61 protein-coding genes, 2 tRNA genes and 1 pseudogene (1 of these 64 running past the window's edge) are annotated in these 57671 nt (G+C 39.5%); 39 read left to right on the forward strand and 25 right to left on the reverse strand.

Features of this window, described 5'->3' with window-relative positions:
* The first annotated feature begins 40 nt into the window (after positions 1-40).
* The 6 genes and pseudogenes from LLF28_03215 to LLF28_03240 all read left to right on the forward strand — a co-directional run bounded on the left by LLF28_03215 (position 41) and on the right by LLF28_03240 (position 4164).
* Positions 41-217: a hypothetical protein gene (locus tag LLF28_03215; GenBank protein MCE5194455.1), complete on the forward strand. Its 177-nt coding sequence runs from the start codon at positions 41-43 to the stop codon at positions 215-217.
* Between the two features lie 29 nt (positions 218-246).
* Positions 247-1440 (forward strand): cation diffusion facilitator family transporter, encoded by a 1194-nt coding sequence (locus tag LLF28_03220; GenBank protein MCE5194456.1) that lies wholly within the window; start codon positions 247-249, stop codon positions 1438-1440.
* Between the two features lie 149 nt (positions 1441-1589).
* A pseudogene (locus LLF28_03225) lies at positions 1590-2351 on the forward strand (Mrp/NBP35 family ATP-binding protein).
* Positions 2351-2596 (forward strand): zinc ribbon domain-containing protein, encoded by a 246-nt coding sequence (locus LLF28_03230; GenBank protein MCE5194457.1) that lies wholly within the window; start codon positions 2351-2353, stop codon positions 2594-2596. Before LLF28_03225 ends, LLF28_03230 begins: the two are co-directional and overlap by 1 nt.
* A 10-nt stretch (positions 2597-2606) precedes the next feature.
* Positions 2607-3851 (forward strand): molybdopterin molybdotransferase MoeA, encoded by a 1245-nt coding sequence (locus tag LLF28_03235; GenBank protein ID MCE5194458.1) that lies wholly within the window; start codon positions 2607-2609, stop codon positions 3849-3851.
* Positions 3835-4164: a DUF134 domain-containing protein gene (locus tag LLF28_03240; GenBank protein MCE5194459.1), complete on the forward strand. Its 330-nt coding sequence runs from the start codon at positions 3835-3837 to the stop codon at positions 4162-4164. Before LLF28_03235 ends, LLF28_03240 begins: the two co-directional genes overlap by 17 nt.
* Before the next feature lie 9 nt (positions 4165-4173).
* On the opposite strand, the gene LLF28_03245 is transcribed toward LLF28_03240, so the two are convergent.
* On the reverse strand, positions 4174-7098 hold the full coding sequence (locus LLF28_03245; protein ID MCE5194460.1) for a PAS domain S-box protein: 2925 nt from the start codon (positions 7096-7098) through the stop codon (positions 4174-4176).
* A 190-nt stretch (positions 7099-7288) separates the two neighbouring features.
* On the opposite strand from LLF28_03245, the gene LLF28_03250 reads away from it, so the two are divergent.
* A complete protein-coding gene (locus LLF28_03250) occupies positions 7289-7693 on the forward strand; it encodes an FAD synthase (GenBank protein MCE5194461.1) in 405 nt (134 codons plus the stop codon).
* 68 nt (positions 7694-7761) lie between these two features.
* Here LLF28_03250 and atpE read toward each other — a convergent pair whose 3' ends face one another.
* Entirely contained in the window at positions 7762-8106 is a 345-nt protein-coding gene (gene atpE, locus LLF28_03255; protein MCE5194462.1) for an ATP synthase F0 subunit C, read from the reverse strand.
* Positions 8107-8153: 47 nt separating this feature from the next.
* Complete coding sequence (gene atpB, locus LLF28_03260) at positions 8154-8834, reverse strand: F0F1 ATP synthase subunit A (protein ID MCE5194463.1); 681 nt, start codon at positions 8832-8834, stop codon at positions 8154-8156.
* 229 nt (positions 8835-9063) lie between these two features.
* Here atpB and LLF28_03265 point away from each other — a divergent pair, with 229 nt between their 5' ends.
* Entirely contained in the window at positions 9064-9981 is a 918-nt protein-coding gene (locus tag LLF28_03265; protein MCE5194464.1) for a diacylglycerol kinase family lipid kinase, read from the forward strand.
* A 36-nt stretch (positions 9982-10017) separates the two neighbouring features.
* Here the strand turns inward: LLF28_03265 and LLF28_03270 are convergent, their stop codons facing one another.
* The gene (locus tag LLF28_03270; GenBank protein ID MCE5194465.1) at positions 10018-10566 is read right to left on the reverse strand and encodes a hypothetical protein; all 549 of its coding nucleotides are present in this window, start codon (positions 10564-10566) and stop codon (positions 10018-10020) included.
* Positions 10567-10636: 70 nt separating this feature from the next.
* Here LLF28_03270 and LLF28_03275 point away from each other — a divergent pair, with 70 nt between their 5' ends.
* The 14 genes from LLF28_03275 (at position 10637) to LLF28_03340 (ending at position 21956) form a co-directional block, all read left to right on the forward strand.
* The gene (locus LLF28_03275; GenBank protein MCE5194466.1) at positions 10637-11185 is read left to right on the forward strand and encodes a thermonuclease family protein; all 549 of its coding nucleotides are present in this window, start codon (positions 10637-10639) and stop codon (positions 11183-11185) included.
* 61 nt (positions 11186-11246) lie between these two features.
* Positions 11247-12197 (forward strand): permease, encoded by a 951-nt coding sequence (locus LLF28_03280; GenBank protein MCE5194467.1) that lies wholly within the window; start codon positions 11247-11249, stop codon positions 12195-12197.
* Positions 12198-12593, forward strand: coding sequence for a DUF2703 domain-containing protein (locus tag LLF28_03285; GenBank protein MCE5194468.1), 396 nt, complete (start codon positions 12198-12200; stop codon positions 12591-12593).
* 13 nt (positions 12594-12606) lie between these two features.
* Positions 12607-12846, forward strand: a complete 240-nt coding sequence (locus LLF28_03290) for a thioredoxin family protein (GenBank protein ID MCE5194469.1) — start codon at positions 12607-12609, stop codon at positions 12844-12846.
* 5 nt (positions 12847-12851) lie between these two features.
* Positions 12852-13241 (forward strand): metalloregulator ArsR/SmtB family transcription factor, encoded by a 390-nt coding sequence (locus tag LLF28_03295; protein ID MCE5194470.1) that lies wholly within the window; start codon positions 12852-12854, stop codon positions 13239-13241.
* Positions 13234-14280, forward strand: coding sequence for an arsenic resistance protein (locus LLF28_03300; protein MCE5194471.1), 1047 nt, complete (start codon positions 13234-13236; stop codon positions 14278-14280). Before LLF28_03295 ends, LLF28_03300 begins: the two co-directional genes overlap by 8 nt.
* 315 nt (positions 14281-14595) lie before the next feature.
* The gene (locus LLF28_03305; protein MCE5194472.1) at positions 14596-15474 is read left to right on the forward strand and encodes a DUF4405 domain-containing protein; all 879 of its coding nucleotides are present in this window, start codon (positions 14596-14598) and stop codon (positions 15472-15474) included.
* Between the two features lie 116 nt (positions 15475-15590).
* Positions 15591-17603 (forward strand): glycosyltransferase family 39 protein, encoded by a 2013-nt coding sequence (locus LLF28_03310; protein MCE5194473.1) that lies wholly within the window; start codon positions 15591-15593, stop codon positions 17601-17603.
* Positions 17603-18547 carry a glycosyltransferase family 2 protein gene (locus LLF28_03315; protein ID MCE5194474.1) on the forward strand — a complete coding sequence of 315 codons (945 nt, stop codon included), beginning with the start codon at positions 17603-17605 and terminating at the stop codon, positions 18545-18547. The genes LLF28_03310 and LLF28_03315 overlap by 1 nt, the downstream gene beginning before the upstream one ends.
* 10 nt (positions 18548-18557) lie before the next feature.
* Positions 18558-19430 (forward strand): flippase-like domain-containing protein, encoded by an 873-nt coding sequence (locus LLF28_03320; GenBank protein MCE5194475.1) that lies wholly within the window; start codon positions 18558-18560, stop codon positions 19428-19430.
* Positions 19427-19861 (forward strand): hypothetical protein, encoded by a 435-nt coding sequence (locus LLF28_03325; GenBank protein ID MCE5194476.1) that lies wholly within the window; start codon positions 19427-19429, stop codon positions 19859-19861. The genes LLF28_03320 and LLF28_03325 overlap by 4 nt, the downstream gene beginning before the upstream one ends.
* Complete coding sequence (locus tag LLF28_03330) at positions 19858-20343, forward strand: MogA/MoaB family molybdenum cofactor biosynthesis protein (GenBank protein MCE5194477.1); 486 nt, start codon at positions 19858-19860, stop codon at positions 20341-20343. The genes LLF28_03325 and LLF28_03330 overlap by 4 nt, the downstream gene beginning before the upstream one ends.
* Before the next feature lie 28 nt (positions 20344-20371).
* A complete protein-coding gene (locus LLF28_03335; protein ID MCE5194478.1) occupies positions 20372-21097 on the forward strand; it encodes a cytochrome c biogenesis protein CcdA in 726 nt (241 codons plus the stop codon).
* A 34-nt stretch (positions 21098-21131) separates the two neighbouring features.
* Complete coding sequence (locus LLF28_03340) at positions 21132-21956, forward strand: GAF domain-containing protein (GenBank protein MCE5194479.1); 825 nt, start codon at positions 21132-21134, stop codon at positions 21954-21956.
* On the opposite strand, the gene LLF28_03345 is transcribed toward LLF28_03340, so the two are convergent.
* Together LLF28_03345 and hisD are read right to left on the reverse strand one after the other, a co-directional pair.
* Positions 21953-22576 carry a threonylcarbamoyl-AMP synthase gene (locus LLF28_03345; GenBank protein ID MCE5194480.1) on the reverse strand — a complete coding sequence of 208 codons (624 nt, stop codon included), beginning with the start codon at positions 22574-22576 and terminating at the stop codon, positions 21953-21955. The two genes, LLF28_03340 and LLF28_03345, sit on opposite strands and share 4 nt — an antisense overlap.
* A 1071-nt stretch (positions 22577-23647) precedes the next feature.
* Positions 23648-24958 (reverse strand): histidinol dehydrogenase, encoded by a 1311-nt coding sequence (gene hisD, locus LLF28_03350; protein MCE5194481.1) that lies wholly within the window; start codon positions 24956-24958, stop codon positions 23648-23650.
* A gap of 128 nt (positions 24959-25086) precedes the next feature.
* Between hisD and LLF28_03355 the strand changes: the two genes are divergently transcribed.
* The gene (locus tag LLF28_03355) at positions 25087-26421 is read left to right on the forward strand and encodes an HD domain-containing protein (GenBank protein MCE5194482.1); all 1335 of its coding nucleotides are present in this window, start codon (positions 25087-25089) and stop codon (positions 26419-26421) included.
* Between the two features lie 78 nt (positions 26422-26499).
* Positions 26500-27267: a tRNA pseudouridine(38-40) synthase TruA gene (truA, locus tag LLF28_03360; GenBank protein MCE5194483.1), complete on the forward strand. Its 768-nt coding sequence runs from the start codon at positions 26500-26502 to the stop codon at positions 27265-27267.
* On the opposite strand, the gene LLF28_03365 is transcribed toward truA, so the two are convergent.
* The 12 genes from LLF28_03365 to LLF28_03420 all read right to left on the reverse strand — a co-directional run bounded on the left by LLF28_03365 (position 27268) and on the right by LLF28_03420 (position 35013).
* Positions 27268-27864, reverse strand: coding sequence for a TraR/DksA C4-type zinc finger protein (locus tag LLF28_03365; GenBank protein ID MCE5194484.1), 597 nt, complete (start codon positions 27862-27864; stop codon positions 27268-27270).
* Positions 27864-28004 (reverse strand): hypothetical protein, encoded by a 141-nt coding sequence (locus LLF28_03370; protein ID MCE5194485.1) that lies wholly within the window; start codon positions 28002-28004, stop codon positions 27864-27866. Before LLF28_03370 ends, LLF28_03365 begins: the two co-directional genes overlap by 1 nt.
* Before the next feature lies 1 nt (position 28005).
* Entirely contained in the window at positions 28006-28563 is a 558-nt protein-coding gene (frr, locus tag LLF28_03375) for a ribosome recycling factor (GenBank protein ID MCE5194486.1), read from the reverse strand.
* Entirely contained in the window at positions 28532-29284 is a 753-nt protein-coding gene (gene pyrH / locus LLF28_03380) for a UMP kinase (GenBank protein ID MCE5194487.1), read from the reverse strand. The genes frr and pyrH overlap by 32 nt, the downstream gene beginning before the upstream one ends.
* An 11-nt stretch (positions 29285-29295) precedes the next feature.
* Positions 29296-29892, reverse strand: coding sequence for a translation elongation factor Ts (tsf, locus tag LLF28_03385; GenBank protein MCE5194488.1), 597 nt, complete (start codon positions 29890-29892; stop codon positions 29296-29298).
* Complete coding sequence (rpsB, locus tag LLF28_03390; GenBank protein ID MCE5194489.1) at positions 29889-30662, reverse strand: 30S ribosomal protein S2; 774 nt, start codon at positions 30660-30662, stop codon at positions 29889-29891. The genes tsf and rpsB overlap by 4 nt, the downstream gene beginning before the upstream one ends.
* 154 nt (positions 30663-30816) lie before the next feature.
* On the reverse strand, positions 30817-31833 hold the full coding sequence (locus tag LLF28_03395) for a zinc-binding dehydrogenase (GenBank protein ID MCE5194490.1): 1017 nt from the start codon (positions 31831-31833) through the stop codon (positions 30817-30819).
* On the reverse strand, positions 31834-32082 hold the full coding sequence (locus LLF28_03400) for a hypothetical protein (GenBank protein ID MCE5194491.1): 249 nt from the start codon (positions 32080-32082) through the stop codon (positions 31834-31836).
* Position 32083: 1 nt separating this feature from the next.
* Positions 32084-32950, reverse strand: coding sequence for a bifunctional methylenetetrahydrofolate dehydrogenase/methenyltetrahydrofolate cyclohydrolase FolD (folD, locus tag LLF28_03405; GenBank protein MCE5194492.1), 867 nt, complete (start codon positions 32948-32950; stop codon positions 32084-32086).
* A 41-nt stretch (positions 32951-32991) separates the two neighbouring features.
* Entirely contained in the window at positions 32992-33555 is a 564-nt protein-coding gene (gene folE, locus LLF28_03410; GenBank protein ID MCE5194493.1) for a GTP cyclohydrolase I FolE, read from the reverse strand.
* A gap of 104 nt (positions 33556-33659) precedes the next feature.
* Entirely contained in the window at positions 33660-34238 is a 579-nt protein-coding gene (locus LLF28_03415) for a 5-formyltetrahydrofolate cyclo-ligase (GenBank protein MCE5194494.1), read from the reverse strand.
* On the reverse strand, positions 34231-35013 hold the full coding sequence (locus tag LLF28_03420) for an AAA family ATPase (GenBank protein ID MCE5194495.1): 783 nt from the start codon (positions 35011-35013) through the stop codon (positions 34231-34233). Before LLF28_03420 ends, LLF28_03415 begins: the two co-directional genes overlap by 8 nt.
* A 91-nt stretch (positions 35014-35104) precedes the next feature.
* Here LLF28_03420 and LLF28_03425 point away from each other — a divergent pair, with 91 nt between their 5' ends.
* On the forward strand, positions 35105-36304 hold the full coding sequence (locus LLF28_03425; protein ID MCE5194496.1) for an acetylornithine transaminase: 1200 nt from the start codon (positions 35105-35107) through the stop codon (positions 36302-36304).
* Positions 36305-36318: 14 nt separating this feature from the next.
* On the forward strand, positions 36319-37230 hold the full coding sequence (gene argF, locus LLF28_03430) for an ornithine carbamoyltransferase (protein ID MCE5194497.1): 912 nt from the start codon (positions 36319-36321) through the stop codon (positions 37228-37230).
* Positions 37231-37235: 5 nt separating this feature from the next.
* Here argF and larC read toward each other — a convergent pair whose 3' ends face one another.
* Positions 37236-38420: a nickel pincer cofactor biosynthesis protein LarC gene (gene larC, locus LLF28_03435; protein MCE5194498.1), complete on the reverse strand. Its 1185-nt coding sequence runs from the start codon at positions 38418-38420 to the stop codon at positions 37236-37238.
* 173 nt (positions 38421-38593) lie between these two features.
* Here larC and LLF28_03440 point away from each other — a divergent pair, with 173 nt between their 5' ends.
* The 7 genes from LLF28_03440 (at position 38594) to LLF28_03470 (ending at position 47820) form a co-directional block, all read left to right on the forward strand.
* Positions 38594-39193, forward strand: coding sequence for a 4Fe-4S dicluster domain-containing protein (locus LLF28_03440; protein ID MCE5194499.1), 600 nt, complete (start codon positions 38594-38596; stop codon positions 39191-39193).
* Position 39194: 1 nt separating this feature from the next.
* Complete coding sequence (locus tag LLF28_03445; protein MCE5194500.1) at positions 39195-40088, forward strand: CoB--CoM heterodisulfide reductase iron-sulfur subunit B family protein; 894 nt, start codon at positions 39195-39197, stop codon at positions 40086-40088.
* Positions 40085-44515, forward strand: a complete 4431-nt coding sequence (locus LLF28_03450; GenBank protein ID MCE5194501.1) for an FAD-dependent oxidoreductase — start codon at positions 40085-40087, stop codon at positions 44513-44515. Before LLF28_03445 ends, LLF28_03450 begins: the two co-directional genes overlap by 4 nt.
* A gap of 28 nt (positions 44516-44543) precedes the next feature.
* On the forward strand, positions 44544-45059 hold the full coding sequence (locus tag LLF28_03455; GenBank protein MCE5194502.1) for a hydrogenase iron-sulfur subunit: 516 nt from the start codon (positions 44544-44546) through the stop codon (positions 45057-45059).
* Positions 45056-45724: a methylenetetrahydrofolate reductase C-terminal domain-containing protein gene (locus LLF28_03460; protein MCE5194503.1), complete on the forward strand. Its 669-nt coding sequence runs from the start codon at positions 45056-45058 to the stop codon at positions 45722-45724. Before LLF28_03455 ends, LLF28_03460 begins: the two co-directional genes overlap by 4 nt.
* Positions 45721-46602: a methylenetetrahydrofolate reductase gene (locus LLF28_03465; GenBank protein MCE5194504.1), complete on the forward strand. Its 882-nt coding sequence runs from the start codon at positions 45721-45723 to the stop codon at positions 46600-46602. The genes LLF28_03460 and LLF28_03465 overlap by 4 nt, the downstream gene beginning before the upstream one ends.
* 132 nt (positions 46603-46734) lie before the next feature.
* Complete coding sequence (locus tag LLF28_03470) at positions 46735-47820, forward strand: ATP-dependent 6-phosphofructokinase (protein ID MCE5194505.1); 1086 nt, start codon at positions 46735-46737, stop codon at positions 47818-47820.
* A gap of 58 nt (positions 47821-47878) precedes the next feature.
* On the opposite strand, the gene LLF28_03475 is transcribed toward LLF28_03470, so the two are convergent.
* The 4 genes from LLF28_03475 to LLF28_03490 form a co-directional block, all read right to left on the reverse strand.
* Positions 47879-48292: a DUF3617 domain-containing protein gene (locus LLF28_03475; GenBank protein MCE5194506.1), complete on the reverse strand. Its 414-nt coding sequence runs from the start codon at positions 48290-48292 to the stop codon at positions 47879-47881.
* 16 nt (positions 48293-48308) lie between these two features.
* Complete coding sequence (locus LLF28_03480; GenBank protein ID MCE5194507.1) at positions 48309-49610, reverse strand: hypothetical protein; 1302 nt, start codon at positions 49608-49610, stop codon at positions 48309-48311.
* 16 nt (positions 49611-49626) lie between these two features.
* Positions 49627-50163, reverse strand: coding sequence for a YqhA family protein (locus LLF28_03485; protein ID MCE5194508.1), 537 nt, complete (start codon positions 50161-50163; stop codon positions 49627-49629).
* Positions 50164-50267: 104 nt separating this feature from the next.
* Positions 50268-50807, reverse strand: coding sequence for a hypothetical protein (locus tag LLF28_03490; GenBank protein ID MCE5194509.1), 540 nt, complete (start codon positions 50805-50807; stop codon positions 50268-50270).
* Between the two features lie 269 nt (positions 50808-51076).
* On the opposite strand from LLF28_03490, the gene LLF28_03495 reads away from it, so the two are divergent.
* Positions 51077-53290 (forward strand): diguanylate cyclase, encoded by a 2214-nt coding sequence (locus LLF28_03495; protein ID MCE5194510.1) that lies wholly within the window; start codon positions 51077-51079, stop codon positions 53288-53290.
* A gap of 30 nt (positions 53291-53320) precedes the next feature.
* Here LLF28_03495 and LLF28_03500 read toward each other — a convergent pair.
* Positions 53321-53396 (reverse strand) — tRNA-Glu (locus LLF28_03500).
* A 5-nt stretch (positions 53397-53401) separates the two neighbouring features.
* Positions 53402-53475 (reverse strand) — tRNA-Gln (locus LLF28_03505).
* A gap of 84 nt (positions 53476-53559) precedes the next feature.
* On the opposite strand from LLF28_03505, the gene LLF28_03510 reads away from it, so the two are divergent.
* The 5 genes in view from LLF28_03510 to ftsH are tightly spaced (at most 27 nt apart) and all read left to right on the forward strand, a layout consistent with a single transcriptional unit that may run on beyond the window.
* Entirely contained in the window at positions 53560-54558 is a 999-nt protein-coding gene (locus LLF28_03510; protein MCE5194511.1) for an N-acetylmuramoyl-L-alanine amidase, read from the forward strand.
* Complete coding sequence (locus tag LLF28_03515; protein MCE5194512.1) at positions 54548-55147, forward strand: GerMN domain-containing protein; 600 nt, start codon at positions 54548-54550, stop codon at positions 55145-55147. The genes LLF28_03510 and LLF28_03515 overlap by 11 nt, the downstream gene beginning before the upstream one ends.
* Before the next feature lie 2 nt (positions 55148-55149).
* The gene (gene murI / locus LLF28_03520; protein MCE5194513.1) at positions 55150-55959 is read left to right on the forward strand and encodes a glutamate racemase; all 810 of its coding nucleotides are present in this window, start codon (positions 55150-55152) and stop codon (positions 55957-55959) included.
* The gene (rph, locus tag LLF28_03525; protein MCE5194514.1) at positions 55960-56697 is read left to right on the forward strand and encodes a ribonuclease PH; all 738 of its coding nucleotides are present in this window, start codon (positions 55960-55962) and stop codon (positions 56695-56697) included.
* Between the two features lie 27 nt (positions 56698-56724).
* Positions 56725-57671: the 5' portion of an ATP-dependent zinc metalloprotease FtsH gene (ftsH, locus tag LLF28_03530; protein MCE5194515.1), read on the forward strand. It continues 877 nt past the right edge of the window; the window shows 947 of its 1824 coding nt (coding positions 1-947); its start codon is at positions 56725-56727; the stop codon falls past the right edge of the window.

Below are 57671 nucleotides of genomic sequence, written 5' to 3' on the forward strand. Positions count from 1 at the left end.
AAGGCTTGGATATGCCTCTGCAAATTGTGCCAAGTGCAAGATATGTGAGAGGGTATGTTATATGGATGTTAAGATATCTGAACATGTTGATCAGAAGACTTTAAGAGATATAAACTGCATCTATTGCGGCAGATGCTTGGATGCCTGCAACACTAAAACTAAATTGGTAAAAATGAGTTTGAGCTTTTCAAAAAAGAATTCGAATTCAATATCTTAAATGCCGTTCGTGACTGATAAAAGGCAAATATGTCGGATGTAATTGTATGTGAAGGGAAAAAATTAGCTTTTGCATCTTTAGCCTTGAATGCCTTGTTTACTGCTTCAAAATTTTCTCTTTATCTCTTATCAGGCAGTTCAGCGCTTCTGGCTGAAACAGCGCATTCCCTTACTGATGTGATAGGAAGTCTTTTGATAGTGGGAGGCATCTACCTTTCTGAAAGAAAGTCAGATATGTTTCCGTGGGGACTTTACAAAATCGAAAACCTTGTAGCTATCATTACAGCGGGAATGATATTTATTTCAGTTTTTGAGATAGGAAAGATGATATATCACCCCTCTGCTGAAGGGATACGAAATCTCGACATGACCATAATAATACTATCGCTCATGGCAATCCCTATAATTATTTTTTCAAGGTATGAGGCAAGACGAGCAAAAGAGATAAATTTCCCGTCTCTGATGGCTGATGCAGAACACTGGAAAATGGATATTGCGCCTCTTGCTATTGTCATAGCAGGTATTTTAGGAACTCGATTTTCCTGCCCAAATTCAGACAGGATATCAGCATTACTCATACTTGTTTTAATACTCAGAGCTGCATACGGTATTCTCAGAGATTCCATAAAAAGCCTTTTGGACGCATCAGTAGATAAATCAGTCATAAAAAAAATTGAAAAAATACTAAATGAGTTTCCCCGGGTTAAAACAGTTTCTATACAGGCAAGGAATTCCGGAAGGTTTATATTCGTCTATTTAGATATAAGCCTCTCACTCAAGAAATTGAAAGAGTCTTCTGAGATTACAGAACAGATAGAAAAAAAGATAAAGGAACAAGTTCCATTTGTTGCACGCGTCATTACACAATACGAACCTGAAAAAAAAGATTTTCTCAGAATCGCTGTGCCTCTTGTTGAAAAGGACGGAGAAATTTCGGCTCACTTTGCCAGCGCACCTTATATTGCCCTGTTTGATATACAACAATTAAACGTTCTGGCATCACCTCCAGAAATAATAAAAAATATTTTTGCGGCTATTGATAGAGGGAAAGGCATAAGGCTTGCGGAATTCTTAGTTGAAAAAGGAATTGATATCCTTTATATAAAAGAAGATTTCAAAGGAAATGGGCCCGAACACGTCTTTTCAGGTGCTGAAGTAGAGGTCAGAAAAACAAATTGCAAGTTTCTGGAAGAGTTAGTTAAAGAGGTCAAATACAAAAAATAAAACATTTGAATGGGGAGATCATGAATAAAAAGAAAACAACAGTTGAAGTAAAGAGGGAATGTGGAGCAAAAAACAGCGCATCTCCTGAAAATCCCGAACAGGTAATTGAGATGATAGCTCTGAATTCGGCGGTCAACAAAATAAAACATAAGATTCTCGTGCTTTCAGGAAAAGGCGGCGTCGGGAAAAGCACAGTGGCCGCCAATATGGCTGTTGCCCTCTCATTAAAGGGCAAAAAGGTCGGACTAATGGACATCGATGTCCACGGACCGAGTATTCCAAAGCTCCTGGGGCTTGAGGGACGCCCGATCAGGCAAACGCCCGACGGCTTACAGCCTATCGTATACAATGATAATTTGAAAGTGATCTCGATCGGCTTTATGCTGAAAAATGAAAAAGACGCGGTTATCTGGAGGGCCCCGCTCAAACATTCCTTGATTAAACAATTCCTGACTGACATGGAATGGGGAGAGCTTGATTATCTTATCGTCGACTGCCCTCCGGGCACCGGCGACGAGCCGCTATCAATTATTCAGCTTCTCGGCAGTGTCGATGGAGGAGTTATTGTGACGACTCCCCAGGACGTTTCTCTTACCGATGTCCGCAAATCGATCACCTTTTGTCATCAGGTTAATATCCCTGTTTTAGGCTTGATCGAAAACATGAGCGGATTTATCTGCCCCAATTGCGGAGAGAGGCACGACATATTCAAGAGCGGCGGCGGCGAGCGGCTCGCCTCTGAAATGAGGGTCGCATTCCTCGGCCGGATACCTTTGGAGCCCAGGCTTGTTGCATCAGGCGACGACGGCAAGCCGTATCTGGAATTTTCAAAAGATTCGCCAACTGCAATGGCCTTCAACTTAGTCCTCGAACCGATTATCGCTCTTGCGAAAGATAAAAAAGAGGGCTGATGGCTGCTTACGATTATAAATGCAACGCCTGCGGGTTTGTATTTGAAAAACAACATGGGATGGATGAAAGCCCCTCTTTTGAGTGCCCGAAATGCAGGGGAAAGGCCAAAAGGATGATCTCGGGCGGAAGCGGTTTCATTGTAAAAGGGACCCATTCGATAGCACCCGTGCAGACGAGGTGCGGGAAAGAGCAGACCTGCTGCGGTAGCACTACTCCCTGCGAAAACGGATGCGGCAATGATTAAGGCATAGATTATGGAGATCATTTCTTACAGCGAAGCCTTACAGCATGTAAAAAATACTCTAAGACCTTTGGGTTCTGAAAGCCTTCAGGTCTTAGAGCTTGCTGGAAGAATCACGTGCGACGATATTTTTTCTCTCGTTGATTCGCCTTCTTCCGATATTTCTCTAAAAGACGGATACGCTGTCAGGTCTTCAGATATTGCTAGTGCTTCTGAATCAAATCCGGTAAAACTTAAATTGATCGGCAGTCTTACTGCAGGAGGTTCTGATACTCTGGAGATAATTCCCGGAACTGCTGTAACAATAACATCAGGAACTTCGATTCCTGATGGAGCGGACGCTGTTATTTCACAGGAGTTCGCTTCTGACAACGGAAAATTTGTTACATCGAGAAATAATGCTCATCCCGGACGAAATATTTTAAGAAAAGGCACTGATGTTTCAATGTCAGAACTTATAATAAAAAAGAAAACTGTCCTCAGACCTGCACACATAGGACTGATAGCTGCTTCAGGTCATTCTTCAGCAAAGGTTTACAGAAACCCTGATGTGATAATAATCGCGACAGGAGACGAGATACTTCCTGTTGGAACCCCCGCTGTAAGCGGAAAAGTATTTGCGAGCAATCTTGTAACAATATCAGGATGGTGCAGAATTTACGGCATGAAATCAGAAAGCATTATAGTTGAAGACTCGGAAAAAGATATAGCCGATGCCATAAAAAATAGTATTAACAGATGCGATTGTCTTATAACAATAGGAGGAGCCTGGAAAGGAAGTAAAGACTTTGTAGTTGGGATACTCGACAATATGGGCTGGCAAAAATTTTTTCATAAAGTAAAGATGGGGCCGGGCAAAGCTGTAGGATTCGGATTGCTAGATTCAAAGCCTGTGTTCTGTCTGCCGGGCGGACCTCCATCAAATCAGATGGCTTTTATGCAGCTTGTCATCCCTGCTCTTATGATACTGGCAGGTCATAAAAGACAAGGGCTGGCTGAGACGACTGCTGTTGCAGGTACAGACCTGACAGGACAGGAAGACTGGACTCAGTTCATACACGGCACACTGTCGAGGCCGGATCACCTTATATTTAATCCGCTAAAAATGGACAGCAGGCTCCAGTTCATGGCAAAGACAGAAGCCCTTGCATGCATTCCCAAAGGGATATCCAAGATCGATAAAGGAAGCAGTATAAAGATACAGATAATTCCTGAATCTTTCATCTGCTATAATAATAAAAATGTCTCCAAGATATAAAAAACCAAGATTCTGCAAATGTCCTTTTAGAAAATTACGCGGACAGGTATTTAAACCTACAGGGGTCCCTTTGACAGAACTCGAACTTATAACTGTATATCGGGATGAGCTTGAAGCAATGTGCTTATGTGACATCGACAATCTGACACAGGAAGAAACAGGAGCTAAGATGGGCATTTCAAGAGGAACTGTGCAGCGTCTGCTTGAAGAAGGAAGGCGAAAGGTTTTAACGAGCATAATAAAAAAACAGGCTCTTGTTTTTCAAAAAGAAGGGAATGTTTCCGCAAAAAAGAAAAAATGCTGCAAGATATAATAAGGAAAGTTATTTATCGAGAATTTCCCTGACCTTTTTCAGAAGTTCAACAGGAAGAATCGGCTTTGAAGCAAAGTTTAATCCTTGTTCAAAATTCCCCTTTTTAAGCATAATATTTTCTGAATAACCGCTTACAAAAAGCGCTTTTATACCAGGTCTGATGTTATTTATCTTCTCAAAAACTTCTTTCCCATTCATTTTAGGCATTATTAGATCGCATATAATCATATCTATGACACCAATGTTGTCCTTGAATTTTACAAGGGCATCTTCTCCGTCTGCTGCCTCGATTACTTTATAACCGTAAGCTTCAAGTATTGTTTTTGTCACAACTCTTACATCTTTTTCATCCTCGATGACAAGTATTGTTTCAGTACCGCCTATTGGTTCTTCAGTCATCTGCGCTCTTTCCTCCTTTTCATCTCCTTGTACTAAAGGCAGATAAATCTTGAATGTTGTGCCTTCACCTAAATGGCTGTAGACATTTATATGCCCATTATGCTGCTTCACTATACCATAAGCTATTGAAAGTCCAAGGCCAGTTCCTTTCCCAACCTCTTTTGTTGTAAAAAAAGGCTCAAAAATTCTCTCCTTTATTTTTTCATCGATACCTGCGCCTGAATCGGAAAAAGTTATGCGCGCGTAAAGCCCTTTTTCCCAAAAGTTATACATTCTGACAAATTCATCATCCACATTAAACACGTCGGTGGTTATTGTAAGGTTACCGCCGTTTGGCATTGCATCTTTTGCATTTGTAGCAAGATTTATCAAAACCTGTTCAATCTGAGTTTCATCAGCCTTGACTATCAGCTTTTTTTCTGCAAGAAAAGTCTTGAACTCTATATCCTCTCCTATCATCATAGGGAAAAGCTTCTCTATGTCTTTTATAATCTGATTGATATCAACATTATTAACAGACATCGTTTGTTTTCTTCCAAAGACAAGAAGATTCTTTACCAGAGACGATGCCTTTCTTGAGGATTCTATAATATGTTTTATGTTCTCTTTTAGCGGGTCATTATCCTGCATCTTCATATCAGTAATGCTCGCGTAGCCGATTATCGCGGTAAGGATATTATTAAAATCATGCGCTACTCCGCCTGCAAGCTGGCCGATTGCATCAAGCTTCTGAGAATGAAGCAGCTGTTCCTCGATCTTCCTCTTTTCAGTAGCGTCAACAACCATTGACATATAACCTGTGAAATTGCCGTCAGGGTCACGCAAAGGGGTGTTATACCACTCGCACCAGATCGTGCGTCCGTCCTTTGTTATGTTTTCGTTAAATCCGTGAGCAGTCAGATCACCGCTTTTCATCCTTGTCCTTATGTTTTCGACATATTCTTTGACTGAGAGCGGGATAAACAAACTAAAAGGAGATTTCCCCAAAATTTCTTCTTTTGTGAATCCAAAAATCTTTTCTGCCGCAGGGCTCCAGTAAATGATATTAAAATCTTTGTCGTTTATAATGCATCCAACAGGCATTCGCTCAAGAATCAACTGAAGCCTCAAAAGCAGGTTGTCGCGTTCGATTGAGATCTCTTTGGCCCTCTTTTCAGATTCTTTACGTTCTGTGATATCGCGTATAATGGCAAGAAAGAATTTATTTCCCTCTATATCAATCACCCTGTTGCTCACCTCGATAGGAAATACCGTGCCGTCCTTTTTCTTGTGAAGTGTTTCATATATCAAGCCGTCTGTCCCCTCGGACTCTTTTATCTTTTCATATACCTCTTGACGGACATCTTCCGTCCTGAGGTCAAGAGCTTTAAGGCTGAGCATTTCTTCGTATGTGTAACCGTAGACCTGAAGAGCACGGTCATTTGCATCAACAATCGTTAAATCAGAGTCTGCAAGCATTATAATATCATTAGCATATTTTGTAAGACATTCATCTTTTTTCTTCATTATTTGATGTCTCAATTCTGTCTCATACTCCTGACGGTAATGTTCAGCGTTTTTCTGTTTCCACCATGAGATTACAGCTAATCCTGAAGCGGCAATTAGAAGAAGCATAAAAAATACTGTATCCCATGCACGGTCGCGGATTGGCGCATATATTTCTTCTGTATCAACCTTCGCTACAAGAAACCATGGAGTTTCAGGAACAGGACGTATTGCCGCAAGCACAGATGCGTCTCTGTAATCCCTTCCTTCAATTATTCCTGTTTCACCAAGAACTGCCTGCACAGCCGGTAGTTCAGTCTTAGTAATAGGCTTTTTAAGATTTAAAGCAGTATCTGTTTTGTGACGGAGTTCATTAAGAAATAAAACATTATCACCTTCACGCCGCACTAATAATGTCTCTGCTGTGTCGCTCTGCGTTGGCCACGATTGTATCAAGGGATACAAAAAATCATATGGATCAACCCTTACAAGCAAGACTCCGGAAGCAACCTTTTCCCCCTGAGCAGACTTTAAAAGAGGCACAGCAAGATCCAGATGAATGTGCTCAATCTCTGTTATTTTGTGAAAATCCGAGAGCAGAACATTATTTGTATGTATTGACTTCTTGATGAGCTGTTTTGCATGAGAACCGATTATTTTTGATTCAGTTGAAAATTTTACATTCCCCTTTATATCAACAAGCATAACGCTCATGAATTTGTATTGTTCTTTTATTGAATGCAGCCATTCGAGGATTTCATTTTCTGCTGAAGTCTCTGCCCCTTGGTTTAAAAATTTATCTATATAAAGCGCAATAAAAGGCGTTCTGGAGATTATTTCTCCGTAATTTATGATTTCTCTTCTCCAACTGTTAATCTCGCTGACTTTCAAGTCAGCAATTGCGAGCAGTTGGTCTTCTCTGCTATCTTTTATCTTTTCTTTCTGGTAAGTGTAGTAAAAATAACCTCCAGTGATGATAATTACAATAAGAATTGTAAAAACAATAAGTAAATATAAAGGTATTTTGTCAGGTCTTTGTTTCGGAAGCATAGGTATCTGCCTTTTTGAAAGATAAAAGAACACTAGATGCCGTAGTACGGTAAACTATCTCAGCATCCTTAATCATACTAAAAACCCTAGCACACAGTATTCCAGCTGTCAAGCGACCATGTCTCGAATTAAAATCCGGATTATTCGGGTTATAATAATCTGAAATAAAAAATCAAAGAAAGGCAGTCATATGAAAATCCGCGTAGTATGCGCTGGAACATTTGATCATCTTCATGCAGGACACATTGATTTTCTCAGACAGGCCCGTTCACTAGGCAATGAATTAATCGTCATTGTTGCCAGAGATGAGAATGTCAAGCGAATAAAAAAAATCCTACCTGGCAGCGATGAAAACAAAAGGAAAGAAGGTGTAACGAAAACAGGAATTGCTGAAAAGGTTATTTTAGGATCTATCGATAAAGATATATTTGCAATAATTGGAGAGATTAACCCCAATATAATAGCATTGGGTTATGATCAGCGTGTTTCTGAAACAGCAATAAAAGACAGATTTCCTGATATCAAGGTTGTACGCCTGAATCCTTTTCATCCTGATAAATACAAGTCCTCAATATTCAGATCTAGGGCAAAGTAGATAAAAAAATTTGAACCAAACAAAAAAGGGTCAGCCAAGGCTGACCCTTTGAAATAATCTAATTCTTTTTAGAAGAAAAGCTTCTGGTTAATCATAATACCAAGTGATACAAGAAGAGCATAGATTGCAAGAGACTCAATCATTGCTAGACCGATAATAAGTATCATCTGGATTTTACCTGATGCGCCAGGGTTTCTAGCAACACCTTCACATGCCTTGCTAAGACCAATTCCCTGTCCAATGCCTGTGCCTAAAGCAGCAAGACCGATTGCAAGACCTGCTCCAATAGCCGCCATTGCCTTAACATAATCACTTGATACCGCAGGCTTTGCAGCTTCCTGTGCAAAAACAACTGGAGCTGACAGGCAGATAAGAGCAAGCGCTATAAGCATTACAGAAAAAATCTTTTTCATTAGTGCTACCTCCTTTCTACAAGACTTCTATTTAAAATTAATGATTATTAGTGGCTTTCTTCTACAGAGCCGGCAAGATACAGCGTAGCCAGCAGTGTAAAAACAAACGCCTGTATGACGCTTACTAGAGTGCCAAGCGCCAATATAGCTGTAGGAATAATCCAAGGAGTAAGAATCGCCAGTACCCACAACAGTATATGTTTTGCCATCATGTTTCCGAAAAGTCTCACTGACAGCGTGACAGGTCTCAGCATGTGACCAATAAACTCTATTATGAACATCAGCGGGGCAAGCCACAACACTGGTCCAAGAAAGTGTTTTATATACTTTAGTCCATGCAGTCTGATGCCGTAATAATGTGTCGCAAGGAAGACTGGGACTGCCATTGCAGCGTTTGTGTTTATGTTGCTTGTTGGTGAATAAAACCCAGGGATCAATCCCATAAAATTACAGATTAATATGAACATGAATAACGTGCCTATCAAAGGAAACAATCTTCTGCCCCATTCAAGCCCGATGTTTTCCTCTGAAAGTTTTAAAAATGAATCTATTACTATCTCCATAAAATTCTGCGTGCCTTTTGGCACTATTTTTATAGTAGTTCTTATAGCAAGAGCAGTAGAAATCAATATAATAGACGCAAGAAATGCATAGGAAACATTGTGAGGTATTTTATTGGGATCTATTATTGCATCAAGTAAAAGCACTTCCTGCATACCAGCTGCCATTTTACTTCCTCCATTTTTAACTGCGGACTGATGAAAAAATCTTTGGTATGTTAATTTAAAACAGGTTGAAAGTCAAGCCTAAAGGCGTGTTTTTCCATCGTAAAGATATTAAAAATTCTGATATAATTCATTACAAATTCTAATTAGCTCTCAGACTTTATTGACGCTATTGTCTTGAAGCTGAAAAATTCAGTGATTTCATTAATAAAAGCAGATATAATTCAGTAACATGAATAGAACAATTTTTCTTATCTGCAACCCTGTTTCCGGCAAAAATTCCTTAAAAAAAATCAGACAGGCAATTGAACTGATAAAAAACAGGGGGTTAGATGTTCATTTGATGCTCACTTCACAAAAAGGTGACGCTGAAATATTTGCAAAAAAGCTGGCGGAAACTTCGAATAAATCAGACAATCACGAATTACCATCGCTAATTATTGCTGTTGGAGGAGACGGCACATACAATGAAGTCATTAATGGAATTGCCGATACAAACCTTCCCATGGCAATACTTCCATTAGGAACAACAAATGTGCTCGGGAAAGAACTCAACATACCTGAAAATATCGAGGCTGCACTTGATATTGCCCTTACAAGAGATGCTCGTAAAGTCTCACTAGGAAAAATAACTTTTGAAGCAAAGAATCACGCGGATAAACCACATTCAAGATATTTTTGTCTCATGGCAGGCATCGGCTATGATGCAGCAGCTGTATATGGAGTCAACAGTTTTATGAAAAAATATTCAGGTAAAACTGCGTACATTTTTAATGGACTTAAGAAATTCATCCTTTGGAATCCTGATATGCTTGTTTTCAGCGTTGACGTCAAATCATATAATGGTTATTCCGCAATAATCAGCAATGTCTCGAAATATGCAGGAAACTTTCAGGTCGCACCTGATGCCCGTATCAAAGATAATGCGCTTTACTCTTTTATTATGCACGGCAGCAGACGGATGGACATCCTCAAATACGCATTCGGAATAATTTTCAAAAAACATCTTTTATACAAAGATATAACATATGCAAAGGCTGAAAAGATTTTTATTAAAGGAAAAGCTCCAGTCCAGATAGACGGAGATTATGCAGGTTCAACTCCTGCATCTATTGAAGCAGTGCCAAATGCGCTGAATCTTGTTTATTAGATTTTCTCCCCTGAGTTAAGAAAACGATACAAGAGGTTATTTTTTTTCTTTGAATCCCAGAAGAATATTGTACTTACTATGAAATAGTATCAATGCCTCTCTGAGTTTTTCTTTAGAGGCGTTTTTTTCCAAAAGCGCAATTATGTTGAATAACTCGGAATCAAGGTCTTTGCGAAATTTATCTTTATCAAGAACCTTGCATTCCTTGTCTAGTCTTTCCAATAATTTATTAACCTCCATTATGAAAGATCTTATATAGAAATCATCACTGTTTCTAACACACAACCGTCTGTGATAATTCCCGGCAAGTATGAGCTTAATCTCCACCTTGAGTCTTTCAAATGGACCTATGAAACGATGAGCAAAAAATATTGCCAGAACAACTACAACCATAATATAACCGACAAAAACTCCTATAAAAGACGGGACAATAGACAACCCGCCTTTTTCTGCTCTTATACCCAGTTCTTTTGTAATATATGCGAATAGTATTCCAGCCAGGAGTGAACAGATAACTATAATAGCTATAGAGAGCTGGAGCTCTTTAGCCATAAAAAATCTTTGCTTTGCTTTTTTAATATCCATTTTTTTATTTTAACACTGAAAAGCTCTAAATACCAATAAAAACATTAATTGCAGCTTTATTGTATATAATATGCAAGTGAACAGAAAATATCTCAAACTCATAACACTCTTTGCTGCCTTAATATTACTGTTGGGTTACAGCTCATATGACAGAAAGGACGCAGAATCAAGATCATATGACACTGCATATAAAAAAGTCCTGAGGGTAAGCGACGGCGATACTATAAAAATCATTTTTAATAAAAAAAGAACAAGCGTAAGGCTTATAGGCATCGATGCTCCTGAACTAAAACAAAAACCATGGGGACAGAGATCAAAAAAACATCTTCAAGAACTTCTGAAAGCATCCGACTGGCAGGTGAGGCTTGAGTTTGATGTTGATAAAAGAGACAGATACGACCGTCTGCTCTGCTATGTTTATACCAAAGACGGGGATATGATTAATGCCAAAATGTTGAGCGACGGATATGCAGTGCTCTATACGATCACTCCAAATGTAAAATATGTGGAGCAATTAAGAGATGCCCAGCTCAAGGCTAGAGAGCAGAAACTCGGAATATGGGGAAGTGATGGACTGACAGAAAAACCATCTGATTATAGAAAAAAACATAAAAATTAAATCCCCCTTGACTTACCGCAGAAATTTGTGATATATATAAAATGCTTTATATATTAAACCAATGTTGAAAAAAATCTCGGAATACATAGTCTACGATTTAATAAGCCTTGAGAAGGGATCACGTCTTTCAGGATCTCTGGAGTTCTTTGTCTATGACACTATAAAGATATTCCTGCTGCTTGCAGCAGTCATATTTGCAGTCTCAATAATAAGAAGCTACTTCTCTCCAGAGCGGACAAGAAGAATCTTATCGCATAAAAAAGAATTTATAGGAAATACCCTCGCAGCCCTGCTTGGAGTTGTAACTCCGTTTTGTTCGTGTTCTGCAGTGCCTTTGTTCATCGGTTTTGTGGAGGCAGGCATCCCTCTTGGAGTTACATTCTCATTTCTTATCGCATCGCCCATGGTAAATGAGATCGCTGTTGTTCTGCTATGGGGACTGCTCGGCTGGAAGCTAACAGCACTTTATATAGGGACAGGACTTATAGTCGCAATACTAAGCGGCATCATTATCGGAAAACTGAGACTCGAAAAATGGGTAGAAGAATATGTATACAAAATCCACTCTTCTGAGAATCTTGAGTCTCCAAAGCTGATATTCAGGGAGAGAATTCAATACGCCAGGCTGAATACAATAGACATTCTCAAACGGATATGGCTTTTTATTCTCATTGCCATCGGCATCGGCAGCTTCATACACGGATATGTTCCTGAGGATTTTTTACTTAAATACGCAGGCTCTGATAATCTATTTGCAGTTCCATTGGCAGTTATTATCGGAGTTCCGCTTTATTCAAATGCTGCAGGAATAATACCGATTGTTTCAGCCCTGATAAGCAAGGGACTTGCTGTAGGCACAGTGCTCGCATTTATGATGGCAGTCACTGCATTATCTCTGCCTGAAATGATAATTTTAAGAAAAGTTATTAAACTGCCTCTGCTTGCTGTATTTGTCGGCATAATGACCATAACAATAATACTGGTTGGATATCTGTTCAACGCAATACTATAAATGAAAACTCTCACCATCACATGGCAGCGTCTGCTCATCAACAATAACCAGACCTGCGATAGATGCGGATCAACTGAAGAGGAGATCGAAAAAGCATATCTTCTATTGAAAAAATCCCTCTCTCATCTGGATATAGATGTTGTTCTGGAAAAGTCTGTTATGGATATATCCGCCTTTAAGAAAACGCCTTTGGAATCCAACTCCATATTGATTGCAGAAAGGCCGCTTGAGTACTGGATAAAGGCTGATGTTGGGCAGAGGCCATGCTGCGGTCCATGCGGGGACAATGAATGCAGAACGATTAAATTCAATAACCAAACATACGAGACAATCCCCTCTGAGCTGATCATTAAGGCAGGGCTTCTTGCTGCAGCTGAGATGATACATAACAAATAAAATGGAGGAAATTATGATAATAAAAATATTGGGACCGGGCTGTGCAAACTGTTACAAAATGGAAGAGATGACAAAAGCAGCCTTAAAGCAGATAGGAATAGACGCAAAGGTTGAGAAAATAACAGATATAGCTGAAATCATGAAATATACGCTCTCAACTCCAGGACTTCTGATAAACAAAAAGCTAAAACATTCGGGCAAGCCTTTGCCAGATGTCAAAAAAATTATAGAACTCATCAAATCAGAAATGTAACCATCATGCAGGACATACTCAATATATTAAAAGCTTTATCCGACAAAACCAGACTCAGAATATTAAAGCTTCTCGGTAATGAAGAATTGTGTGTCTGCGATATCGTGGCAGCTCTGAATCTCATTCAGCCCAAGATATCTTTTCATCTGAACATATTAAAAAAAGCAGGGCTGATTAAAGACAGAAAACAGGGCAAATGGATTCATTATAGGATCGATAATTCAGATATGTTTAAAAGATTTTTGATCCTTTCAGTTATAGAGAAAATCCCTGAAGAAGCAGCCAAAAAAGACATGAAGAGACTTGAGGATTTTCTCAAAAAGAAATCGTCAATAATAGAAGTCAGCAAGATTAAAAATAAAATTCATTTTATGGAAAGAATAAAAAATGCTTAGAAGATTTTTTGAGAAGCTCCATAATTTCAGACTTCTTCCTGCTTTTGTAATTGCGAGCATGATTATCGGTATTGCAATCGGCAAGTGGTACGGGATTTCAAATTTTGAACTCACGCCGCCTATTGATGCGATCAAATCAATCTTTCATGGCACATACCAATTCAGCATACCAAACACTCTGGCGCTCGGAGTAGTCGTCGGTCTCTTCATGATGATGTATCCTGCGATGGCAAATATCAGATTTGAAGACCTCGGCAAAGCAGCAAAATCTCCAAAACAGCTTGTGATCGTAATGTTCTTCAACTATGCTGTAGCGCCGTTTTTCATGCTGCTGCTCGCAAAGTTATTCCTTGGCAGCGAGCCTGATCTTTATACAGGGCTTGTTCTCTATGGGCTTGCGCCCTGTATTGCAATGGTGATTGTCTTTACATATCTTTCAGCAGGCAACGGCCCTCTCGCAATAATACTTGTAGCGCTGAACTCGATAATCCAGATGCTGCTCATCCCTGTCTACGCAAAGTTACTGCTCGGTGAGCTGAACTTTGATGTATGGGTTGTTGCAGAAAGCGTAGTTCTTTATCTCGGCATTCCGCTTGCAGCCGGCATATTCACAAGACTTATTGGAGTGAAAAAGTTTGGTGAGCAGTGGTTCAGCAGGCTCAAGTTTCATCTCGATACCATATCCATATCAGGCCTGCTTTTCACGCTTATAGTAATGTTCGCGCTGAAAGGCGATTTAATACTCGAAAGACCGTTTTTGATCGTGCAGATGGCAATACCAATGACGCTCTTTTTCTGGATAATGTTTGTGGTTGTGTATCTTGTAAGCTGGAAACTCGGATTTAACTACAAAGATTCCGTTGCAGTCGGTTTTAATTCAACAGGAAGAGACTTTGAGATAGCAATCGCAATAGCCATAACAGCATTTAATTCAACTGTCGCACTTGCAACTGTCATCGGGCCGTTGATAGAAGTGCCTGTAATGCTCGCGCTCGTATGGTTTGCAAGAAAGACAGAGGCGAAACTATTCAGGCAATAAATATATTTTCAGGGGGACTTTTGAAAAGGCTACTTTTTATTAACCTTAGTCTTTGCAGCACAAAAGAGGTGAAGACACAGATGAGAAAGATCGAGTCCTGAAAGTTCGGGCCAAAAGACATAGATCTCTTTCAGGAGCTCCAGTGGGCATACGCAAAACGCATGGGCAACAGGCCGCTTAAAGAATCATTATTATTCAGGAGATAAAGGACTTCAAATGGCCCGGGTCTGTCTGCAAAGACATGGGCAAAAGAAGAGACAATGACTACAAAGATGTACCGATAAGATACCCACTTATTAAAAAAAGGAGAAAACAATGACAGAAAGAAAATTTCACACAAAAGGATTTATAAGTCTTCTTACAGCACTTAGCACTATCTTCATGACTATCTCAGGGATTGTACTTTATTTTGTGCCGGCCGGCAGAATAGCATACTGGACAAAATGGAAATTCTTTTTTCTCACAAAAGAAAACTGGATAGATATGCATGTACTGACAAGCCTGCTTTTTATTATTGGAGCCGTATACCACATCTATCTTAACTGGGCTGTGTTCACAACCTACATTGTAAAAAAGGCAGAGCGCGTATTGTCCTTAAAAAAAGAGATGGCAATTGCATCTGTGATAACAGCTATATTTGTTATAGCGTCGATTTACACTATTCCTCCTCTCAACTATGTAATAAAATTCAGCGATTATCTTAAAAATTCATGGGTCACAAGCAAAGAACTGGAGCCTCCCTTTGGTCATGCAGAACTTCTCTCCTTGAAATCATTTGCTAAAAAAATGGATATGGATCTAAATCTTGCAGTCGAAGAGCTCAAAAAAAATGGATTTAAGATTGAATCATCAAATGATTCTATAGAAAAAATAGCAAAAAATCACAACACTTCTCCGCTCGAGATTTATAAAATCATAAAAAAATACGAGAAGAAAGATACAGCAGGTGAAATAATAAGCTACACCCCTGAACAAGTAGATGAAAAGTTCGCAGGCACAGGGCTCGGGAGAAAAACACTGAAGCAGATCATCGAAGAAAACAAGTTGGATATCAATAAAGCGAAGAAAAAACTGTCTGAGAAAAATATTCAGACAAAAGAAGGAGAAACCCTTAAACAAGCAGCTGACAGGCACAATACAACACCTATCGATATAATGAAAATAATTCTTGTTGATGAAAAAAGAAACAGATAAAATATTACACTGATATGATTTTGAGCGTAGAATAAAGAACTCTGTTAAAGTATAATAAACAGTTGTGTTAAAAGTAAAAATTCAATACATACTATTTCCCCGGAGATAGATTTGAGATGAACCTGCCTGAGATTGATACCATAATATTCCGGTTTGTAAACGTTTCAATTCAGAATAGTTTTTTTGATGTAGCTATGCCTTTTATCTCAAGATATTACTTCCTGTTTATTTTGGTTACTATGGCATGGCTAATAAGCAAAGATAAAAAAAATGCGCTTATTCCGATATTTCTTACTATAGTATCCATGCTGCTCACAGATTGGGGCTCGAATTTAGTTAAACACATCTTCGAACGTATAAGGCCGTGCAATTCTTTAGAAAACATAAGACTATTGGTCGGCTGCACTGGTTCTTTTTCAATGCCTTCAAACCATGCTGCAAATTCCTCTGCCATTATATTTGCTCTGTCATATCACAGATCTATTCAAAGAACATTTCTTAAATGGATTTTAATAGCAATCGCTTTTCTGGTCGGACTTTCAAGAGTATATATTGGAGTACATTATCCATCCGACGTTATAGCCGGAGCATTGATCGGTATTCTAATCTCTTTAATCGTAATCTTTTGTTATAAAAAATTATCCGCAAGATATAAATCAAAACCTTACAGTACTCTATTTATTTCATTTCTGGCTGCAATAAGTCTATTCAGGATTTACTTCATTTCTAGCGGAATCGTTGACCTGAGTCCTGACGAAGCACAATACTGGGAATGGTCCAGAAGGCTCGACTTAAGCTATTACTCAAAAGGGCCGATGATCGCATATCTTATAGCGCTTGGAACAGCAGTTTTCGGAGATAATGTTTTTGGAATACGTGTTATGGCCGTCGTGTTTTCCACGCTCAGCAGTATTGTTTTATATATCCTAGGCAAAAAACTCTACAATGAAAGGACAGGACTAATTGCAGGAATACTAATGCAGGTCGTCCCTCTTTATTCAGTATACGGAGTAATCTTTACAATAGACTCACCATTTATATTTTTCTGGATATTGTCGCTCTTTCTCTTCTGGAAAGCCATCGAGAACAACAGCTCTGCTTACTGGATTTATCTGGGTTTATCAACAGGCGCTGGACTTCTTACTAAATACACCATGGCTTTATTTTTCACCTGCGCATTAATATTCCTGCTAACCTCGAAACAGCACCGACGCCTTTTATTTTCAAAATGGCCTTACATCAGTCTTGTTCTTAGCGCAATTATTTTCAGCCCTGTAATATACTGGAATGCAGCTAATGATTGGGTCACATTCAAACATACTGCAGGCCAAACACATATAGCTGAGGGCTTGCAATGGTCTATTAAAACTTTTGGAGAATTTTTGGGCTCGCAAATACTGCTGGCAACGCCTGTAATATTTGTTCTGATGTTTTATTCATTTTACAAATTAAAAACTGACACAAAGGGAAAATTCTTATTATGTTTTTCTGTGCCTGTAATTTTGTTCTTTATCCTTAAGAGCATTCAGGCAAAGGTTCAGTCAAACTGGGCATTAACCGGATATGCGTCGGGATTCATCGCATTCTCAGCATATTTCATAACAAGATGGGAAACTCTGAAAAATTCTCTGAAATGGACAATAATTGCAGGAGCTGCTTTAGCAGTTCTTTTTACTGCTTTTGCTCACTATTCACAAGTCCTTAAGCTGCCGGTAAAATTAGATCCTAGCTCCAGAATAATAGGATGGAAAGAACTCGGCAAGGAAGTCAGCGTTATTTCAGAGGAACTTTCAAAAAAGGGTGATTTCTTCATATTTTCCGACAGATATCAAGTTACAAGCGAACTTGCATTTTATGTAAAAGGCAGACCTGTTACATACTGCATAAATCTCGGAAGGAGAATGAATCAGTACGACCTCTGGCCGGGCTTTGAAAACTTCATTCATTCAAATGCAATTTTTGTTACAATAGATGAAATCGCAATGCCAGATGCCCTTTTAAAGGGATTCGCAAAATGCGAGAAAAAGCTTTTAACTGTTAATGTAAAAGGCAGGGCAATCAGAAAATACACAATATTTGCATGCAATGATTTTAAGGGAATACAAAAACAAAGGATAACTAGCTACTGATGACACTTTCTATTGTAGTGCCGATTTATAACGAAGAAGAAAATGTAATTATTCTTCATCAAAAAATCAAAGATGTTCTGGATAAACTGGGTCTTGAATATGAAATTATTTTCATTGATGACGGGAGCACAGACAAGACACTCAGCTTGCTTGAAAATATACAATCAAAAGATAAGAATGTCGTAATTTTGAGCCTCAGAAGGAATTTCGGCCAGACAGCTGCTTTTGCAGCAGGTTTTGATTTTGCAAAGGGAGATGTAATTATCACAATGGACGGAGATCTCCAGAATGATCCTGCAGACATACCTAAGTTTTTGGAACTTATGAAAGACAATGACCTTGTAAGCGGCTGGAGGAAAAAAAGAAAAGACAAATTTTTTACAAGAAGACTTCCCTCTATGATCGCTAATTTTATAATCAGCAAGGTTACAGGCGTTAATCTCCATGATTACGGCTGCTCTTTAAAGGCGTACAGAAGAGATGTAATAAAAAACTTAAAACTTTATGGTGAGATGCACAGGTTCATTCCTGCTGTTGCAAGCTGGTATGGCGTCAGAATCGCAGAGGTCGAGACAACTCATCATCCGAGATTAAGAGGAAAATCAAAATACGGCCTATCCAGAACGATTAAGGTTATTTTAGATCTTATAAATGTAAAGTTTCTTCAGAGTTTTTCTACAAAGCCTTTGCAGTTTTTCGGTCCAATCGGCTTATTCAGCAGCATTCTTGGATTTCTTATCTCGCTTTATTTGAGTATAGACAAGATATTTTTTGGCACACCAATAGGCGGCAGACCAATGCTTTTGCTTGGGGTGCTGTTGATAATAGTAGGAATTCAACTTGTAGGTATGGGGCTCCTCGGCGAGATGCTGGTAAGGGTGTACCATGAAAGCCAGAGAAAACCAATCTACATAATAAAGAGAGTCCTTGGCCCCGGGAATTAAGAAAATACTTTTGCTGATAATAAAGCTGGCAGTAAGTTCCGGTCTGCTTTATTATGTTTTGTCAAATGCAGGAACAGACAAAGTATTTTCTATCATGAAAACAATAAATCCATCTGCCTTCTTACTGACAATTCTTTTATATGTCTTTTCCATTTATATATCAACAATAAGATGGAGGATGCTTCTCCCAGAAGAATTCAGGACAAAAAAACTTTTTTCCTATTATCTGATAGGTTCTTTTTTCAATACATTTCTCCCCGGCCTTATAGGAGGAGATGCTGTAAAGACCTATTATTTATACAAGGATATCAACTGCGGAAGCACAAGTCTGGCCTCTGTCTTTATGGACAGATATGTGGGATTTGCAGCAATTATGTTGATCGCAATTTTTTCCTATATTGCAGGCTACAGCTACATTAAAGGCACTCTTATAGAATGGCTTCTGCCTGTAATCATCATCTCATTTATTATTGTCAGCCTGATGATATTCGGGCTGCGTTTCGGCAAAAAAATAAAAATTATTTCAGATTTTTACAATTATTTCGACGAATACAAAAACAGCAGAAGCCTTATATTAAAAACACTTTTACTCTCCTTGTTAATTCAGATAATAAGCACCTTTTCCCTGTATGTAATTTCACTCGGATTAGGACAGGAAATTCCCCTTATATACTTTTTTATTTTCTTTCCGATAATAATCACTATCTCAACTCTGCCTGTCTCGATCTCAGGACTTGGAATAAGAGAATGGTCTTTTGTACTTTTATTCGGGCTTATTGGTATAGGAGCAGAGACAGCTACAGCAATGTCTTTCGCATGGTTTTTAGCCCTGGCATGCGGCGGACTTGCAGGACTAATTGAATATCTAAGGTTAAAGAAATGAAAGGGAAAATAATTGCAATCAACATAAGCGCTAAGAAAAGTGTCCGCAAAAAACCGATTCAAGAGGCTGTAATCCGGACAAACTATGGGATAGAAGGCGATGCACATGCATCAGGTGAATGGCACAGGCAGATAAGCCTGCTTGCAATCGAGAGCATCAAAAAAATGCAGGCTCTTGGACTGAAAGTAAATCCCGGAGACTTTGCCGAGAATCTGACAACCGAAGGGATTGTTCTCCCAGAACTGCCGATTGGGACAAAGATGAGAATAGGCAATGTTGAGCTGGAAGTCAGTCAGATAGGCAAAGAATGCCACACGAGGTGCAGCATATATTATCAGGCAGGCGACTGTGTAATGCCCAAGGAAGGCATCTTCGTCAAGGTTTTAAAAGGCGGCAGGATAAAAACAGGCGATGAGGTCATTGTAGGATGATAAGCGTTGCCATACTCACACTGAGTGATAAAGGTTCAAGGGGTGAGAGAGAGGATTTAAGCGGTCCTGCGATTAAGGAAACACTCAAATCAATTCAGGCGGAGATCAAATATTATGATATTATCCCTGATGAAAAAAATCTGATTAAAAACAAATTGCTCGAATATTCCGACAAAGTCGACCTTATAATAACAACAGGCGGGACAGGACTTTCACCTAGAGATGTTACTCCGGATGCAACGCTTGAGGTCATTGAAAAAGAGATACCCGGCATCCCGGAAATAATGAGAATAGAAGGCCTTAAAAAAACAAGGAGATCAATGCTTTCAAGAGCAGTTGCCGGTGTAAAGGGAAAGACATTAATAATAAACCTGCCGGGAAGTCCCAAGGCAGTAAAAGAGAATCTCGCCGCGGTATTGGATGTAATTCAGCACGCAGTAGAAAAGATCAAAGGCGATACTTCTGAATGCGGCGGGATATAAAATAAATCTTTAAAAAGAAAGGTTGACTATGAAAGATGTCTCAGTATCCTTTGCATTTATAGCAGGTCTTTTGTCATTCCTGTCTCCATGCGTTCTTCCTCTGCTTCCATCATACATCTCTTTTATAACCGGCATTTCTTTTGAGGAATTAACTGCTGATGCAGACAAAAAAAGAATCAGAACACTCACTATTAAACATTCATTATTATTCATAGCAGGATTTTCTCTAATATTCATCCTGCTGGGCGCTTCATCTTCTTATCTAGGGAGAGTTTTATTTGAATATAAAGACTGGATCAGGATTGTAGGCGGGGTTGTAATCATCATCTTCGGACTCTCAATATCAGGGATTCTCAATATAAGTCTGCTAATGAGAGAGAAAAAAATACATCTGAGCAGCAAACCTGCTGGATATTTAGGAACGGTTATTGTAGGAATGACATTTGCAACAGGATGGACCCCATGCATAGGTCCGATACTTGGAACAATCCTTATTTATGCCGGATCAAAAGCCTCGATGCTTGAGGGGATAAAATTGCTGGCTATATATTCCGCAGGCCTTGCGCTCCCCTTTCTGGCCGCATCGCTTGCCATCAACAGTTTTCTGAATTACTCAAAAAAACTCCAACGCTATCTGCGTTTCGTGATGACAGCAGGCGGAGTTATACTTATTCTTTTCGGCATATTGCTCGTTACAGATCAGCTTAGAATAATAGCGGCGCTCGTGCCAAGTTTAGAGATAAGTTCATTTTAGATTTTTATCAAAATTTTTAGCTGAAAGAGGCCGAATGCAATTTTCTGAATCAGACAGTGATGAACAAAACAGAAAAATAAAAGAAGAAATAAGTCATAGGGTAAAAATCCTTAATCGTATTTACATCTTTATAGTTTTTGCTATCCTTCTCCTGATTGCAAGATTTTTATATTCACCTTCAGGTCATACTGAAACTCTTTTTGCTATAACTGTCATGTGCATTGCTGCATTGTTGATTGTAGCAGCGCTATACCAAACCAGAGATATTACGAAAAATGCCTTGGATAAAATAGACGACCATAAAATCCAGCTGAGAAATCTATTAAAACCGGCACAGGACATCAGAGACATTGATCATGGTGAAGTACTCCTTGAAAGCATTGTTGAATATGCTGTTGAGACTATAAAAGCTGACGCAGCCTCACTTCTTTTTATTGAAAAAGACAGGCTTGTATTCAGAATAGTTGTCGGAAGCAAAAGGGCTGCTTTGTTAGGGCTTGCAATCCCTAAATCTCAGGGCATAGGAGGATGGATTGTCGAGAAAAACAGCATTGTAAGCATTAATAATGTTATGGAAGATTCAAGATTCTATCCTGATGTAGATAAGATTACAGGTTACAAAACAAATTCCATACTATGTGCGCCTGTATTCAAAGATTCTACAACAATAGGAGTCCTGGAATTAATAAATAAAAAACACGGCTCCTTCAGCGACGAAGACAAAAAATTAATTGCGTACTATGCTGACCAGATATCCATAGCAATCGGAAAAGACTTTCTTTACAAGGAGCAGCAGCGTAATAAAAAATATATTGAAAATATTCTTGATATTATAGAAGAAGCAAATGACGAAGCTTAGACAAAAATTTTTCCAATAGCCGATTCCTCAACTGTGCCCTTCCTGAGAATTTTAATATTCTCTTCGCTTACATCAACTATTGTTGACGGCATTCTGCCAGAAGTCTTTCCTCCATCTATAACTATATCGATTCTTTTTTTAAAATATTCTATTACCTCATCTGCGGATCCAGCAGGTTTTGACGCTGAAAGATTAGCGCTCGTAGTCGTTATCGGAAACCCTGACAATTCAGCAAACCTCAATGCTATAGACTCTCCGGGAATCCTCACCGCGACTTTGCCTGTTTTTCCAGTTATATAGATCGAGAGCTCCTTTTTTGCCTTGAATACAAGAGTAAGAGGGCCCGGCCAGAATTTTTTAATCAGCAATTCAGCTTTGTCGTTCACATCTTCCGTAAGCAAAGAAAGCATTTTTTTACTGCCAATTATCAAAGGAAAAGGTTTATCATCTTCTCTGCTTTTTAATTCATACAGCCTTTTTAAGGCGTTTTCATTATCGAACTTTGCGCCGAGGCCATAAAATGTTTCTGTGGGATATGCTACGATGCCGCCTTTGTGCAAAACAGCAGCAGCTTCTTTCAAAACCTCTTCAAGATTATCTTCAGTGATCTTTATGAGCATTGGTTTTTATCTCCGTGAAAATTGTTTTATAATATCATAAATTGCGAGAGCATGAGTAGAGGGATTTCCTTCATATAACGCAGAAGCATAAGATTATTTTAGCTCTGAAGTTTTCTTGACAAAACTTATCGACAGATATAGAATCATAAAAAAAAATAAACATGCGCCATAAAAAATGCATTAATTATCACCGGCTAATATGAATAATATCGATAAACTTCTTGTTGAGGAAAAGGCCAAATCTGATCTGCAGAGCTTAAAACAAAGAAAAATCTTACGGATAATTGCGATATTCCTGTTACCTATATTTCTTGGCATTGGTTTTTTTTCATTCCTCTCGTTATTTAAGGCATTATCCAAACAAAAATTTATTGCTATATCTGCCATAATCATAATATATTCGTTACTGGCAGGCTTGGTTGAATATATAATAAAAACCAAAACAAAGAATCAAAATAAAATATTATCTTTTATTGTTCAGGTCGTCCTATTCGGGCTCTTGTCAGTCATAATGATAAGATTAATTGAAAACTAAAATGAAGGTGACATTTAACAAAAAAATTGCAACTGATAATAAACTGACGGTTAAAGCAGGCCTCTGTGCCCTGGCGGCTGATGGCTGTCGTTTTGTGAGGATAATAATCAATGTTTGATAATTCAATAATTAAAAAGACACGTCAAATGTGGAAGCTGAATTTAGCCTTCATTTTAATTCTTCTAGGCACTGTTGCACTGTTCGGCGGCATTACAATAGCAGATACAACGCTAACTGCTCTGACTGCAATATTAATAATCGGTGGCATTATCATCAGTCTACTAAGCTTAATATTTTTGATTGTTGCCTTACGCTGCCCAAATTGTAGGGCAGCTTGGTTCTGGCATGGCATCAGCGGTCATAGCCCGAGTAATTGGTTATTCTGGCTGATGTCACGAACTGAATGCCCGAACTGCAAAAAATGATTTGCAAATCAATGACAAAAATGTAACGTTCGCATAAAGGAAAACTAGAGACACTTCCCGCATTTTATTGATAAGCCGAAACATGAGAAAAACTAAATAATGAATCAGCTGTTATTTCTTCTTTTTTCTCACTCTTATCGTATTACCATGCGCTTCGAGCCCTTCTGCGTCAGCGATTGATTCTACTGTAGAGGCGAGTTTATCGAATCCTTTTTTTGAGAATGAGAGCAGGCTTGTGCGTTTGATGAAATCATAAACTCCAAGCGGAGATGAAAATCTTGCTGTTCTGCCTGTTGGAAGCGTGTGATTAGGCCCTGCAGAATAATCTCCAAGAGCTTCTGGTGTCCATTGTCCAATAAAAACTGCTCCTGCATTTTTTATCATTGGAATAACATATTCAGGCTTTTTGATTATAATCTCAAGATGCTCAGGTGCAATTTCATTAGAGATCGAAACAGCATCTTTTATATTTTTTGTGATAATAACAGCTCCGTACTTATCGATGGATTTGTACGCAATCGTATTTCTTTTCAATTTTAAAAGCTGAATTTCGAGCTCCTTCGTCACCCTTTGAGCAAAATTTTCAGAATCTGTAACAAGAACTGAAGACGCAAATTCATCATGCTCTGCCTGGCTCAGCAAATCTGCTGCAACAAATGACGGAACAGCAGATTTATCCGCTATTATTAAAATCTCACTGGGACCTGCAATCATATCAATGTCCACATCGCCAAAAACAATTTTCTTTGCAGTAGCAACATAAATATTCCCGGGACCTGCGATCTTATCGACTTTTTTTATCGTCTTTGTCCCGTAAGCCATTGCTCCGATCGCCTGCGCCCCTCCGATTTTATAAACTTCATTGACTCCGAGCATTTTTATTGCTGTCATTACATAGGGATTTATTTCACCTTTAGGTGTTGGAAAGCATATCGCAATCTCTTTGACGCCTGCTACCTGAGCTGGTATCACATTCATCAAAACGCTGGACGGATAAGACGCCTTTCCTCCGGGCACATAAACTCCGGCTCTTTCAATCGGTTGAATTATCTGGCCAAGAATGTTTGAACTAAGATTGATTTTAGATAAGAAACGTTTTTTATAAATATTATCCTGAATAATCCAGGATTCTTCTTTCTGCAGTTCGTGAAATTTTCTTATTCTTTTTGCGGAAATCTCCAGAGCCTTAACTATTTTTTTGTCAGCCTTGCGTGAAAATCTTAAAATCTCAGCTTTTGAGAATGCCAGGCTCTTTGCATTAGGGTCATCAAATTTTCTAGTATATTTAAGAACAGCGCTGTCTTCATTCTTCTTCACATCACTAAGTATTGCCCTGACTGTTTTTTCTATCAGAGGAGTAATACCTGAAGCTCTATGTTCAAGAAGTTTAAGGAAAGTTTTAATTTCATTTGTTTGTCTCAAAATTCTCATAGAATAATTTTATATTTTAGGCGTTCATTATTCAAGCTTTAATTGTTTTTTGAGTTTTCTTATGTTTATCTTAAAAAATTATTGACATTATCAATTAATTGCTCGATAATTATAAAAATATGCTTGAATCTTCAGGAGAAAAAAAAGCAGTAGTTGATTCAATAAAACACTCCATAAGAGTTCTAAACGGCATAGTTTTACTTATCGTTTATACCCTGCTTTTTCTGATCGTCAGATTTTTATATCTATTGCTCGAATATATACCAATGCCTTCTATTATAACGATTCTCTCAATTGTTGCAGGGCTTGTCGTGTTAGGGCTTTACATCGCAAATATAGCTTCCAGAAACGCAATAAGAACAATAGATGAATACAGCAATAAACTAAATATCCTTCTTACAACAACCAGAAACATGAGAGAAATCGCACACAGCGATTTGCTTCTCGAAAATATTATGGAGAGTGCCTTGAAGATAACAGGAGCTGATGCAGGCTCAATCCTGCTTCTTGAAAATGACAGGCTTGTGTTCAGAATTGTAAAAGGAAGCCAATCCAGCAAACTTCTAGGATTTTCCATTCAAAAGTCTCAAGGCATTGCCGGATGGGTTTTGGAAAACAAGGCGATTATACGCATTGATAATGCCAGGGATGACATGCGCTTTGATTCAGAGATAGACAAAATAACAGGATACGAAACCAGGTCAATTATGTCTGCTCCTCTCAGGCTGAGCACAGGAGCTATAGGAGTGCTCCAGATCATCAATAAAAAGAAAGGTTTTTTCAACCTTGAAGACGAAGAATTAATGTCTTATTTTGCTGATCAGGCTGCAATTGCAATCACAAAAGCAAAATTTTCTGAAGATCAGAAAAACTACGAGATACACCTTACAAATATACTTGTTGACACTATGGACAGTCTGATAAATGATAAACGCGGACACTCAAAGCGCGTTGCAAAATATTGTTTGCTGATGGCACGAATGATTAATATGTCTGAAGAAGAAAAGAAAAGGCTATATCTGGCATGCCTGCTGCACGACATCGGCTTTTTAAAACTTAGAATTAATGAAATAAAATCCACTGAAGATTACAAAGATCATTCTAAATATGCATATGATATACTGTACCCTATAAATTTCTATTCTGATATTGCTCCGATGGTCATGTATCATCATGAAAGATATGACGGCAAAGGTTATCCTGCAGGGCTTAAGGGAGAGGCTATCCCCATGGAATCACGTATGATAGCAATTGCTGAAGCCTTTGATTCTATGATGAACAGAAATTCATACAGATATATAGGAAAATTTTTTCATAAACAAGCAACCCTGCCTAATTATGGATTTCGCAATGCCATAGAGGAATTGAAAAAAAATGCAGGCACACAATTCGATCCTGAACTCGTGGATCTGTTTACAAGAAATATTACTGAAAGCTATGTAGAAGGAAACTAGTCTTACAGATACTTTTACAGCCTCTTTTGTTTTTTATTAATCTTGACCAATGAATAAGCTTGATTTAATTATATCTGCATGAGAAATATTAAACTTGTCATACAATACGATGGGACTAACTACCATGGCTGGCAGATACAAAATAGCGACAAAACCATACAGGGAATATTAGAAGAAAAATTATCAAATATCACCGGTGAAAAAATCAGTTTGACAAGCGCATCAAGAACTGATGCAGGCGTGCACGCATTTGCACAGGTTGCTTCTTTTCTTACAGCTTCCAATCTTGAGACATTGAAATTACAAAAGGCGCTAAATTCTTTACTTCCAGAAGACATAAAAATTATTGAGGCTGAAGAAGCATCTTCAGATTTTCATCCACGATATGATTCATTAGGAAAAACCTATTTTTACTTGATATCAAATACACCCTATTCTTCGGCATTTTTATACAGATACGCCTGGCATCTGCCTTTCAGTCTTGACCTCTCACAAATGAAAAAAGCAGGAAGGTTCTTTAAGGGAAGGCATGACTTCTCATCTTTCAGAGGTTCTGGATGCGGTGCAAAAACTCCCATACGAGAAATAACCTCGCTTAAAATCGAAAAAATTAAGAGAATTGATTTCATGACCGCAAGTTTCAAAGGCGACTATATAAAAATTACGATAGAGGCAAATGCCTTTCTCAGACATATGGTGAGAAACATCGTTGGCACACTGGTTGAAGCAGGAAGAGGAAAAATCAGTCCCGATTATGTTAAAAAAATACTTCTATTAAAAGATAGAAAAGCGGCCGGAATCAATGCTCCTGCAAAAGGTCTTTTTCTCGAAAAAATTCATTACTGATCATGTCAAAGGCGATGCTTTTTCTATTGCCTCTAATTCCTCTATCTTTTCCTGACAGTCCCTGCAGTTTATTGCAAAAGGCAATACCTTTAATCTTTGTTCGCTTATCCCCTCGCCGCAGATTTCACATATCCCATATGAGCCTTCATCCAGTTTACGTAATGATTCGTCTATCTTAAGCAATTTTTCCCTTTGCGCACTGAGCTGCCTCAGGCTTATATCCTCCGAGATATCGACAACTGACCAGTCACCGTCATCCAGCGCAGTATCGACAAGCTGCCTGTTTTCGCCTTTTATATATTTTGATGTCTCTTGTTTTATTTCTTTGAGAATTTCTTCGCGTTTCTGTAAGAGGATTTTTTTCAGATACTTATTTTTTGCATCAAGATCCTTAACAACCCGCGTTTGAACAGGCTTAAAATTTTTACTTATTTTTTTCTTTTGTTTTGCCTTGACAACTTTTTTTATTATTTTTTTTGTTTTAACAGTTTTTGCTCTTTTGGTTATTAATTTCTTTTGCACAGTTTTTTTAGCTGGTCTAATTGCTTTTTTAGCGGGTTTTTTAGCTTGCTTTTTTGGTTCTTTCTTTCTCGCCATTACTTTGTCTCATCAGATTTTTCTTCTTCTTTATAAATCTCGATAATGCTCTTAACTTTTATATCTGCTTGCTTAAGTGCATTCTGGATGTCAGTGAGCTTAGCGTCAACTGTTTTAATGATAAAATTATTACTAGTCACCTTAGACCTCCATTATCTCTTTTTCTTTATGCTCAAGCGCTTCGTCAATCTTTTTTATGTAAGAATCAGTCATCTTCTGAATTTCATCAAGCGATTTTTTTGTATCATCCTCGCTCAGATGCTGATCTTTTTCAAGCTTTTTGATTCCTTCGTTTGTATCCCTTCTTATGTTTCTAATTGCCACTTTTATATCTTCGGAATGCTTCTTTACAACTTTCACAAGTTGTTTTCTGCGCTCTTCTGTAAGTGCAGGTATGTTTATTCTTATAACCTTGCCGTCATTAACAGGCGTAAGTCCTAGGTCTGATTTTTGAATTGCTTTTTCTATCTCTGCAATCATTTTTTGATCCCACGGCTGGATAACTATCTGTCTAGGGTCCGGTATGCTTAATGAGGCAACCTGTTGCAAAGGAGTCGGCACACCGTAATAATCAGCTTTTACGCCGTCAAGAAGTACAAGTGATGCACGGCCTGTGCGAACTGAAGCAAACTCTTTTTTAAGAGTTTCGATCGCGCCTTCCATTTTTTCAGTTGCTTTTCTTTTTACCTCTTTCTCCATTGTTTCCTCCTACTGTAGTTCCTATTTTTTTGCCATGAACAAGATCATCTATATTGTTTTTGCCTTTCAGATCAAAAACCACTATAGGGAGATTATTGTCCATGCATAATGATATTGCAGTAGAATCCATAACACTAAGACCTTTTTTTAGAACATCCATATAACTTATTTCATCATATCTTACTGCCTTTGAATCTTTTATAGGGTCAGCAGAATAAATACCGTCAACTTTAGTCGCCTTTAGTATAACCTCCGCTCCAATCTCCATCGCCCTTAGCGCAGCAGCAGTATCAGTTGTGAAATATGGGTTCCCTGTGCCTGCAGCAAAAATGACCACACGGCCCTTTTGAAGATGTCTTATTGCCTTGCGCCTTATATAATGTTCAGTCAGCTGACTCATTTCTATTGCAGACTGAACTCTTGTGGGTATTCCATTTTTTTCCAATGCATTCTGCAAAGCAAGTGCATTCATAACAGTTGCAAGCATCCCGATATAATCGGCTGATGCGCGTTCAATGCCTTTTACGCTTGCCTCAACACCCCTGAATATATTTCCTCCGCCTATGACTATAGCAATCTCAATCCCAAGATTCACAACTTTTTTTATCTCACTTGCTATATAAGAAACGGTCTCAGCGTCAATGCCAAAACCTTTTTCACCCATAAGGGCTTCGCCGCTGAGCTTTAGCAGTATCCTTTTATACTTTAAGGGTGCATCCATTTTTTAAGCTGTTATTTTTCTCCGAGTTGGAATCTTACAAAACGCTTAACAACAATATTCTCCCCAAGCTTGGCAATCTTTTCTGTAACAAGGTCTTTTATCTTGAGTTTCTGCTCAGTGTCTTTAACAAATATCTGTTCAAGCAGACACTGCTCTCCGAAGAACTTGTCGAGTTTTCCTTCAACAATTTTTTCGATGACCTCTTTTGGCTTGTTTGTCGTCTGAGTCCTGTATATCTCTTTTTCTCTCTCGACAACATCTCCGGGAACATCTTCGCTAGAAAGATAAGAGGGATTTGCAGCAGCGACATGCAGACATATATCTTTTACAAGTCCCTTAAAATCATCTGTCTTTGCTACAAAGTCTGTTTCACAATTTATCTCAAGCAGAACTCCTATCTTGTCCATATGAATATATGAACCAATAAGCCCTTCTGATGCCTGCCTGCCTGATTTTTTTGCGGCAGTTGCAAGCCCTTTCTGCCTAAGACAGTCTATTGCTTTTTCAAAATTACCACCAGCCTCAGCAAGCGCCTTTTTACAATCCATCATCCCAGCGCCGGTTTTTTCTCTTAGTTCTTTGACTATATCAGCAGAAATAGCCGTCATTCTTTTCCCTCCTCGACTGCTTCTTTCTCTTCCTCTTCTTTCTTAACTTCTATAGTTTTTGTTTCTGCTGTTTCAGCTTCAGCCTTCGATATAGCTGTCCTTCCCTCAATTATAGCCTCTGCCATCTTTGATGCAAGAAGCTTTATTGCCCTTATAGCATCATCATTGCCAGGGATAACATAATCAATTTCATCAGGGTCGCAGTTTGTATCAACAACAGCAACTATTGGTATTGAAAGTTTTTTCGCCTCTGCAACAGCTATTTTTTCCTTCTTTGGATCTATGATAAATACAGCTGCCGGCAGTACATTCATATCCTTTATTCCGCTGAGAATCTTTTCAAGTTTACCGCGCTCTTTTTCCAGAGCAGATACTTCTTTTTTAGGAAGGAGATCATAAGTCCCGTTTTCCTTCATCGTCTCAATCTCTTTAAGTCTCTCTATGCTTTTTCTTATTGTTGAAAAATTAGTGAGCATTCCGCCAAGCCATCTCTGGTTAACATGGAATGTGCCTGCTCTCTGCGCCTCTTCAAGCACTGAATCCTGAGCCTGCTTCTTTGTGCCTATGAAAAGAATCGAGCCTTTATTAGCAGAGGTTTGTTTGACAAAATTGTAGGCTTCTTCAAGTCCCTTCATTGTCTTTTGAAGATCGATTATGTAGATACCGTTTCTCTCTCCAAAGATATATCTCTTCATCTTTGGATTCCAGCGTTTTACCTGATGGCCAAAATGAACTCCGGCCTCAAGCAGTTCCTTCATTGTTGCTACCATATTTCCTCCTTTGGTTTTTCCTCCGCCTTTTTCTCTATACCCTATGGGCTTTAATCCCTAATTAAGGACCAGATAGAGAAAAGTTGATGGCGTGTGTTTTAGGGGTTAAAGAATAACATATAAGAGTGGTTTTTTCAAGCAGAAGAGTATGAAGTTAAGGGATGATTAAATATTTAATACCTCTGCCTTCAGACAGGTTTTTAAATGCCTTTTCTGTATGCTTTAGAGGGTACCTGCCTGAAATAAGTTTTTTGATTGGCATCTTCCCCATCTTTAATATTTTATAAGCCTCTTTAACATCCGATGGAGTAAAGTGAAAAACACCTTTAATCGTAATCTCATCATAATGAAGCCTGCCCGTGTCATAAGTAACAGTAGTCCCCGATTTACAGCCGCCAAACATAACAGCAGTGCCTCCCCTTCTTAGATGCTCAACAGAAGACTGCCATACATCAGGCTGTCCAGTGCATTCAAAAACATAATCAACACCAAGACCTTTAGTAATTTTTTTAACAGCTGCTTGAAGTTTATCAGGCATAACAGCAAGTTTTGCCCCTAGTTTTTTTGCCAAATTCAATCTTTCCTTTTCTAATCCAGCAACAATTACATTAACTCCCTTGTCTTTCAAGAGAATAAGATGGAGAAGACCTATAGGCCCAGCGCCTAAAACAAGGGCCGTATCATTTTTTCTAATATACTTACCATACATACCATGGACAACACAGGACAGAGGCTCTAGGAACACAGCCTGTTCAAAACTAAGATTCTTGGGTTTATGAAAGACATTCTGTTTTACTATATGCGAAGGAAGAAGAACATATTCTGCAAATGCCCCGAGAACTTTTGTATCCATTATATTTTCGCAGAGATTATAGAGCTTCTTTTTACAGTAAATGCATTTTAGGCAGGGTGCGCTGTGAACAGCCATAATCTCATCGCCTTTTTTAAAACTCTTCACTCCTCTGCCTGCCTCAGCAACTATACCTGAAAACTCATGCCCGAATAATCCTGGCATAGGAATAACATGATGACCTTGTCTGTACGCTTTCAGATCTGTGCCGCAGGTAAGCGCTGCTTTAACTTTTACAAGAAGTTCTCCCTTAGACGGTTTTGGGGTCTTAACCTCAGAGAACTCAAGTTTGCCAGGCTTTAGAATTAAGGTTGCCTTCAACTAAAACTCCATTTTGCCTCCCCATATCTGACCGGCTATTGCTGCAACGGCAAATACAGGGATATACACTATCTCAACCTGGGATAAAAATCTGACGAGGAAAACAAAAGGGACAGGCAGATGTATGTAAAGAAACCATTTGAAAGAAAATTTTATGCTCTTTCCCCTGAAATAACCGAAAAAAATATTCAACAGGAACGTAAAAATAAAAATGATTATTACAATGGCAGGTTTTGAATTAAAATCCATCTTATATTTCTATCTTCATTCCAGCAGCCATCTTTGCAGACAGAACAGTGTTATACATAAGCATCGCTATTGTCATAGGTCCTGCTCCGCCTGGCACCGGGGTGATAAAAGCTGCGCGTTCTTTTGCCGATTCAAAATCAACATCACCAACGATCTTGCCTTCAGGAGTAACATTTATCCCAATATCTATTACAGTTGCGCCCTTCTTGACCATATCGCCGGTTACTGTCTTAGCCTTTCCGATCGCAACACAAAGAATATCAGCGCTAAGGCATTCTTCTTTTAGAGTCGCAGTCTTGCTGTGGCAGATAGTGACTGTTGCATTTTTTCTTAGAAGAAGCAGAGCTAACGGCTTGCCGACAATAACGCTTCTTCCGATAATAACAGCCTTTTTGCCTTTCGGGTCAATTCCGTATGCCTCAAGCATTTTTATTGCGCCATGAGGAGTGCAGGCAACAAAACCAGGCTCATCCATAACAAGTCTGCCTAGAGATTCAGGCCCAAATCCATCTACATCTTTAGCAGGTGATATTTTATACATCACCTCTTTTTCATCCAGATTTTTTGGAAGAGGAAGCTGTACTAATATTCCGTGAATGTTTTTGTCAGAATTCAGATTATCTATAAGCTTTATCAGTTCTTCCTGTTTTGTTGTATCAGCAAGCTTATATGTAAAGCTTCTTATGCCAATATCCTCACAAGCTTTTTCCTTTGAAGCAACATATTTTTTTGATGCAGGATTTTCCCCAACCAATATAACAGCCAGTCCGGGCTGCATCCCCTTTGTTTTCATATCTGCAATATCTTTTTTAAGGGACTCTCTTATATCTGCCGCTACTTTCTTTCCGTCAATCAATTGTGCTGACATCCTTCCTCCTTACTGCAATATCTGCTTCTTATTAATGAAAATCAATCTCTGCGCTTGATTAATTCCAGAAGCTCTTCTCTTGTTGATTCCTTTGTTCTGAATATGCCCCTGACAGCAGATGTCACTGTCCTTGCGCCCGGCTTTTTAAGACCGCGCATGCTAAGACACAGATGTTCTGCATCAATTATAACCATTGCACCTTTTGGCTTTAGTTTTTCCATTAAAAGATCTGCAAGCTGAGCAGTAAGACGCTCCTGAACCTGCGGTCTTTTTGCCAGCACTTCGACCGCCCTTGCAAGTTCGCCAATCCCTGCGATCTTTCCAGAACTTGGTATATATGCAACATGTGCCTTTCCTATAAAAGGCAAAAGATGATGTTCACATACAGAATAGAATGGAATATCTTTTAACAAAACCATCTCATCGTGGCTCTCGCCTTCGATGTGTTTTAGAATCTCTTCTGTTGGCGTTTCAAGGCCTGAGAAAATCTCTTCGTACATCTTTGCAACACGCAAAGGCGTATCTTTCAGCCCTGCCCTGTCCGGATTTTCGCCGACTCCTTCAAGGATAAGCCTGACGCCTTTTTCTATCTTTTTTATATCCACAAATATCCCCTTTTAGCAGATGGCTCAAAAAGTCTACCATTAAAAAATAGCATGTGTCAAAACTAAATTACTTATCTTTTTATATGAATATTTTATAGGGAAAACTAAGATTTTGCACAATTAATAAATCGATTGTCAGTGACAATTTTATGCATCTTAATATCGTGAATTTCGAAGGGGATGTTCGCAATAATCTGTTCTTCAAATCCAAGCGCTATAAATGAACAATCTTTTTTTGCTTTTGATAAAAGCTTGTCATAATAACCTCCGCCATAACCAATCCTGTAACCATTAATATCAAATGCAGCTCCGGGAACAATAAAAAGGTCTATGTCGCCCGCCTCTATCAATCTGTCTTCTGTTACATCGGGTTCAAGTATCCCTATAGCACCCAGTGCAAGCTCACCAATATTTTTTACTTCGTAGAGTTTTAATTTTTTGAGTTCATTATCAACCTTTGGGAGTGCAACATGCTTACTGCCCAGCAATGACTTGATCATCTCGATTGTCTCTACTTCACTTCTGAAAGATGCGTAAATAGACAGTGTCCTTGCATCCTTGAATTCAGAGAGGCTCTTAGTCTGTTCTGCTATCATGGCTGACTTTGCTTTTCTTACTTCTGCTGGGATTGCATCTCTTTTTTTAAGCGCATGCTGGCGAATCTCATTCTTGTTGTTATCCATTTAATATGCTAGAAATCTTATCCTTAATATTTTTTACCTCATTCAAAATCTCGGTAGAATTTTTGTACGGCGCTATTCCTTTGATATCAGCCTCCATTATCGAATTGTTGAAATTGATATGACCAAGAAATTTTATGTCTTTTATTCCATTCTTTATAAAATCAATATCCTCTGCATTCCTGACTTTATTAGCAACAACAAAAACCTCTTTTACTCCAAGTGTCTTTGCCATGTCTTTTACAATCCCTGCTGTCTGAATGCTTCTCTGCCCGGGCTCGACAACAACTATGAATGCGTCCACTGCCTCTGCTGTACCGCGTGTGAGATGTTCAATCCCTGCCTCCATATCAACAATCACAACCTCATCTCTCTCAGTTACCAGATACTTGAGAAGCCGCCTTAAAAAAATATTCTCAGGGCAATAGCAGCCTGATGATGCATCCTTTGATTTTCCTGTTCTAAGAAGCAATATCTTAGGATCAATTTTATAACCATACTCCTCAGGAATGTCATCTACTTTTGGATTAATCTTAAAAACTCCGCCTGATGTCCCGGGTTTTGCTCCGGTCCTCTCTTCGATCAAACCTTGGATGTCAGTTATCGGTTTTATTTTTGCTGCAATATCCTTGTCTATGCCAAATGCTGATGCCAGATTGGCATCAGGGTCTGCATCAACAGCAATAACCCTTCTGCCTTCTAAAGCAAAAAGATATGACAAGACAGCAGAAAGAGTTGTCTTGCCTACACCGCCTTTTCCTGTTACTGAAATTTTCATCTTGGTATTATAACTCATCCTATCACATATAAAAATCCTTTAAAATCAGCGGAAAATTTGATTTTTCCTTCATTTTTCGTTATTATCTCACATGGAAACCAAAAAATTTATTGATGAGTCAGCCGAGTTTATAATGAACACCTACAACAGGTTTCCGATTGTACTGCGTAAAGGCCGCGGCATAAAAGTATGGGACACCGAAGGCAAAGAATATCTGGATTTTATCGGTGGAATTGCAGTCAACATACTCGGACACTGCCATCCTAAAATAGTTATTGCATTACAGAAACAGACACAGAGGCTGATGCATGTCTCGAATCTCTATCATATAGAACCCCAGATAAAACTTGCAAAACTCCTCGTTAGCCATTCTTTTGCAGACAAGGTTTTTTTCTGCAATTCTGGAGCAGAGGCTAATGAGGCGGCAATAAAATTAGCGCGTAAATATGCCAAGGAACATCTTGGAAAAGATAAGTTTGAAATAATAACAGCGCTCAATTCTTTCCATGGACGCACACTGGCAACAGTTGCAGCAACCGGGCAGGAGAAGTTCCAGAAAGGTTTCGAGCCTTTGATGCCCGGATTTCAATATGTGCCTTTTAATGATATAGATGCGCTTAAAAAAGCTGTAAATGGAAAGACATGTGCTGTGATGCTTGAGCCTGTTCAGGGTGAAGGAGGAATAAAGATCCCTGATCTGGATTATCTTAAAAATGTACGTGAACTTTGTGACAAGAATAATATTCTACTGATATTCGATGAGGTTCAAACAGGCATTGGCCGCACAGGGAAACTTTTTGCTTACGAAAATTTTAATGTCATTCCTGACATAATGACACTTGCCAAAGGTCTGGGCAACGGATTCCCTATTGGCGCAATGCTTGCAACCGACAAGATTGCTTCAGCATTTGTGCCGGGATCTCATGCATCAACATTCGGAGGAAATCCGCTTGCATGCACTGCTGCAATCGCAACCATCGAAACACTTCTTGAAGACGGATTTCTTCTTGACCAGTGCAAGAGGATGGGTGAATACATGAAAAATGAATTCAGGAAATTTCATGAAGAATTCCCTAATCTCATAGTCGATGTAAGAGGCATGGGACTTCTCATTGGAATTGAGTTCACAAGGGATTGTGCAGAGATTGTTAAAGCATGTCTGACAAAAGGACTGCTGATAAATTGCACAGCAGGCAATGTGCTTCGCTTTGCTCCGCCATTAATCGTTCAGGAAAAAGATATAGATGCTATGACCGACATACTCGGGGAGATATTAAGCAGTCTGCATTAAAAGGATAACTATCAATGAAAAAACATTTCCTAACTCTTTTTGATTTAACTGCAGAAGAAATAGAAAAACTATTAAACAGATCTCTTGAGATGAAATCAGGAGTCGATGTAAATAAATGTCCGCTTATCGGAAAAAGCATAGGTCTGCTTTTTGAGAAGGCATCTACAAGGACAAGGGTTTCATTCGAAGTTGGCATATACCAGCTTGGAGCGCATCCAGTATATCTCACTCCAAACGAGATCCAACTCGGAAGGGGAGAAACAATTTCTGATACTGCAAAAACCCTTTCAAGGTATCTTGATGCTGTTGTCATCAGGACATTCGGACACAAACTGCTTTCTGAGTTTGCCTCTGCTTCTTCTGTTCCTGTGATCAATGGTTTAAGTGATCTACACCATCCATGCCAAGTGCTTTCTGACATGCTTACAATTCTTGAAAACAAAGGCAGGCTCAAAGACATCAATCTGGCTTACATTGGCGACGGCAATAATGTTGCAAACTCTCTTGTTCAGGCATCGGCGCTCATGGGAATTAATCTCACGATTGCATGTCCCGAAGGATATGAGCCTAATGCCGAGCTGCTTAGAAATGCAAAGGCTCATGCAAAAAATGAGATAAAAATAACTCGTGATCCTCAACAAGCTGTATCAGATGCTGATGCTGTTTACACAGATGTCTGGGTCAGCATGGGGCAGGAACAAGAGACAAAAACAAAAAAGAAAAAACTCAAAGACTATCAGATAAACAGCAAAATCCTCTCGCATGCAAAAAAAGATGCTATTGTTCTTCATTGTCTTCCAGCGCACAGGGGCGAAGAGATAACAGATGAGATAATGGATGGAACTCAAAGTGTTGTTTTCACACAGGCAGAAAACAGGCTCCACGCTCAGAAAGCTTTGCTCGAGATGCTGTTAGGGAAAAACTAGAACTGTTATTTAGTTTTAACTGCCCTTAAATTAATTTCTTTTATAACCTCCAGCAATGGCATTTTCAGTTTCTTTGCAATTCTTTTGCAGTCTTCATATTCAGGAGTTGCATGAACAATCTCATTCTCAAGCCTTGAGATTTTTATCCTGACTTTCCCAAGTTTTGTATTTACCTCTTTTATCTCGCGTGCTAATGTCTTTCTTCCTGCCTCATAAAATCTCAGGCCGATTGCAGTTGTCTCTTTGAGGATTATCCTCATTAAATCTTCTTTGGTTTCATTATTGCAAAGCACAGTGAGTTTTATTCCGGGTCTGGATTTTTTCATTATTATCTGCATGAGATAAACATCAAGCGCTCCTGCTTCAAAAAGCCTCTGTATCACATGTTCATAAATCTGCGGGTTCATGTCATCTATATTCGTTTCGATGACTGTTATATTTTTGGAGTCTTCTTTTAAACCATGAGAATCTTTGCCTATAAACATTCTTAAAACATTCGGTCTGCTCTTAAAATCCTGTCCTCCAGCGCCAGTCCCGATTTTTTCAACTATCATTTCAGGCATATCGCCAAACCCGATTACAGTCTCTTTTAATATCGCAGCTCCTGTCGGTGTTGTGAGTTCAAAATCAGTTCCGTCAGAATAAATCAAAGCGCGTTTGAGAAGTTCTGCTGTTGCAGGCGCAGGCACTGGGAGGATCCCATGCTTAGTTTTTACAAAACCGTTTCCTGTATTTACAGCAGACGCATATACTTTTTCTATGCCCAGAATATTAAGCCCTATTATCGTGCCAAATATATCAACTATGCAGTCAACCGCGCCTAATTCATGCAGATGTATCTTGTTCAAAGGCTCTCCATGAACCTTTGCCTCTGCTTCAAAAAGATTTCTGAAAATTCTCAAACCTTTATTTTTTATGTGAGGATTCAGGGAAGATTTTTTTATTAAATTCTCAATATCTTTCCATTTTTTTGAATTTTGTTTTTTTGATTTTAAATCGATTAATACATCAACCTTTGTTGCAGCAATACTAGAGCGTTTAATCTTTCTTGCGCTTAATTTATATCCTCTGACAGGGATTTTTTTAAGTTCTTTTTCGAGTCTTTTAAGAGGTATGCCTGCATCGACAAGCGCGCCCAAGCACATGTCTCCGCTTATGCCTGAAGAACAGTCAAGATATACTATTTTCAACAAAGCCTCCTTACCATCTGTTACTGAAGGATTATATCATCCAGTCATACGATTAGTAATTAAATAGTTATCGGCTTATAACTTATATTTATTTTATTTTAAGCGCTTTTTCCATTTATAATAAACAACAGGCTGGACGCCGTATGTAAAATCCAGTTCGAAGGTGATGTTTTATGAAAGAGACAACTGTTGAATTAAGACCGATACTCTTAAGTGATCTGGCAAAAGAAGTTGTCGAGAGATCAGGTCAGAATATTTATTCATGCTATCAGTGCAGACGCTGCGCTTCAGGCTGTCCTGTGGGTGAAGAGTCAGGAATAACTCCTGACAGGCTTATACGCTGCATACTGCTTGGAGACCGAGAGAGCGCACTGAATAATCTTCTTGTCTGGAAATGCCTTGCCTGTTATACATGCGGCCAGCGCTGCCCGAACAACATCCAGACCGCACGCATCACAGAAACCCTCAAACAGATGTCAAAAAAAGAGCATCTTGTTCCTCTTGAGTCTGGAGTTGCTGCTTTTCACAATGCTTTCATGAAATCAGTATCTCACTTTGGAAAAGTAAATGAGATTGAACTCGGCGGACTTTATCAGCTTAAAAAAACCGTTATTGATATAAAAAAAGGACTGTTTAAAGACATAATTAAAACTTTTGCCGAACAGCTGAGGCTAGGGATGAAAATGCTGAAGAAAAAACGCATGCATATTGCTTTTTTTTCAATAAAGGGATTTTCTGAAATAAAAAATATTTTCAGAAAATCAGGGACTTAAAATGACAGATAAGAAATTGGAACAGGTCGCTTATTATCCCGGATGTTCGCTCCATCTTTCATCGCAGTTCTATGATCTGCAGAACAAGCTTATCTTTCCTAAACTAGGGATCGAACTTAAAGAGATAGACGACTGGAACTGCTGCGGCGCAACCTCAGCGAGCAAGACAGATGATTTTTTATCAATAGCCCTGCCTGCAAGGAATCTGGGAATTGCCGATGCAACAGGCCTTTCCGATATATTTATTCCCTGCTCTTCCTGTTACAGCAGGATGCTTACATCCCAGACAACATTAAAAAATGATGCTGTTCTAAAAAATAGGATAAACAAATATCTGGCAAAAAAAAACGAGGGGAGGATAGAAATAAAAAGCATACTTGAGGTACTGCTTCCCTTGGTTGAATCCGGAGATATCTCGAATAAAATTACAAAAAAATTAAATGGTTTAAAACCTGTTTGTTATTATGGATGTTTATTGACGCGTTTTCCCAAAGATATTGCTGTGAATGATGATGCTGAAAACCCCCAGTCAATGGAAAAAATATGCAATGTGCTTGGCGCTGAACCTTTGGACTGGAATTACAAGACTGACTGCTGCGGAGCTTCTGCTGCAATTAATGACACCGAGACATCCTTAATCTTAATGTCAAAAATAATAAAAGACGCCGAAGCCTATGGCGCAAATTGTTTTGTAACTACATGCCCTATGTGCCATATGAATCTCGATGCGTATCAGGACAGGATACGCTCGAACTATGGCATCAGCGGACATCTGCCTGTATATCTGCTTACTGAACTTATAGGGATAGCAATGGGCATAAGCCCTGAAGAGCTTCAGATGGACAGGCACTTTACAGAGGCGGTTAAATTACTAAGGGATATTAAAATAATATGAGTGCAGATAAAAAAAATAAAATTGGTTCTGTCTTAATCGTTGGCGGCGGTATCGGAGGGATGCAGGCAGCACTTGATCTTGCTGACAGCGAATTCAAAGTCCATATTGTCCAGAAAGAATCTTCGATAGGCGGCACAATGTCGATGCTGGACAAAACCTTTCCAACAGGCGACTGCGCCATGTGCATGATATCGCCAAAGATGGTCGAGGTCGGCAGGCACAGGAATATTGATGTACACGCCACCGCAGAACTTATTGAGCTAAAAGGCAGCGAAGGTGATTTCACTGCAAGGATACGCCAGAAAGCCCGCTATGTAGATATCAGTAAATGCACTGGGTGTGAAGAATGTGTAAAAAAATGTCCTGTTGAATCTGACAGTGATTATAATCAGGGTCTCGCAAAAAAAACTGCTATAAATCGTCGCTATGCCCAAGCAGTCCCTGGAGCAGTTGCAATAGATAAGCTCGGCACATCGCCCTGCAGGATTGATTGCCCTGGAGAAGTTAATGCTCATGCTTATGTTGCACTTACTGCCAAAGGAAGATTTGCTGAAGCCCTTGAGGTGATCAGGCGAACAAATCCTTTCCCTGCAGCATGTGGAAGGGTATGCACACATCCATGCGAAGACGCATGTAGGAGAAAAGACCTTGATGAGGCTGTCTCGATCTGTTATCTGAAACGATTCCTCACTGACTGGGAAGACAGAAACGGCGGTTTTCAGAAGCCTGTAATTCCTGAACAGAAACTGGAAAAAGTTGCTGTAATCGGTGCTGGTCCAGGCGGATTAACATGCGCAAGAGACCTAGCGTTAAAGGGTTATAAAGTAACTGTGTTCGAAAAAGAAAAAATCGCCGGAGGCGCACTCGCACTCTACATCCCAGAGTATCGTCTTCCAAAAGATGTGCTTAAAAGAGAGATTGACACTATTCTGTCCTATGGTATAGAGCTTAAACTCAATCAAACACTGGGTAAGGACTTTACCATAGATTCCCTTAAGAAGCAGGGATATAAGGCTATATTCGTAGCCATCGGAACACATCGCCCGATGAAACTCAATGTTCCAGGAGAAGACAAACAAGGTGTCTGGGACAGCCTGGCCTTTCTCAAAAAAGCAAACACAGAAGGCAATATAGATAAAATGACAGGAGAAAAAGTGCTGGTCATCGGAGGCGGCAATGCAGCAATAGATTCTGCGCGAGCAGCTAAACGTATGGGCGCTGATGTTACTATTATCTATCGCAGAAGCTGTGAGGAGATGCCATGCAGCCCGTTGGAGCTTGAAGAATCAGAGATAGAGGGGGTACATCTTCACACTCTTGCTTCACCAATCAAGATATTGGGCGAGGGAAAAGTAACCGGCATCGAGTGTTTAAAAATGCATCTCTCTGAGCCTGATGAGTCAGGGCGTTTATGCCCTGTTCCTGTTAATGGCAGCAACTTTACCATAGACTGCGATATTGTTATTACTGCAATAAGCCAGCAAACAGAACATGAGACTATTGAGCAGTCAGGCATTACTACTAATAAATGGAAATGCATATCTATAGATGAAAACACACTCGCCACAAACATTGACGGAGTTTTTGCTGGAGGTGATGTTGTTACTGGGCCTTCGACTGTTATTGAAGCCATTGGCATGGGAAGCCGTGCAGCTAAATCCATACACAAATATCTTAGCGGTTCAGACCTGATGGAAGGACTTAAGCAAATCAAAGACCGTCCTAAGTTTTTAAAAAATGTTGAGGGACTGAAAAAAATTTCTCGCAGGGCTATTATGAAGCTTCTGCCGTCAGAGCGTGAAAGCAACTTCAAAGAAGTAGAACTTGGATTTAATGAAAAAGATGCGGTTCTGGAAGCACAACGCTGTCTTAACTGCACAGAATGCTGCGAGTGTTATCTATGCGTTGATGCTTGCGAGGCAAAGGCAATCGATCACGATATGGCTACATCAGAAGATATGGATATCAAAGTAGGCTCTGTAATCTTGAGTCCCGGACTCGACCGTTATGATGCGCGTCTCCGAGGAGAACTAGGATATGGCCGCTGGCCTAATGTTGTGACTTCGCTGCAATTCGAACGCATTCTCTCCGCATCTGGACCTTATAAAGGCGTTGTACAGAGACCGAGCGACAAAAAACATCCTCGCAAAGTTGCATGGATACAGTGCGTAGGTTCAAGGGATTCGCACAATGCAAATCCTTGGTGCTCTTCTGTCTGCTGTATGTATGCAACAAAACAGGCGATAATCGCCAAAGAACATGATAAGAATATAGAGCCCGCGATCTTTTTCATGGAGATGAGAACATTCGGAAAAGATTTTGATAAATATGTTGAGCGCGCAAAGAATGAATACGATGTCCGTTACCAGCGGGCAATGGTCTCTGCAGTGCGTGAAGAACCATCTACAGGAAATCTTGTTATGCGTTATGCAAAAGAAGACGGCGCTCTCGTAGATGAAATATTTGACATGGTAGTGCTCTCAGTAGGGTTGCAGCCGCACAAAGATGCAAAAGAACTTGCCGAACTCTGCGGCATAGATACAGACATTTATAATTTTCCAAAGACAAGCAGGCTTGCTCCTGTTGATTCTTCGCGTAAAGGTGTATTTGTCACAGGAATTTACCAAGGACCAAAAGATATACCTGAGACTGTAATGCAGGGCAGCGCTGTCGCAGGAAGGGTAATGTCGCTTCTTTCAGAAGCCAGAGGCACAGAGACAAAGATCAAAGAGATTCCTGATGAAAAAAATACAGCAGACCAAGAGCCTAGAATCGGAGTTTTCGTATGCCATTGTGGAACAAATATCGCAGGAACAGTAGATGTTAAAAAGATCGTCGAAGAGATTAAAGATATGCAAGGAGTAGTCTATGCCGAGGACTTGATGTATTCATGCGCGCAGGACAGTCAGGAAAAGATCAAACATCTTGTGAGAGAAAAAAATCTTAACAGGGTGCTCGTTGCTTCATGCACTCCTAGGACGCATGAACCTCTTTTCCAGGAAACGATACAAGACGCAGGATTGAATAAATATCTATTCGATCTTGCTGATATCAGAGAGCAGTGTTCGTGGTGCCACATGGGCAGGAATAAAGAAGCTACTGAAAAAGCTTTAAAGATAGTAAAAATGGAACTTGCAAAAACTCGTCTTCTTGAACCTCTTAAAACAGATTCTGTGGGTGTTGTTCATGCTTGCATGATAATCGGAGGCGGAGTAGCGGGAATGACTGCTGCGCTCTCATTGGCTGATCAAGGATTCGATGTACATATAGTTGAAAAAGAGAATCAGCTCGGAGGATTGGTCAAGAAAGTTTATCGCAATATTGAAGGAGATAATATTCAGGAGTTTCTCAAAAAAACGATTACTGCTGTTTCCCTGCATAAAAAAATAACAGTTCATACAGGAGTTGAGATCAAAAAAACCGAAGGGTTTGTGGGAAATTTCAAAACTACGCTTACAGATAATGCTGAATTTGAACACGGAGCAATCATTGTAGCAACTGGAGGAGTTGAATATACGCCTGTGGAATACTTATACAAAAAAAATGATAAGGTTGTCACACAAAGAGAACTTGAAGAGGAACTCGCTCAAGGGAGAATCTTTAATGCCGATGAATCTATTGTCATGATCCAGTGTGTTGGTTCCCGCGAAGAACCAAATCAATACTGCTCTCGCATCTGCTGTCAGGATGCTGTTAAAAATGCAATAGCAATAAAAGAAAAAAATCCTCATACTGCTGTAATAGTGCTGTATCGCGACATAAGAACTTACGGCCTTAAAGAGGATTATTACAAAAAAGCACGCGACTCAGGCGTGATATTCATAAGATACGATGTCGATAAAAAACCTGAAGTGCAGCAGACCGGAGATAACCTGTTCGTAAAAACATGGGACTACATTCTTAATAAAGAAATAATTCTTAATTCTGACCTGCTGGTTCTTTCTACTGGATTCAGGCCGCACCCAACGAATGATAAGGTCGGAGAGATGTATAAACTCACACGGAACGCAGACGGTTATTTTCTTGAAGCGCATGTAAAACTTCGCCCTGTGGATTTCCCAAGCGAAGGAGTATTTGTCTGCGGTCTTGCACATGCGCCAAAAAATATCGAAGAAACGATCGCACAGGCACAGGCAGCTGCAGGACGCGCCGGAGTTATTCTCTCGCATAAGCGGCTGGCGGTTTCAGGGATTGTTGCAAAACACAATAAAAATTTGTGCATGTCCTGTCTTACATGTTTCAGACTCTGTCCTTTTGGTTCGCCTTATATAGATGAAAACGGCAAAATCTCACATAATGAAGTGAAATGCATGGGATGCGGTATCTGCGCAGGCATCTGCCCTGCCAAGGCATTCCATGTTAATAATTTTCGTGATGATCAAATACTTGCAATGATCGATTCAGCAGCAGAAAATAACAAGGATTAATTTTTTAAACTTACGCAGGAGAAGGAATATGGAAAAAATCGATGTTCTAAATGCACAGAATGAAGGCTCCTCTATAGAGAAACCTGGGCAGAGACCCGAAAACTGGGAACCGAATATTCTGGCATTTGCGTGTCATTACTGCGCATTTGCAGCTGCCGACCTGGCAGGAGTGATGAGGCTTTCTTATCCGACTAATGTAAAGATAGTCCGTTTGCCTTGCACAGGCAAGCTGGATCATATTCATGTACTGCATGCTTTTGAAAAAGGCATAGATGGAGTTTTTGCTGCCGGCTGACTGAAAGGCCAATGTCATTACCTGGAAGGTAATACGAATGCTGAAAAAAGAGTCAACTACATCAAGACCCTGCTTGCAAAGGTGGGAATTGATCCGCAGCGATTGGAAATATACAACCTCTCTGCGGCAATGGGGCAGAGATGGGCTGACATATGCACAGAGTTTACAGAAAGGATACGCAGGCTTGGACCGTCTCCGGTATGGCTGGGTTTGAATATGAAGTCTGCAAAAAAAGGTGAGAAGAAATGATAGTTGCTACTCAGAAACCTATTGATGAAATATGGGCGATGGTGAAAAAACATAAAAAGATACTTGTGTTTGGATGTAATACATGCGTTGCCGTCTGCCATGCAGGCGGGAAAAAAGAGGCAGAGATACTGGCCTCTTTGCTCAGGATAAAAGCTGCGCAGGAAGGATTGGATATCGAGATATCCGACAATGCAGTCGAGAGACACTGCGAAAAAGAATTTTTTGATCCTGTTATCGAAGATGTAAAAAAACACGATGCAATCCTGTCAACAGCTTGCGGAGTGGGAGTAAATTTTCTAGCAGAACTTCTTGCCGACATCCCTGTTCTTCCCGGATTGAACACACAGTTCTTCGGAGCTGTAAAAGAACCAGGAGTATTTACAGAACTCTGCGCAGGATGTGGTGAATGCATACTGCACCTTACAGGCGGGATATGTCCTGTCGCAACATGCGCAAAGGGGCTGCTCAATGGTCCATGCGGAGGATGTAAAGACGGCAGCTGCGAGATAAGCCCTGATATAAAATGCGCTTGGGTAAGAATCTATGAAAGGATGAAAAAACTTAACAGGCTCGATGAATTCCGTGAAAATATCTTGGAAGCAAAAGACTGGTCTGCTGCGCAAAAACCAAGAACTATCGTAACCAGCGAGGAGAAAAGAAGATGAGCTTTAAAGAGGCAATGAATTCAGGGAAATTTGTTGTTACAGCAGAGGCTGGTCCGCCTAAGGGAACTGACATAAAGGAACTGCTTCATCATCTTGATATTCTCAAAGGCAAGGTAGATGGATTAAATGTAACAGATAATCAGTCGGCTGTGATGAGGATTAATTCTTTGTCTGTGTGCAAGATTGCGCTCGATAAAGGACTCGACCCTATTTTCCAGATGACATGCCGTGACCGTAATAGAATTGCTATCCAGTCGGATATACTCGGCGCAAGCATACTTGGCATTAAAAATATCTTATGCATAACAGGAGACCATGTATCGGCAGGAGACCATAAGGGAGCAAAACCTGTTTATGACATAGAATCAGTCCAACTGCTGAAGGCAGTGGACGGACTCAACAATGGAAAAGATATGTCAGGCAATGAACTAAAAGGCGCAACAGACTTTTATCAGGGCGCAGTAGTTACACCTGAGTCAAATCCACTCGAGCCCCAGCTTATGAAGTTCGAAAAGAAAATAAAAGCAGGAGCAAAGTTTTTCCAGACACAGGCTGTTTACGATATGAAAAAATTCAAAGAGTTCATGAAATACGCAAGAAAATTTCCAATAAAAATTCTGGCGGGCTTTGTTGTGCTTAAATCTGTTGGTATGGCTTCATTCTTAAATAAAAACGTCCCGGGCATAAGAGTGCCTCAGGAATTGATAGATGAACTTAAAGCTGCAGGGAAAGAGAAAGCGCTCGACACAGGAATAAATATTACAGCCAGACATATAAAAGAACTGAAAGAAGAAAATGTCTGTGACGGCGTGCATATCATGGCAATCGGCATGGAAGAAAAAATACCTTTGATAATGGAGCGCGCCGGGCTTCTGTAATCTATATAAAAACTCGTCTTTATATCTTCTCGATAAGTCTGTTATTTATATTCGTAATTCAAATAACCATTTTTTTATGATATGGTTATATCTAAGATCAATGCTTTCCAAGATGTTAGCGGAGGGATAGATATGGAACAAAAACTGAAGATAGCAATAAACACCGGAGGCGGCGACGCACCCGGTCTGAATGCTGTAATAGAAGCAGTAGCCATGTCAGCTTATAACAGAAACTGGGAAGTCTACGGAATAAAAAACGGTTACACAGGGCTTATTGATACAGAAGAAATAATACATCTCACGCCTGATAAAGTCAGGCACATATCAAATCTAGGCGGCACGATCATAGGGACAACAAACAAAGGCAATCCTTTTCACATGCCGATAACAAATAAATCCGGTCAAATCGAATATCAGGATTTATCAGACACAGTCATCGAGAACTTCAAAAAACTCTGTTTTGACTGCCTCATTGCTGTCGGAGGCGACGGGAGCATGAAGATAGCATATGATTTTTACAAAAAAGGCATACCTGTAATCTGTCTGCCAAAAACAATAGACAATGACCTGACTGAGACAGTAGTAACCTTTGGATTTGACACAGCAGTAAGCATTGCCACTGAGGCAATCGACCGCCTTCATTCAACAGCACAGTCTCACGACAGGGTAATGGTCGTTGAAGTAATGGGAAGAAATTCAGGATGGATTGCGCTTAACAGCGGAATTTCAGGTGATGCAGATGTAATACTAATACCGGAAATACCTTTTGATATTGAAAAAGTCTGCAAGCACATTATGTCAGCTGAATTGAACGGCCAGAGATATGCTATAGTTGTTGTTGCTGAAGGCGCAGCTCCAATAGGCAGCGAGCCTTTATACAAACAAACCAGCGGCAAAGAAAAGGTTCTTGGAGGAATCGGAGAATTTGTTGCAGCAAAGATCGCTGAGAAAACAGGCAAGGATACAAGGTCTATCGTCCTTGGACATCTTCAGCGCGGTGGCTCGCCAACAACATTTGACAGATTGATATCCCTTCGTTTTGGCGCTGCTGCAATACGCATGATTGCAGACAAACAATTCGGAATTATGGTTGCGCTAGATCCTCCTGATATCAAGGCAGTTCCAATAGAAAAGGTAATAGGGAAAATCAAACATGTACCGCTTGACTGCGATTCTATCAAGACAGCAAGAAATATCGGTATTTCTTTCGGAGACTAAAAAAATGCTGATTTCTTTTCAGAAATCAGCATCAGAATAATATTATTAGCAAAACATTTTACTTGCAAGGTCCAATACGTTTGCCGTCCATCCTGCTCTTAATCTTCATCGTCTGTCCACCCTGATTAACAGTGGTAATGGAAGTTCCGTCAAATTTATCTCCTGAATAAATTACCATACCTTCACTAACAACTCCTCCATTTTTGCAGCTGACATCCCATGCAACTGTATTGCCTGATATCTTTGAACTTGTGACTTTACAGTCCGAGTCTTTTTGCTTAGGAACAGCATCGCTCTTAGTAAGGCAGGATTTTTGCTTTACGGGCTTGGACATTCCAGCAGGCATGCCTGGGATATCAGTGGTGGTAGTTATTTCCCATAATCCGTCTTGCATATTAGGCGCACTAAAAACCGGAACTGCTGATAAAACAAAACCTAAAACAATAAGAACAACAAAGCTTGATCTGATCATAATTTAATTCTCCTTTCTAAAACTGATCACCTATCTTCATGACATGTTCCCCATCAGGGGTATTGATCTTGAAACACTTGAACATGATATTCCCTCCGAGCCGTACATTGGGGCAATTAATATTACATTCTTTTTTATCCGGGTATATCTCCTGCGTCTTGCCACAGCGCCAGCAGCCGTTTTTTGTTTTTGTTATCTTTTCAAGAAGGACTTTTAGTATCTTGATCTGCTGTGCATATGCTTCCATGTCTTCTTTTACTTCGCCTCTGGCTGTGGGAATAAAAGGACCTTTATTTTCTTTTAATTTTTCCGCCCTTTCCATGCATCTTGTCTTATGATATGACTCATGTATACGGGATGCTTCATAAAGTTCTTTGCAGGGGAGCGCCTTCTCAACTTCTTTCATACTGCTTTCATCAATTTGACAGAAAAGCGGATCGGTCTTCGCAGTTAAACTGCCAGTCACATCAATCCGGCAATTTTTCTTCACGTCTTCTACTAATTTCCTGTCTATTCTCGTTCTAAACTCAGACCAAAAATCAACTCGTTGTTTATTAAATTCATCTATTGCTTCTTTTTTTGCTTCAGGACTTATTAAAGCGCTTAAATCGAAAAAGTCTTCGCCTTCTTTCTCGATATTCCCCCAGTTCTTTTCTGTGGCAGCCTTTTGAAATTCTTTGATATATGCTTCTCTCAACTTTATAAAACTTTTGATGCACTTAATGTATTTGCATTGTTCGCATGTCTCTTTGGAATTTTCATTGTCCGTAGATGATTTGTCGTCTTTCAATGCTTTATTATTGTCAGAGTCTTTATCAATTTTTTCATTCTGAGCAGCTTTTTTATCAAGATCATCAGACATTAAATTAGACGCCTTGTCTTGTGTCAGACTGTTGGTATCCTTTCCTGAACATCCAGCGTCATTCTTAATCCATGCTGATGTGCCTGGTCCAGGACTGCCGCTTAGCGCCTTAAAAGGCAGAGTCAGCGTACAGCCGTCAAATACAAAAGGTTTCTTCTTTGCCTCCCATTCCATTTCATTGAATGTTATTGTGATTAACTTTCCATTTATCGAATATTTCCCTATGTCTTCAACTACTTCTCCAGGCCTCTCTGCAAGCAGAGATATCGAACCTGAGTTCTTGCCCTTAAAGGTAATGACTACGCTTGCATTTTTTAAAGGGGTTGTGCCGTCAGAATCTTTTATCAGAGAGTAACTTCCTGCAAGCTCAACAGCATAACTGTGCGCAAAGAAAACAAACAGCAAAAAGAACAAGACTAATCCAAAAGAGCAAAACTTCTTATTACGAAAAATCATTCTCTCTTCTCCAGTTTTAATCTTCCTTGTTTTTTGAATCATGGTTCTTGCCAATTACAAAAAGCGCTATTGATATAAACAATATTCCGGCGCTGAGATACAGCAGATTCTGTATTGAATCGTACTTGAAATTCACGGCATATTTGAAAAAAGTAACAATAAGAACCATTACTATCACCTTTGCCAGCTTTTCCTTTAGCTGGTCAAGCGTGTGTATAACAAGTATTTTCGATGATCTGCTGTCTTTTTCAGCACGCTCTATTTTGCTTATAAAGAGTTCATACAATCCAATCCCGAATATAAGAAGAACTGTGGCTATTAGATAGGAATCAATTGCGCTTATGATATGCGTGATTGAATCCTGATGAAATAAATCGTATGCTTCTTTGCTGGAAAATGAATGTAAAGCCTCTTCAATAACAAGGTAAACATCAAAGCACCCTATTACCACCAGCATTATTGCAGAAAGAATGCTTGCCACAACCGCGAAAAATACTACAAGTCTGCTTTCCCATAAAATAAATTCAATTATGTGTTCAATTTTGCGAAGCATATACTCTCCTTAAATTTTAAGGTTACCAAAACCTTTAAAGCTAGAATATTCTAGCATATGTGAATACTTTGACCTTGTGATTTTTCAAAATTGACTGCCTGCAATTATTCATTTTCCAGAAGCTGCCAATCATAGTCGTCATCTTTGACATGAACCCAGTAAAGACAGCCTGATTTTCTCCATGCATCCAGAACAAGTCCTTCTTTGAAAACCCCGCCTTTTGCTGTCACCACAACACTGCTATGATCAAGCCTCCATGGCGCAATGGGTCTTGCGACCGCCCAGTAAAAGTCAAAAGTCTTCAGATTAAGACTGCGAAGTTTTTTGAGGATATCCTCTGTCCAGTGCACACATAAGCCTCTTTCTTTTAATCCAATATTAACCAGAAAATTATGTATTGTCGGCGGCTTTATTAATTCGTATTCATCGATCAGAGAAAGAGCAGCGTGAACTGCGGTTTCTGCTGTTAACTCAGCCTCTTTTTCATCAGTATTGCTGCCCAGACTCATAAGCTGGCTTTTAAGCTTCGCTGTCTTAGCAGGGAGTGTCTGCTCAAAAGATATTTCTGAGGCATATTTTTCATGTCCGCAGAAATCAGGGTCTTTTGTCTGAACATGGCTGCACCCGCTTGCTAAAAGGATCATGCTGACAGCTGCGTATAATTTAATATTATTCATCTTTTACTTTTTAAAAATCCGTGAAAATAAAAACTCTCAATAATTATTGCATAATATTTTAGGAATATTCTAAGGATTAGTCCAATGCATTAGTTTTTTGCCAATAGACAATTAATAGTTAAAGCATTTTAGATGTGCTACAATCTTTAAAAGCAAATATAAAATAATGACGATAAATAATCATTTGTAATACAGCTGCCTGAATATATGGTTTCGCAAATTGGTGCGGAGGCCTGATGAACATAAGTAAGTCTTACAGGCTGTATGCTGTCACGATCATCCTGCTTCTTACAAGCATCGGTGTCATTGCTTTCAAGGCTGCTTATATGCATGATGATGTTGTCAAGAGTGAAAAACATCGTTTTCGATCGTTTAAGCTCGCTATGGAATTATTTCAAAGCTCTGAAGACCTGACCCGCATGGCGCGCAGTTATGTCTCAACAGGCAATCCTGTTTATAAAAAACGCTATTTCGAAATACTGGATATTCGTAATGGCAAAGTTGCTCGTCCTAAAAATTATTTAGCCACATTCTGGTATCTCGCCGGCACAGGCAAGGGTGTTGTTGAGCTTGGCGAGCCTATAGCTCTGCAGGAATTAATGCGGCGTGAAGGTTTTACAGAACAGGAATTTACCCTGTTGAGAGAATCTCAGGCGAATTCAGATCATCTGGTCAAAATGGAAAAACAGGCTTTTGCCGCTGTAAAAGGACTATATGATAACGGCAAAGGAAATTTCACAGTTCGTCGTGCGCCGGACCGCGCATATGCAGTAAGCCTTATGTTTAGCAAGAAATACTACGATGAAAAAGCACAGATAATGGCTCCGATCCAGAAATTTATGGATTTGGTAGATGAGCGTACTAAAGTTGAATTAAGCACTAACACATCAAAGCTGCGTCGATATATTTTACTTATTCAACTCTTGATCATCCTTACATTGTTAGTAGTGGCAATAAAAATCAAACAAATGTATCGCAATGTCCTGCATCCTCTTGCCCGCTTGAGCAGACAGATATCTGAATTTGCCAAGGGCAACTACACTGCGCGCTCTGACATCTCTTCTGCTGATGAAATAGGAGAGCTGTGCAGATATTTCAACAATATGGCTGATACTCTCGAATCAGACATTAAACGAAGAATAAATGCAGAAGATGTATTAAGAAAAAGCGAAGAGCAGCAGCGCCTTCTGCTTAACTCTACTGGAGAGGCAATTTACGGCATTGACCTGCAAGGCAACTGCACCTTTGCAAATCCATCATGTTTGAGAACACTAGGATATTCAGATTTGAAGCAGCTGCTCGGCAAAAACATGCATCGACTGATACATCATTCATATTCGGATGGAAATCCGATGCCTGTTGAAGTCTGCAGAATATATAAGGCATTCCACGTGGGGAAAGGCGAACACGTTGACGATGAAGTTTTGTGGAGGGCAAACGGCACCAGTTTTCCTGCAGAATACTGGTCGTATCCTCAGATAGAAGACGGCAATGTATGCGGCGCAGTGGTTGCATTTGTTGATATAACTGAACGCAAACAGGCGGAAGAAAAGATAAAGCATAGCGAAGAAAAACTGAAAGAAGCACAGCATATTGCGCAAATGGGGAATTGGGAATTAGATATAATGAAGAAGACACTTCTATGGTCGGATGGCATATACGAAATATTTGAAATCAATCCCATAAAATTTGGAGCTTCGTACGAGGCTTTCTTAGATTTAATTCATCCTGATGACCGTGAGATGGTTGATCAGACTTATACCAAGTCATTGAAGAAAAGAACTCCTTATGAAATCTCGCATCGTTTATTAATGAAAGACGGACGGATCAAGTGGGTAAACGAAATCTGCCGTACCGAGTACGACAGACAGGGTAATCCGCTAAAATCCTTTGGAATTGTTCAGGATATCACAGAGCAAAAACAGTCTGAAGAAAAGATACAGTACATGGCTACCCATGACACCTTGACAGACCTGCCGAGTCTGAGACTGGCAAAAGACAGACTGCATATGGCGATTAATTCAGCGCGAAGGTATAACAAATTGTCTGGTGTAATGTTCATTGACCTTGACGGATTCAAAAATGTTAATGATACTTTTGGTCATGAAGCAGGTGATGATGTGCTGAGGCAAGTGGCAAAACGGCTCAGTCTTTGTATCCGCAAAACTGATACTGCCGCTCGCGTTGGAGGAGATGAGTTCTTAATAATCTTAACAGAACTGCAAAAGCCTGAGGATGCTGAGATTATTGCTAAAAAAATTATAAAACTTATATCAGAGCCATACATTCTTGCAAAAGATAAGGCTTTTATAGGAGCCAGTATCGGCATATCCATATTTCCGGAAGATGCTGATGATATTGAGAGTCTGATCAAACTTGCTGACGAAGCAATGTATAAAATCAAGAACTCCGGTAAAAACAATTACTTATTTGCAGGTCATGCAAAATAAATCTGTTGAAGAATGGGGATTTCGTTTTATTGGCGGTCCCAACGGGATTCGAACCCGTGTTTCGGCCTTGAGAGGGCCACGTCCTAGGCCTCTAGACGATGGGACCAATATTGGCTGGGGAGAGAGGATTTGAACCCCTATAAGCAGATCCAGAGTCTGCCGTCCTGCCATTGGACGACTCCCCAAAGAGCTTTATTTTATATCACAAAACCCGGCTCTTTGTAAACTTAGGTTGAAAAACATCCTCTTGATATGTGAAATTATATGTTATGAAAAAGACGATGCTGGTTTCTATTGTTTCCTTAGTATTAGTTTCAAGTGTTTTCAGTCAGGTAAAAACAAATGTGACTGTAAGGGCAGGGAAGCATATTTCGCCTGCTGGGGAGATCACTCGTATTGTTTTTGAGACTGAGGATGAATCTTTCATAAAAAACTCCACTGTAAAAATATCGGGAACTCAGCTCGTTATTGAATTCTCAAAACCTTTTGGAATAACTCCACAAAAAAATTTCCAGTTTGAGACATCGATAAAAGATCGTATGCTTACAGTTGACCTCGCCAAACCATTCGAGGCAAAAGTCATGAGACTGAATGCTCCTCCCCGTCTTGTAGTGGACATCCTGCCGTCACAGCCAAAAACAGCTGCTGATCAAAAGCCTGTTGTTACAGACATAATTCCAAAAACAGATATGGCTGCTGCGCAAAGGGTTATTGTGATTGATCCGGGACACGGAGGATATGACGCTGGATTAATAAGCAATGTTACCAAGGAAAAAGACGCAGCGCTCGCAATTGCAAAAGATATTGAGAGTCTTTTAGTAAAAAGAGGCAAGGCTGTTTTTCTTACAAGAAGAAGCGACCAATATGTATCTATCAGAGACAGGGCGTTGTCTGCAAATCAAAGGGTCCCCGAAATATTTATAAGCATACATTTTTCCAAGTCTGACAATTTCGTTTTATACTCTCCAAAAATTTCATATTTCATAAGAGAATTAACTCTGTCTGAGGCATACAGTCTGGGACTGAGGCAGAAACAATTTTTGAAAAAGAGTAAGATGCTTGCAGATGCCATGACCAAGGCGATTAAGGAGGAATACGGCAGCATAGGGGTTGCACAAAGAGATATGCCTCTTCCTATACTAAATTCAGTAGGCGGACCTGCTATACTCATTGAGATCCCTGTCTCAAGATTCGCAAATCTGGATCAAAAGGTGCGTGCAAAGATTGCAGAAACAATCATCAAGGGATTTTCATATTATGTTCAATAAAAAACATTCACTTAAAATAATTATCGTACTCCTGATAGCAGGAATGGTTCTGGGGTATATCTTTTTTTCCAAGAAAACAAAAACTGACATATTGCGCTCTGACAATGCCTCTACAAAAACCGCAGCAGGAGATATAGATAAGATAATGGCAGCGCTTGAAGAGACTATTACAATAAGATTATCTTTTCCTTTAAATGAAAAACTAAGGATAGAGGAAAGAAAAATTCGTATCAAGACAGCAAAGATGTCATTAGTGCAGACAGTTGTTGAAGAATTTCTAAAAGGCCCGTCAAACATAAAAGATTCTGGCATGCCGAAAGATACAAAGCTTCTCGGCATATACAAAGGAGAAGACGGCATTCTTTATATTGACCTTTCTGATGATGTAAGAAGAAACTTCGGAGGAGACGCAATCTCGGAATTTTTACTCCTTAAGGGATTTTATGAAAGCATCATGTCAAATGTGCCGGATATTGCAGATATAAAACTTGTTGTGGAAGGCAGAGAGATGGAGACACTTGGAGGACACATTTATATAATCTACCCTCTGAAAGAAACTGTAGCTCAGGATATCGGAGGTCTCAGATAGAAATGACAGACAAGAACAGTCCGATCGGAGTTTTTGATTCTGGAATCGGAGGTCTCACAGTTTTAAAAGAAATATTCAGGTCGCTTCCTGAAGAAAGCACAATATATCTCGGAGATACTGCAAGAGTTCCTTACGGCATAAGGTCTCCTGAGACTGTAATGAGATATTCATTCGAGAATACGCAGTTTCTTGTCTCGAAAGGAATAAAGCTGCTTGTAATTGCATGCAACACTGTATCATCAATCAGCCTTGATGCGATAAGGGATAAAGTATCCATACCTGTTATAGGAGTTATCGAACCCGGAGCTTATGCAGCTTTCAAGACTACGAAAAATAAAAAGATAGGAATTATTGGAACAGAGGCAACAATACAAAGTAATGCTTATAAAAAAGCGGTAAATGCTATTGACAGCAGGATTGAGGTTACAGGAATACCCTGCCCCATGTTTGTGCCTCTGGTTGAAGAAGGATGGACCGATGGAGCTATTGCAGAAATGATCGCAGAAGAATATTTAAAATTCATAAAACAGAGGGGAATTGATACCTTAGTGCTTGGATGTACACATTATCCATTGCTTAAGAATGTAATTTCAAAGGTAATGGGAAACAGTGTCAGCCTCATCGACTCTGCTGTTGAAACAGCAAAAAACACATCAGATGTTTTAACGAATAAAACAATTAAAGCATTTTCAGGGGGAAAGGTATACAGAGAATTTTATGTAACAGACTCTCCTGAAAGATTTATAAAAGTAGGCGAAAGATTTCTTGAACAAAAGATTGAACATATAGAAAAGATAAACCTAGGAGGATAGATGAGGCCTGATAACAGAAAAAACTCAGAGCTGAGGCAGCTTAAGATAACAAGGAATTTTGTGGACAGCGCTGACGGTTCTGTATTTATCGAGATGGGAAAAACAAGGGTTATCTGCACAGCATCTCTGGAAGAAAAAGTTCCTCAGTTTCTTAAAGACCAGAAAAGAGGATGGGTGACTGCAGAATACTCAATGCTTCCCAAATCATCACAGATAAGAATATTCAGGGAATCAACTGCTGGAAAGATCGGCGGAAGGACTCATGAAATTCAGCGTTTTATTGGAAGGGCATTGAGGTCGGTTGTTAATCTGGAGATGCTTGGTGAAAGAACAGTCTGGATAGACTGCGATGTTATACAGGCAGACGGAAGCACAAGGACAGCAAGCATTACAGGGGCATTCATATGCATGGCTGATGCATTAAATAATGCTTATAAGAGGGGAATCATACAAAAACTGCCGCTTAGGGATTACCTTGCAGCAGTAAGTGTTGGGGTTGTCAACGGCGAACCTGTTCTTGATCTGACATATGTAGAGGATTCCAATGCAGAGGTTGACATGAACGTAGTAATGACAGGAAGCGAGAAAATAGTCGAGGTACAGGGCGCTGCAGAAGGAATGCCTTTTTCAAAAAAAACACTGGATGAATTAATTCTTCTCGCATCAAGCGGGATAAAAGAACTCATCGAAATTCAAAGAAGCTTGCTAGAAATCGACAATAACATTCTCTCCTTTTAGAATGTGTTAAAATAATTCCAGGAGGAAATATTGAATAAGTACAGAAGTCTCTTCGTCTGGTTTTTAATGATAGCAACAATGATTCTCATCTTTAACTTTTTGAGCGTACCAAAAAAAGCTGAAGAAGAGGTAATATTTTCTGATTTTATGTCAAAGGTTGATTCAGGAGAGGTCGATGAAGTTATCATAAAGGAAAATCAAATTATAGGCCGTTTTAAAAATACAAAAAGATTTAAAGTGTTTCTTCCGGAATATCCTGACCTTGTAAAAGATTTGCGTGCTAAAAAAGTAAAAATAACAGTTAAAATCCCTGAACAAAACCCATGGTACTGGAATCTGCTTCTTTCATGGGGACCGATAATTCTGCTGGTATTTCTATGGGTAATGTTTATGCGCCAAATGCAGAGTGGAGGAAACAAGGCTTTATCATTTGGTAAAAGCAGGGCAAAGCTTGTATCTGACAAGGCAGTGAAGATAACATTTGCGGATGTTGCCGGGATCGAAGAAGCAAAAGAAGAAGTGCAGGAGATAATAGATTTTCTGAAATCTCCGCAAAAGTTCTCTAAGCTTGGCGGAAAGATCCCGAAAGGCGTACTTCTTGTCGGCGCTCCCGGAACAGGAAAAACCTTGCTTGCAAAAGCGATAGCAGGAGAGGCAAGTGTGCCTTTTTTTTCAATATCAGGTTCGGATTTTGTCGAGATGTTTGTCGGAGTGGGTGCATCAAGAGTAAGAGATTTATTTGAACAAGCAAAGAAAAGCGCTCCGTGCATTGTTTTTATAGATGAGATAGATGCTGTTGGACGACACAGGGGCGCGGGACTTGGAGGAGGTCATGATGAAAGAGAACAGACACTCAACCAGCTCCTTGTAGAAATGGACGGCTTTGAAGGAACTGAGGGTGTAATTTTAATTGCTGCAACAAACCGACCTGATGTGCTTGACCCTGCACTCCTGAGACCAGGACGTTTTGACAG

It is taken from the genome of Nitrospiraceae bacterium (assembly GCA_021373015.1).
In the GTDB taxonomy this organism is placed as follows: domain Bacteria; phylum Nitrospirota; class Thermodesulfovibrionia; order Thermodesulfovibrionales; family UBA1546; genus JAJFTJ01.

What these genes read in the sequence shown, in the direction of transcription:
- rpsB (MCE5194489.1), bottom strand. Translation starts at nt 30,662, where the DNA reads ATGGTAGCAACAATGAAGGAACTGCTTGAGGCCGGAGTTCATTTTGGC.
- LLF28_03305 (MCE5194472.1), top strand. Translation starts at nt 14,596, where the DNA reads ATGACAGAAAGAAAATTTCACACAAAAGGATTTATAAGTCTTCTTACA.
- LLF28_03420 (MCE5194495.1), bottom strand. Translation starts at nt 35,013, where the DNA reads ATGAAAATTTCAGTAACAGGAAAAGGCGGTGTAGGCAAGACAACTCTT.
- atpE (MCE5194462.1), bottom strand. Translation starts at nt 8,106, where the DNA reads ATGAAAAAGATTTTTTCTGTAATGCTTATAGCGCTTGCTCTTATCTGC.
- LLF28_03335 (MCE5194478.1), top strand. Translation starts at nt 20,372, where the DNA reads ATGAAAGATGTCTCAGTATCCTTTGCATTTATAGCAGGTCTTTTGTCA.
- LLF28_03490 (MCE5194509.1), bottom strand. Translation starts at nt 50,807, where the DNA reads ATGATCCTTTTAGCAAGCGGGTGCAGCCATGTTCAGACAAAAGACCCT.
- LLF28_03220 (MCE5194456.1), top strand. Translation starts at nt 247, where the DNA reads ATGTCGGATGTAATTGTATGTGAAGGGAAAAAATTAGCTTTTGCATCT.
- LLF28_03310 (MCE5194473.1), top strand. Translation starts at nt 15,591, where the DNA reads ATGAACCTGCCTGAGATTGATACCATAATATTCCGGTTTGTAAACGTT.
- LLF28_03475 (MCE5194506.1), bottom strand. Translation starts at nt 48,292, where the DNA reads ATGATCAGATCAAGCTTTGTTGTTCTTATTGTTTTAGGTTTTGTTTTA.
- pyrH (MCE5194487.1), bottom strand. Translation starts at nt 29,284, where the DNA reads ATGGATGCACCCTTAAAGTATAAAAGGATACTGCTAAAGCTCAGCGGC.
- LLF28_03510 (MCE5194511.1), top strand. Translation starts at nt 53,560, where the DNA reads ATGAAAAAGACGATGCTGGTTTCTATTGTTTCCTTAGTATTAGTTTCA.
- rph (MCE5194514.1), top strand. Translation starts at nt 55,960, where the DNA reads ATGAGGCCTGATAACAGAAAAAACTCAGAGCTGAGGCAGCTTAAGATA.
- LLF28_03285 (MCE5194468.1), top strand. Translation starts at nt 12,198, where the DNA reads ATGAAAACTCTCACCATCACATGGCAGCGTCTGCTCATCAACAATAAC.
- atpB (MCE5194463.1), bottom strand. Translation starts at nt 8,834, where the DNA reads ATGGCAGCTGGTATGCAGGAAGTGCTTTTACTTGATGCAATAATAGAT.
- LLF28_03245 (MCE5194460.1), bottom strand. Translation starts at nt 7,098, where the DNA reads ATGCTTCCGAAACAAAGACCTGACAAAATACCTTTATATTTACTTATT.
- LLF28_03415 (MCE5194494.1), bottom strand. Translation starts at nt 34,238, where the DNA reads ATGGATAACAACAAGAATGAGATTCGCCAGCATGCGCTTAAAAAAAGA.
- LLF28_03235 (MCE5194458.1), top strand. Translation starts at nt 2,607, where the DNA reads ATGGAGATCATTTCTTACAGCGAAGCCTTACAGCATGTAAAAAATACT.
- folD (MCE5194492.1), bottom strand. Translation starts at nt 32,950, where the DNA reads ATGTCAGCACAATTGATTGACGGAAAGAAAGTAGCGGCAGATATAAGA.
- LLF28_03425 (MCE5194496.1), top strand. Translation starts at nt 35,105, where the DNA reads ATGGAAACCAAAAAATTTATTGATGAGTCAGCCGAGTTTATAATGAAC.
- LLF28_03485 (MCE5194508.1), bottom strand. Translation starts at nt 50,163, where the DNA reads ATGCTTCGCAAAATTGAACACATAATTGAATTTATTTTATGGGAAAGC.
- LLF28_03265 (MCE5194464.1), top strand. Translation starts at nt 9,064, where the DNA reads ATGAATAGAACAATTTTTCTTATCTGCAACCCTGTTTCCGGCAAAAAT.
- LLF28_03480 (MCE5194507.1), bottom strand. Translation starts at nt 49,610, where the DNA reads ATGATTTTTCGTAATAAGAAGTTTTGCTCTTTTGGATTAGTCTTGTTC.
- LLF28_03230 (MCE5194457.1), top strand. Translation starts at nt 2,351, where the DNA reads ATGGCTGCTTACGATTATAAATGCAACGCCTGCGGGTTTGTATTTGAA.
- LLF28_03270 (MCE5194465.1), bottom strand. Translation starts at nt 10,566, where the DNA reads ATGGATATTAAAAAAGCAAAGCAAAGATTTTTTATGGCTAAAGAGCTC.
- murI (MCE5194513.1), top strand. Translation starts at nt 55,150, where the DNA reads ATGACAGACAAGAACAGTCCGATCGGAGTTTTTGATTCTGGAATCGGA.
- LLF28_03440 (MCE5194499.1), top strand. Translation starts at nt 38,594, where the DNA reads ATGAAAGAGACAACTGTTGAATTAAGACCGATACTCTTAAGTGATCTG.
- LLF28_03315 (MCE5194474.1), top strand. Translation starts at nt 17,603, where the DNA reads ATGACACTTTCTATTGTAGTGCCGATTTATAACGAAGAAGAAAATGTA.
- LLF28_03325 (MCE5194476.1), top strand. Translation starts at nt 19,427, where the DNA reads ATGAAAGGGAAAATAATTGCAATCAACATAAGCGCTAAGAAAAGTGTC.
- LLF28_03240 (MCE5194459.1), top strand. Translation starts at nt 3,835, where the DNA reads ATGTCTCCAAGATATAAAAAACCAAGATTCTGCAAATGTCCTTTTAGA.
- LLF28_03495 (MCE5194510.1), top strand. Translation starts at nt 51,077, where the DNA reads ATGAACATAAGTAAGTCTTACAGGCTGTATGCTGTCACGATCATCCTG.
- LLF28_03295 (MCE5194470.1), top strand. Translation starts at nt 12,852, where the DNA reads ATGCAGGACATACTCAATATATTAAAAGCTTTATCCGACAAAACCAGA.
- LLF28_03515 (MCE5194512.1), top strand. Translation starts at nt 54,548, where the DNA reads ATGTTCAATAAAAAACATTCACTTAAAATAATTATCGTACTCCTGATA.
- LLF28_03340 (MCE5194479.1), top strand. Translation starts at nt 21,132, where the DNA reads ATGCAATTTTCTGAATCAGACAGTGATGAACAAAACAGAAAAATAAAA.
- LLF28_03465 (MCE5194504.1), top strand. Translation starts at nt 45,721, where the DNA reads ATGAGCTTTAAAGAGGCAATGAATTCAGGGAAATTTGTTGTTACAGCA.
- LLF28_03290 (MCE5194469.1), top strand. Translation starts at nt 12,607, where the DNA reads ATGATAATAAAAATATTGGGACCGGGCTGTGCAAACTGTTACAAAATG.
- frr (MCE5194486.1), bottom strand. Translation starts at nt 28,563, where the DNA reads ATGGAGAAAGAGGTAAAAAGAAAAGCAACTGAAAAAATGGAAGGCGCG.
- argF (MCE5194497.1), top strand. Translation starts at nt 36,319, where the DNA reads ATGAAAAAACATTTCCTAACTCTTTTTGATTTAACTGCAGAAGAAATA.
- tsf (MCE5194488.1), bottom strand. Translation starts at nt 29,892, where the DNA reads ATGACGGCTATTTCTGCTGATATAGTCAAAGAACTAAGAGAAAAAACC.
- LLF28_03445 (MCE5194500.1), top strand. Translation starts at nt 39,195, where the DNA reads ATGACAGATAAGAAATTGGAACAGGTCGCTTATTATCCCGGATGTTCG.
- LLF28_03345 (MCE5194480.1), bottom strand. Translation starts at nt 22,576, where the DNA reads ATGCTCATAAAGATCACTGAAGATAATCTTGAAGAGGTTTTGAAAGAA.
- LLF28_03275 (MCE5194466.1), top strand. Translation starts at nt 10,637, where the DNA reads ATGCAAGTGAACAGAAAATATCTCAAACTCATAACACTCTTTGCTGCC.
- LLF28_03470 (MCE5194505.1), top strand. Translation starts at nt 46,735, where the DNA reads ATGGAACAAAAACTGAAGATAGCAATAAACACCGGAGGCGGCGACGCA.
- LLF28_03460 (MCE5194503.1), top strand. Translation starts at nt 45,056, where the DNA reads ATGATAGTTGCTACTCAGAAACCTATTGATGAAATATGGGCGATGGTG.
- LLF28_03450 (MCE5194501.1), top strand. Translation starts at nt 40,085, where the DNA reads ATGAGTGCAGATAAAAAAAATAAAATTGGTTCTGTCTTAATCGTTGGC.
- LLF28_03330 (MCE5194477.1), top strand. Translation starts at nt 19,858, where the DNA reads ATGATAAGCGTTGCCATACTCACACTGAGTGATAAAGGTTCAAGGGGT.
- LLF28_03250 (MCE5194461.1), top strand. Translation starts at nt 7,289, where the DNA reads ATGAAAATCCGCGTAGTATGCGCTGGAACATTTGATCATCTTCATGCA.
- LLF28_03300 (MCE5194471.1), top strand. Translation starts at nt 13,234, where the DNA reads ATGCTTAGAAGATTTTTTGAGAAGCTCCATAATTTCAGACTTCTTCCT.
- LLF28_03365 (MCE5194484.1), bottom strand. Translation starts at nt 27,864, where the DNA reads ATGGCGAGAAAGAAAGAACCAAAAAAGCAAGCTAAAAAACCCGCTAAA.
- LLF28_03280 (MCE5194467.1), top strand. Translation starts at nt 11,247, where the DNA reads ATGTTGAAAAAAATCTCGGAATACATAGTCTACGATTTAATAAGCCTT.
- truA (MCE5194483.1), top strand. Translation starts at nt 26,500, where the DNA reads ATGAGAAATATTAAACTTGTCATACAATACGATGGGACTAACTACCAT.
- LLF28_03355 (MCE5194482.1), top strand. Translation starts at nt 25,087, where the DNA reads ATGCTTGAATCTTCAGGAGAAAAAAAAGCAGTAGTTGATTCAATAAAA.
- LLF28_03400 (MCE5194491.1), bottom strand. Translation starts at nt 32,082, where the DNA reads ATGGATTTTAATTCAAAACCTGCCATTGTAATAATCATTTTTATTTTT.